Below are 56,562 nucleotides of genomic sequence, written 5' to 3'. Positions count from 1 at the left end.
CGAGCATCGGCTCGTCCTTGTCGGGCGCCTGCTGGCCGGAGTAGCCCGACTTCGCCAGGTAGCCGTCGAGCCAGTTCGCGACGAAGCGGTTGCCGAGCACCGTCATGACGGTCGGCTCGCCGATCCACGAGCGTCGCCGCGGCTTCTCGGCCACGTCGGCGATCGCGCGGGCGCCCACCTCGGGCTGGAAGATGGGCGGCACCGGCTGGGGGTGCTCGGGCAGGCGAGATCGCACCCAGTTGAACTGGATCGTGTTGAGCGCCGGCATGTCGACCGTCGAGATCGTCACGGCGCTCCCGTTGTGGATGAGCTCGGTGGTCACCGACTCGGTGAAGCCCTGCACGGCGTGCTTCGCTCCGCAGTACGACGCCTGCAGCGGGATGCCGCGGTGCGCGAGCGCCGAGCCGACCTGCACGACGTGGCCGCGGTCGCGCGGCACCATGCGCGACAGGGCCGCGCGGGTCCCGTTGACGAAGCCGAGGTAGTTGACGGCCGTGGCCCGCTCGAAGTCGTCGGGGTCGGTCTCGAGGAACTCGCCGAACACCCCGACCATGGCGTCGTTGACCCAGAGGTCGATCTCGCCGAGCTCCTCCTCGACGCGCGCGGCGGCGGCCTCGACCTGGGCGCGGTCGGCCACGTCGGTGGGGATCCCGAGGGCGCGCCGCCCGGCCGCGCGCACGTCCGCGACGGCGCCGTCGAGGCCGTCCTGTCCGCGGGCGAGGACGGCGACGTCCCAGCCGCGGGCGGCGAGCTCGCGGACGGTCGCGCGGCCGAGGCCGGCCGACCCCCCGGTGACGACGGCGACGGTGGGGACGATGCTCTTCATGGTTCTCCAGTGCTGATCGAGGGGCTCCGGGCCGCCGGGGCGAGGCGCCCGGGACGGGATGACGAGGGGACGAGGAGGCGCGGTGTGCGCGGCCTGGCCGCGCGCCTCCCGTCCCGGTGGACGGTAGTCGCCGTGGCGACCCCGCGGTCAGATGTCGAAGCCGCCCAGGTCGCCGCCGCCGAGGTCGCCCCCGCCGAAGGCGCCGCCGAAGCCGCCACCGAAGTCGCCACCGGTGTCGCCGCCGCCGAAGTCCCCACCGGTGTCCCCGCCGTCGGCGCTGGCGTCGCCGCCGTCGGCACCCTGGTCTCCGCCGTCGCCGCCCGCGTCGGCTCCTCCGTCGCCGCCCGCGTCGGGCAGGAAGGCGCCGACGAGCGCCGAGCCCACGACGTAGCCGGCGACGGTGCCGAGCAGCGAGCCGCCGATGATCGAGCCCAGGCCGGGGCCGGGGCGACCGGGCTGGGCCTGGCCGGGCGTGCCCTGCCGGCCCGCGCCTCCCAGGGTCTGCTCCAGCGTGCCCGGCTGGCGCAGCTCGGAGCGGGTGGCGGCCTGCGCGAGCGACCCCGCGTCGTCGCCTCGCGGCCTCTCGCCCTCGGGCGACCGCGCGCTGAGGTCGTCGAACACCAGGCGGCGCTGCTCGGGGGTGAGCTTGCCGAAAGCCTCGGCGTGCACCTGCTCGATGGTCTCGGGCGGGGCCGTGCGCAGCAGGTAGCGGTAGCGCTCGACGGCGATCTCGTCGTCGGTGTGGGACTGCCCGCCGCCGGCGGCCGGACCCGTGCCCCCGCCGGACCGTGCGGCCTGGTCGTCGTCTCGTCCCAGGAGCCTGTCGATGAAGCCCATGTCGTCCTCGTTCCGTCTCGGGTCGTCGGCGGGTCCGACGGTGGTCACTCGACCGTACGGACGGACGGGCCCCGCTGCCTGGACGGCGGGTGCGGATCAGCCCCGCGCGCGCTTCGACGACCGGCGGCGGCGGAGGGCCCGGACGACGAGCCAGGCGACGACGCCGGCGAAGGCCGCGTAGACGACGTAGTCGAGGTACTTCGCGTAGCGGTCGATCAGCTCGTACTGCGTGCCGAGGGCGGCGCCGAGGGAGATGAGCAGGCCGTTCCAGAGCCCGCTGCCGACGACCGTGAAGAGGCTGAAGCTCGCGAGCGGCATGCGCTCGGCCCCGGCCGGCAGCGAGATGAGGCTGCGGACGCCCGGCACGAGGCGGCCGAAGAAGACCGCCGAGCGTCCGTGCCGTCGGAACCAGGCGGCGGCCTTCTCGAAGTCCTCCCGGTCGACGAGCGGCAGCTTCGACAGCAGGGCGATGCTGCGTTCGAGGCCGATGCGGGCGCCGAGGCCGTAGAGCACCAGGGCGCCGACGTAGGCGCCGAGGGTGCTCAGCACGATGAGCAGCACCAGGTTCATGTCGCCCGACCCGGCGAGGAAGCCGGCGAGCGGCAGCACGATCTCGCTCGGGATCGGCGGGAAGACCGTCTCGACGAACGTCAGCAGGCCGACGCCCCACTCGCCGAGCGCGTCGATGACCCGGGCCGCGACGCCGACGAGGCCGTCGAGCTCGGCGACGGAGGACGACCCGGACGAGGCCGCCGCGGGGGCGGAGGCGAGGAGGGAGGACGAGAGGGCGGCGGTGGAGGTCATGGGTCCCTGGGTCGGTTCGGGTCGCGCTGAGGCGTGCTCGGATCGGCACCGACGAGCATGCCATCGCTGCCTGGGCGACCGCCCTCGGAGGCGACCTCCTCGCGCGGGCCGCCCCCCCTCCGGTCGGCCCCTGTCCACGATGCGCGTCGGGGACGATCCCCGACACCTGGTGCGGGCCCCCGGGCGATAGGTTGGCCCTCATGGGTTCCCTGATCTACGGCTCCGCCGGAATCGAGGTCGAGTTCGACGACCGCGTGCTCGAGCACCTGCAGATCGTGATCGCGACGAAGCTGCGACGCCGGGAGTCGTTCTTCTTCTCGTGGCGCGACGCGAGGAAGGTCGGCGACGGACGCAGCAGCATCTGGCTCGACCCCGGCATCCCGCTCTACTTCAAGTACTCCGGCGGGCGGGTGCCCTCGGTCAACCGCGAGTGGCTCGGCGAGCTGACCGCGTCGTCGAACAGCTCGTCGGGCCTCGTGCTCACCGACGAGCCGAGCCTCGACAACTCGGCCAAGCGCCGGGCGTAGGAGGCGCGGGGCGTCCTGCTCCCCCGCCCCGGCCGGCCGTCAGGCCCGGGCGCCGCGTCCCCGACGTCGCAGGAGCGTCGCCAGGGCGCGCCACCCGACGAGGAACACCGCGAGCACCACGACCGTGACGACGACGAAGCTCGGCTGGACGCCCTGCCCGGAGACGACCCGGAGCAGCATGCCGAGCACCACGGTCGACACCACGACGACGCCGCCCGAGCGGATCGCCGGCAGGGGCCACCGCACGCCGAGCACGCTGAGCCAGCCCACGACGAGGCCGACCGCGAACGGCCAGAGGGTGGTCGCGAGGCCCGCCGGGTCGACTCCCTCGGCGTGGCTGCGGCGGCCGATGAGCACGAAGGCGACGACGAGGGCGAGGTCGATCACGAAGGCCCGGGCCGGGGCGCGGCGGGCGGTGGGAGCGGTCATGGGTCCTCCGGGTCAGCTCGGCGGCTCGAGCGTGCGGGACAGCTCGGCGATGAGCTCGTCGACCTGGGGCTCGACCAGGCGCGCCACGGCGTCGTGGATGCGCTCGCGGTGCTCGACCAGGGCGAAGCAGAGGGCGGTGCCGACCGACTGGGCGTGCTCGTCGGCGAGGGCGACCTCGCGCCGGAGGGCCGCCTTGGCCTCCTCCGAGAACTCGGGCTCGGCGGCGGCGGCGCCCGCCCGGGCGGACGGGGCGTCCTCCGCGGCGAGGCCCGCGAGCGTGAAGAGGAAGGGCTGGCCGGGGTCGGGCTCGGGGTCGACGTCGAGGCCGTCGAACTCGAGCGCGAGGCCCTCGTCGGGCCGGTAGCCGGAGGCCTCCGCCTCGGCGGCCCGGCGGAGCTCGCGGGTGACCAGCGGCAGGTTGCGGGTCGTGTAGGCGTCGACCTCGGCGTCGACGAGGTGCCGGAGCCGGTTGAGCAACGCGTGCTGCACGGCGTGCGGGACGTCGGCGTCGAAGCCGGCGGCGGCCGCGACGGGCGAGCCGAAGCAGGTGCGGCAGACGCGGGTGCGGCCCCGGGCCGTGCCGACCTGCCAGCGGGGCAGCCAGCGCAGCCAGGCGTCGACGGCGCCGCGCACCTGCCCCTCGATCTGATCGGCCATGATGATGAATCTAGGGCTCCGCGGCCGTGCGGGCCCGCTGGCCCGGGGCGATTCGCGGGCACCGGGCCCCGGCGGCCCTGACGGCCCCGGCGCGCGCGCCGCCGGCGCGCCCTCCGAGCGGGGCCGGTCGTCAGCCCTGGTCGACGGTGACGAAGTCGATCAGCTGCTCGACACGGCCCAGCAGGGCCGGCTCCAGGTCGCCGTAGGCCCGCACGCGGCCGAGGATGCGCTGCCACGCCGCCGCGATGTCGGCCTGGTCGTCGTGGGGCCAGCCGAGGGCCTCGCAGACGCCGTGCTTCCACTCGACCGACCGGGGCACGACCGGCCAGGCCGCCATCCCGAGGCGGGCGGGCTTGACGGCCTGCCAGACGTCGACGAACGGGTGGCCGACGACGAGCACGTGACGGCCGTGCGGTCCCCGGGCGACGGCGTCGGCGATGCGGCTCTCCTTCGAGCCCGCGACGAGGTGGTCGACCAGCACCCCGACCCGCCGGTCGGCCGTCGGCCGGAACTCGTCCAGCACCTCGGCGAGGTGGTCGACGCCCTCGAGGTACTCGACGACGACGCCCTCGACGCGCAGGTCGGCGCCCCAGACCTTCTCGACGAGCTCGGCGTCGTGGCGCCCCTCGACGAAGACGCGGCTCTGACGGGCGACGCGGGCTCGGGCGCCGTCCACGGCGAACGAGCCCGACGCCGTGCGGGCTCGGCCCTGCGGAGCGGCCTTCGGGACGCGCAGCGCCACGGGTGCCCCGTCGATGAGGAACGAGCCGGTCAGCGGGAAGGCGCGGACGCGCCCCTTCCAGTCCTCCAGCTCGACGGTGCCGGCCTCGACGCGGACCACCGCGCCGGTGAAGCCGCTCGCCGCCTCCTCGACGACGAGGTCGCGCACCGCGTCGGTGGGCGTGGCGACCGGGCGCGCCGAGCGCTTCCAGTCGCCGCTGAGCACGTCTCGTCCGTAGCGGTCGTCATCCACGGGGTCCACCTCCCTGGCGGGGTCGGGGCTGGTAGGGGCGGGGCGGCCCCTTCTTCTCGTCGGTCGGGTCGGCGGCCCCGGGGCGGGCGGTGCCGGTGCGCGCGGCACCGGGACGGGCCGTGCCCGACCGGGCCGTTCCCGTGCCGGTGCCGGTGCGGGCCGAGCCAGCGCCGGCCGTGCCGCTGCGCGGGGCAGCCGCGCCGGGCGCGGTCCGGGCCGGCGGCGTCCGGGCCGGCGGCGTGCGGGTCGCCGGGGTGCGGGCAGGCGGTCCCGCCGCGTCGGCCCGTGCCCGGCCCGGCGTCGCGGCCCGATCGGCGGCGGGTCGGCTCGACGCGGGCCGAGCGGTCTCGGGCCGGAAGCCCGCCGCCACGACCCACGCCAGCCCGACGAGCTGCACGAGCACGACGACGCCGGACAGCGCCGCCGGGATCCACCACGCCGAGAGCGGCCCGTCGCCCTGGGCGAGCATCGTCAGCACGTAGAGCGCCGCGAGCGACCACAGCGCGACGGCCACGCCGACGGCGAGCCACCGGGCCAGCCGGAGGCGCAGCTCGCGCCGGTGCCCCGTCTGCTTCCAGAACTCGGGGTGCGGCACGAGCAGGTGGCGGACCGGGGTCCAGGCGAGGGCGGCGGCGGAGACCAGGTAGGCGAGCACGACCAGGACGACGACGAGGCCGCCCACCAGGAGGAGGTCGTCCCGGCTGGCGGCGAAGGCCGTGCCTCCCCCGTCCTGGAGGTGCACCATCGTCACCCGTTCGGGCAGCGCCCGCGACGAGACGGCCAGGGTGACGGCCACGCCCGCGAGGGCGAGGCCGACGGGCGCGGCGGCACGCAGGAGAGGCGGCACGGTCACCACGACCGGCCGCCCCTCCGCGGGCGCGCCGCGGGCGTCAGGCCTGGGCCCTCTCGAGCACCAGCTCACGCACGCGAGCGGCGTCGGCCTGGCCCTTCATGGCCTTCATGACGGCGCCGATGACGGCGCCGGCGGCCTGCACCTTGCCGTCGCGGATCTTCGCGAGCACGTCGGGCTGGCCGGCGAGCGCCTCGTCGATGGCGGCGATGAGCGCCCCGTCGTCCGAGACGACGGCGAGGCCCCGCGAGGCCACGACCTCGGCGGGCGAGCCCTCGCCGGCGACGACGCCCTCGAGCACCTGGCGGGCGAGGCGGTCGGTCAGGTCGCCGCTCTCGACGAGCGCGACGATCTCGCTGACGTGGCGGGGCGACACGAGCGTCGAGGCCTCGACGCCCGCGGCGTTGGCGAGGCGGGCGATCTCGCCGGTCCACCACTTGCGGGCGGCCTGCGGCGACGCCCCGGCCGCGACGGTGTCGACGAGCTCCTGCAGGAGGCCGGAGTTGACGACGTCCTGGAACTCCTGGTCGGCGAAGCCCCAGTCGGCCTTGAGCCGGCGGCGCATCGCGACGGGCGCCTCCGGCAGCGCGAGGCGCAGCTCCTCGACGAGCGAGCGCGGCGGCACGACGGGCAGCAGGTCGGGCTCGGGGAAGTAGCGGTAGTCGTCGGCGTCGCTCTTCGGGCGGCCCGCCGAGGTGCGGCCGGTGTCTTCGTGCCAGTGGCGGGTCTCCTGCGTGATCGTCCCGCCCGCGGCGAGGATCGCGGCCTGCCGCTGGATCTCGTGGCGCACCGCGCGCTCGACCGAGCGGAACGAGTTGACGTTCTTCGTCTCGGTCCGCGTGCCGAGCGCCTCCTGGCCGTGCGGGCGCAGCGACACGTTGGCGTCGCAGCGGAGGTTGCCGCGCTCCATGCGCGCCTCGCTGACGCCGAGCGCGCGCACGATGTCGCGGATCGTCGACACGTACGCGGCCCCGAGCTCGGGCCCGAGGGCACCGGCGCCGATGATCGGCTTCGTGACGATCTCGACGAGCGGGATGCCCGCACGGTTGTAGTCGACGAGCGAGTACTCGGCGCCCTGGATGCGACCGGTCGAGCCGCCGACGTGCGTCAGCTTGCCGGCGTCCTCCTCCATGTGGGCGCGCTCGATCGGCACGTGGAAGACGGTGCCGTCGGGCAGTTCGACCTCGACCTCGCCCTCGAAGGCGATCGGCTCGTCGAATTGGCTGACCTGGTAGTTCTTGGGGTTGTCGGGGTAGAAGTAGTTCTTCCGCGCGAAGCGCGAGCTCTCCGCGATCGAGCAGCCGAGCGCGAGACCGAGGCTGATCGAGTAGCGGACGGCCTGCTCGTTGACGACGGGCAGCGAGCCCGGCAGGCCGAGGTCGACCGGGGTGACGTTGGTGTTCGGGGCACCGCCGAAGAAGTTCGGGGCGTCGGAGAACATCTTGGTCTTCGTCGCGAGCTCGACGTGCACCTCGAAGCCGAGGACGACCTCGTACTTCTGCAGGGCCTCGTCGTAGTCCATCAGGTCTGCCTTGGCCATCAGATGACTCCCTCGGTGGCGGCGTTCTGCTCGGTGGCGCTGAGGTCGGGGGCACGCGAGATGAGCGTGCGGCCCCAGCCCTGCTCGAGCAGCTGCTCGAGCGCGGCGCCGTAGGTGTACAGGCGGGCGTCCTCGCGGGCGGGGGCCATGAACTGGAGCCCCGTCGGCAGGCCGTCCTCCTCCGCGAGGCCCATCGGCACCGTGATGCCGGGCACGCCGGCCAGGTTCGCGGGGATCGTCGTGATGTCGTTGAGGTACATCGACAGCGGGTCGTCGAGCTTCTCGCCGAGCGGGAACGCCGTGGTGGGCGCCGACGGCGAGACGAGCACGTCGACCTGGTCGAACGCGGCGGCGAAGTCGCGCTGCACGAGCGTCCGCACCTTCTGCGCGCTGCCGTAGTAGGCGTCGTAGTAGCCGGCGCTGAGGGCGTACGTGCCGAGGATGATCCGGCGCTTGACCTCGGGGCCGAAGCCGGCCTCACGGGTCGCGGCCATGACGTCCTCGACGGTGCCGCGTCCCTCGGGCACGACGCGGAGGCCGAAGCGCACCGAGTCGAACTTCGCGAGGTTGGACGACGCCTCCGCCGGCAGGATGAGGTAGTACGCGCTGATCGCGTGCTCGAAGCTCGGGGCCGAGACCTCGACGATCTCGGCGCCGGCGCCGGCCATCAGCGCGAGGGCCTCGGCGAACCGGGTCTTGACGCCCGTCTGGAAGCCGTCGCCGTTCAGCTCCTTCACCACGCCGATCCGCACGCCGCGGAGGGCGTCGCCGGCGAGGCCGGCGCGGGCGGCGTCGGCGAACGAGGGCCACTCGTCGCGCAGCGAGGTCGAGTCGCGGGGGTCGTGCCCCTTGATGACGTCGTGCAGCAGCGCGGAGTCGAGCACGGTGCGGCTGACCGGTCCGACCTGGTCGAGCGAGCTCGCGAGCGCGATGGCGCCGTAGCGGCTGACCGAGCCGTAGGTCGGCTTCACGCCGACCGTGCCGGTGACGGCGCCGGGCTGGCGGATGGAGCCACCGGTGTCGCTGCCGAGCGCCAGGGGGGCCTCGAAGGCGGCGACGGCCGCGGCCGAGCCGCCGCCCGAGCCGCCGGGGATGCGGTCGAGCGACCACGGGTTGTGCGTCGGTCCGTAGGCCGAGAACTCGGTCGACGAGCCCATGGCGAACTCGTCCATGTTCGTCTTGCCGAGGGGGACGAGGTCGGCGGCGCGGATCTTGCGCACCACGGTCGCGTCGTACGGGGGCACCCAGCCCTCGAGGATCTTGCTGCCCGAGGTCGACGGCATGTCGATCGTGCAGAGGACGTCCTTGACGGCGATCGGCACGCCGGCGAGCGCGCCCATCGACTCGCCCGCGGCGCGGCGACGGTCGACGTCCGCCGCCGTCGTGAGGGCGGCGTCGCTGACGTGGAGGAAGGCGTGCACGTCGCCGTCGACGGCGGCGATGCGGTCGAGGTGCGCCTGGGCGACCTCGACGGCGGAGACGTCGCCGGCGGTGAGCTTCGCGGACAGGTCGGCCGCGCTGAGGCGGACCAGGGAGGAGGCGTCGGTCATCTCTACTGTTCTTCTCCCAGGATCGCGGTCACGCGGAAGCGCGAGCCGTCGTGGTCGGGGGCCCCCGAGAGCGCCTGCTCGACCGTGAGCGTCTCGCCCACGACGTCGGCGCGGAACACGTTCTCGAGCGGGATGGGGTGGCTCGTCGCGGGGACGTCGTCGGTCGCCACCTCTCGCACCTTGGCGACGTTGTCGACGATCTGGCCCAGCTCGCGGGTCATCGTGTCGATCTCGTCGGGGGTGAGGGCGATGCGGGCGAGACCGGCGAGGTGCTCGACCTGCTCGCGCGTGATTTCAGACATGCTGCTCCGTCACGGGGGTCGTCGGGGTGCCGCGGTCGGCGGCACCGCACGATTCTACGGGGCGGTGCCGGGCCCGGCGGCCGGTCAGTCGCGCAGCAGCACGTCCTGCGGCCGCACGAGCGAGATGTCGGGCGCCGTGGGCGTCGGGTCGTCGGGGCTCGGCGCCCGCCCGTCGACGAGGTCGCCGCGGCCCAGGCCCACGAGGGCGAGGCTGCGCAGCGACTCGGTGCCGGGGCGGAGGTAGTCGTTGTGGCCGAGCGCTGCTCCGAGGGCGCGTCCCGTGACGGCGTCCGCGCCTCCCCCGGTGTGCAGGATCACGGCGCCGAAGCCGCCGGTCGCGGGGTCGGCCCCGAAGTAGCCGCTGCCCGCCACGGGGTCGAAGCTGCCGGCCGCGGCGTAGACGTCGCCGTCCGTCACGGCGAGCTGCCCGACCGTCGGCACGACGCTGCCGGGCGAGCCGAGCAGCGCCAGCGAGTCGACCGAGACGCGGCCCGACGACAGGGCGAGCGTGGCCGTCGTCGAGCCGTACGAGTGGGCGATCACGGTGACCCGGGCGGGGTCGGAGGCACGGGCGGCGTCGAGCCCGGAGATCGCGTCCTCGAGGCGCTCGGCCCCCGCGGTCGCGAGGCCGAGGTCGTAGACGTTGGTGAGGTCGGGCGTGCGGTAGCCCATCCAGGCCACCACGGCGGTCGTGTCGAGCTGCGCGTCCGGGCGGCCGAGCAGGTACGACCACGAGCGCTGCTCGTCCCACAGCTCGCCTGCGGTCGTCGACCAGTCGACGAGCTGGCCGCCGACGGTGAAGAACATGCCGGGCACGAGCACGCTGACGTCGTCGGCGGTGTCGAGGTGTCCGATCGCGACGGCGGCCCGGCCGGGCATCACGGTGTCGAGCACGACCAGCTGCCGGTCGGCGTCGCCGGCCTCGTGGTCGCGGAGGGCCAGCTGCACCTGCTGCAGCATGCGCAGCCGGGCGGCGTCGCCGTCCTGCGCCAGGCCGGAGTCGAGCCGGGCGCGGAGCTCGCTCGTCGCCGCGGCGAGGAAGAGCCGGTTCGCCTGGTCGCGCACGTCGTAGGGCACGCCCTCGAGCTCGCCGACGACGCCCGGCAGGTCGCCGGTCAGCGAGAGCTGCCGCGAGCCGTCGAGGCCGGCCCACCAGGCGGCCGTGCGCGGGGCGTCGACGCCGCGGGTGAGCGCCGCGACGACCGTCGACGCCGTGTCGCCGTCGGCGTCGAACGAGGCGGCCCAGCGCGACACCTCCGACGAGGAGGCGCTGGCCAGCCCGTCGAGGCACGCCTGCGCCGTCGGGTCGGTCGCGTCGTCGCCCGGCGACGGCTCCGTCGGCCGCCCGGCGATCGCCGCGCACGCCGCGAGCGGCTCGGTCTCGGCCGCCTCGGCCGGGGCTGCGGGGGTCACGACCACCTCGGACGGGGCTGCGTCGTCCGACCTCGTGACGAGGGCGGCGAGCGTCACGTCCGCCCTCGGCTGCGGCAGGACGGCGAGCCCGGAGGCGCCCGGGGAGGCCGCCGAGGCGGCCGGAGGCACGCCAGGGACTTCGACCACCCCTGCGAGATGGATCGACGCAGAAAGGATGGCTGCAACGAGGAACAGCACGTCGGGTCTTTCCCCCTCGATACGCACCTGTACCCCAGCTCCCTACAGCCAGTGTCGATGCGTCCTCACATCCTAGGAGCGGCCCCCCTCGCAGGGCCAGGGGATTCAGTCCTCCTCGACCTCGTCGCCCCCCGAACTGGGGTCGTCGAACGCTTGCGGGCCCTCCTTAAGGAGGACACGGAACTGGTCGGCGTCGATGATCCGTACCCCGAGCTGTTCCGCCTTGGTGAGCTTCGAGCCGGCGCCCGGGCCCGCCGCGACGAAGTGGGTCTTCTTGCTGACGCTGTTGCCGGCCTTGCCGCCCGCCGCGATGATCGCCTCCTGGGCGCCCTCACGGCTGAAGCCCTCGAGGCTGCCCGTCGCGACGACCGTGATGCCGGCCAGCGGCCCGCCGGCCTCGGCCGCCGCGCCGGGGCCGGGGTGGCCGGGCGTCGTGAACTGCACGCCGGCGGCCGTCCACCGGTCGATGATCTCGACGTGCCACGGCACCTCGAACCAGGCGAGGAGGGCGTCGGCGATGATGCCGCCCACCCCGTCGACCGCGGCGAGGTCGTCGCGCGACGCGGACCGCATCGCGTCGAGCGAGCCGAAGTGGTTCGCGAGCGCCCGGGCGGCGACCGGCCCGACGTGCCGGATGCTCAGGCCCACGAGGATGCGCCAGAGCGGGCTCGTCTTCGCGGCGTCGAGGTTCGCGAGCATCTCGCGGGCCGTCTTCGACGGCACGCTGACCTCGTCGCCGGCGAACTCGGCGGCCTCGGGGTCGAACGGCCCGTCGGCCTTCGAGCGTCGACGACGGAACGGCGTGACGAGCTTGGGCGCCCCGCTCTCGTCGAGCTTCTCCAGGCCGGTCTCGGAGTCGCGCACGACGACCCGGACCGGGAAGACGTCGGTCATCGTCAGGTCGAAGAGCCCCGCCTCGGTGCGGAGCGGCGGAGTGGCGGGCTCGACGGGCTGCGTGAGCGCCGCCGCCGCCACCTCGCCGAGGCCCTCGACGTCGAGGGACCCGCGCGAGGCGATGTGCTCGACACGACCGCGGACCTGCGCCGGGCAGCTCTCGGCGTTCGGGCAGCGGAGGTCGATGTCGCCCTCCTTCGCCGGGGCGAGGGTCGTGCCGCACTCCGGGCACTCGGTCGGCATGACGAACTCGCGCTCGGTGCCGTCGCGGAGCTCGACGACCGGCCCGAGCACCTCGGGGATCACGTCGCCCGCCTTGCGCAGCACGACGGTGTCGCCGATCAGCACGCCCTTGGCCTTCACCACCTGCTGGTTGTGCAGGGTCGCCTGACGCACCTCGCTGCCGGCGACCTCGACCTTCTCCATGACGGCGAAGGGCGTCGCCCGGCCGGTGCGGCCGACGCTGACGACGATGTCGAGCAGCGTCGTGTTGACCTCCTCCGGCGGGTACTTGAAGGCCGTCGCCCAGCGCGGGGCGCGGCTCGTCGAGCCCAGCTCTTCGTGGAGGCCCAGGTCGTCGACCTTGACGACGATGCCGTCGATCTGGTGCTCGACCGACGAGCGACGGACGCCGTAGTCGTGGATGAACGCGACGACGTCGGCGACCTCGTCGTGCACGCGGTAGTGGCTCGAGGTCGGCAGCCCCCACGACGCGAGCAGCTCGTAGACCTCGCTCTGCGCGGTGACCTCGGTGTCGCGCTCGAGCTCGCGCACCGGCCACGCGCCGATGCCGTGCACGAGCATGCGGAGGCTGCGGAGGCGCTGGTCCATCAGGGCGCGCTTCTCGGGGCTCTTGCCCTCGGCCTTCTGGCGCAGCGACCCCGCGGCGGCGTTGCGGGGGTTCGCGAAGACGCGCTCGCCGGCCTCGCGCTGCCGGGCGTTCAGCTGGTCGAACTCGGCGACCGGGAAGAAGATCTCGCCCCGCACCTCGACGATCGGCGGGTGCCCCGTGCCGCTCAGCCGTTCGGGGATGGTGCCCATCGTGAGCACGTTGCCGGTGACGTCCTCGCCGACCACGCCGTCGCCGCGGGTCGCGGCCGTGACGAGCACGCCCTGCTCGTAGCGGAGGTTGATCGCGAGGCCGTCGATCTTGAGCTCGCAGAGCCAGCGCACGCGCTCGGCCCCGGCGTCGCGCTCGACCTTCGCGGCCCACTCGGCGAGCTCGTCGTCGCTGAACACGTTGTCGAGGCTGAGCATGCGCTCGGCGTGCTCGACCGGTGCGAACTGCGTCGTCTCGGCCCGACCGCCGACGGTCTGCGTCGGGCTGTCGGGCTTCTGCAGCTCGGGGTGCTCGCGCTCGATCGCGTCGAGGCGCCGAACGAGCGCGTCGTAGTCGGCGTCGCTGACGGTCGAGGCGTTGCCCTCGTAGTACTCGTCGCGCAGCTCGAGCACGCGCGCGGTGAGGCGCTCGGCCTCGTCGCGGGCGTCGCTCAGCTCGGCCGGGACGGCGGCGTCGTCCGCGTCGCTCACGGCGGTCGCCTAGGCCGGGACGGGCACGGCGCTGACCGTGCGGTCGATGGTGCACTGGCCGAGCACGCGGGTGCCGACGTAGACGACGGCGGTCTGCCCGGGGGCGACGCCGCTGAGGGGCTCGTTGGGTGTGATCACGAGTTCCGTCCTACCCTCCGCCACCGACACCCGCGCGACGGCGGGCACCGGGTCGGCGTGGGCCCTGATCTGCACGTCGCACCCGAACGCCGTGGCGGGGTCGACCGGCGCGCGGCCGGCCCACGTGAACGAGCCGCCGGCGATCTCGGCGATGTCGAGCGCCTCCTTCGGCCCCACCACCACGGTGTTGTCGACCGGGCGCACCTCGAGCACGAAGCGCGGCTTGCCGTCGTCGGAGGGGAAGCCGATCGCGAGCCCCTTGCGCTGGCCGACCGTGAAGGCGTGAGCGCCCTGGTGCGTGCCGATCGCCTGCCCCGAGCGGTCGAGGATCGCGCCCGGCTCCGCGCCGACCCGCTCGGCCAGCCAGCCGCGGGTGTCGCCGTCGGGGATGAAGCAGATGTCGTGGCTGTCGGGCTTCGCCGCGACGCTGAGGCCGCGCGCGGCCGCCTCGGCGCGCACCTCGGCCTTCGAGGGCGTCGCGCCGAGCGGGAACATCGAGTGCGCCAGCTGCTCCGAGGTCAGCACGCCGAGCACGTACGACTGGTCCTTCGCCCACGCGGAGGCGCGGTGCAGCTCGTGCCCGCCCCGCCCGTCGTCGAGCACGGTCGCGTAGTGCCCCGTGCAGACGGCGTCGAACCCGAGGGCGAGCGCCTTCTCGAGCAGCGCCGCGAACTTGATGCGCTCGTTGCAGCGCATGCAGGGGTTCGGGGTGCGACCGGCCGAGTACTCGGCGACGAAGTCGTCGACGACGTCGAGCTTGAACCGCTCGGAGAAGTCCCACACGTAGTAGGGGATGCCGATCACGTCGGCGGCCCGCTGGGCGTCCATCGAGTCCTCGATGGTGCAGCAGCCGCGGCTGCCGGTGCGGAGGGTGCCGGGCATGCGGCTGAGGGCGAGGTGCACCCCGACCACGTCGTGGCCGGCCTCGACGGCCCGGGCCGCGGCGACCGCCGAGTCGACGCCGCCGCTCATCGCTGCGAGAACCTTCATCCGACAAGTGTAGGCAGGCCGGGCATAGTCTGGCGGGCGTCATGTCGCAGCCCTCCCCCGCACCCCGGCTCCGGTCGGTGGCCCTCTCGGCGTTCCTGCCCGCGGCGCTCTTCGCCATCGGCGAGGGGGCGATCATCCCGATCATCCCCGTGGTCGCGAGCGACCTCGGCGCCTCGCTGCCGTTCGCCGCGTTCGTGGCTGCGCTCATCCTCGTCGGCGAGCTCATCGGCGACGTCCCGAGCGGCTGGCTCGTCTCGCGCATCGGCGAGCGCACCGCCATGATCGGCGCGGCCCTCGTCAGCATCGTCGGGCTGCTGACGTGCGTGTGGGCGCCGGACGAGTGGGTGCTGGCCCTCGGCGTGCTGCTCGTCGGCCTCTCGACGGCGGTCTTCGCCCTCGCTCGGCACGCCTTCATGACGAGCTTCGTCCCGGTCGAGATCCGGGCCCGCGCCCTGTCGAGCCTCGGCGGCGTCTTCCGGCTCGGCTACTTCGTCGGCCCCTTCCTCTCGGCCGGCGCCATCCACCTCACCGGCTCGACGCAGTCGGCGTTCTGGATCCACGTCGTCGGCTGCCTCGGCGCCGCCGGCGTGCTGCTGGTGCTGCGCGACCCGACGGCCGTCCTCCGCGAGCGCCGGGCGGAGGCCGCGGCCGTGCCGCCCGGCGAGGTGCTCACCCCCGGCGAGGAGAAGGTCGCGAAGGAGGCGGAGGGCCTGTTCCGCACGCTCGCCCGCCACCGCGCGGTGCTCGTCAAGCTCGGCAGCGGCGCGGCGCTCATCGGCGCGATGCGGGCCGGCCGACAGGTGATCCTCCCGCTGTGGGCGGTCAGCATCGGCGTCAGCGCCCCGCAGACGGCGCTCATCATCGGCGTCGCGGGGGCCGTCGACTTCGCGCTGTTCTACACGAGCGGCCAGATCATGGACCGGTGGGGGCGCCTCTGGAGCGCCGTGCCGTCCATGGTCGGGCTCTCGGTCTCGTACCTCGCGCTCTCGCTGACCCACGACCTCGACGCCCGCGTGGGCTGGTTCGTCGCCGTGGCGATGGTCATGTCGCTCGCGAACGGGATCGGCAGCGGCATCCTCATGACGCTCGGCGCCGACCTCGCCGACCGCGCCGACCCGGCGCCGTTCCTCGGCGCCTGGCGGTTCACGGGCGACGCCGGCAGCGCGGCGGCTCCCCTGCTCATCTCCGGCCTCACGGCCGTCGTGTCGATCTCGCTGGCGAGCGGGGTGATGGGGCTGCTCGGCCTCGTCGGGGCCGCGATCCTGCTGCGCTACGTGCCGCGGTACTCGCCCCACGTGCCCCGGGAGCTGCGCTGACGGGTCGGTCCGCGCCTCCTCGGTACACTCGTCCCAGCCCGCGGGAGTGGTGAAATCGGCAGACACGCAGGATTTAGGTTCCTGTGCCTTCGGGCGTGAGGGTTCAAGTCCCTTCTCCCGCACCGATCGCGACGCCGGGCCGCGTCGCGCACGCTCGTTCGTCAGCGCGGCCGCGCGCGAGTAGCCTGAGGCCACCCGCACCTCGAGAAAGAGAACCATGCTGCCCCTGGCGACCATCTCGTGGCTGGATCCCGAATACCTCCTGTCGGCGTTCGGCCCCTGGGCCGTCCTCGGCGTCTGCCTGCTCGTGTTCGCCGAGACGGGCCTGCTGATCGGCTTCCTCTTCCCCGGCGACACCCTGCTCATCATCACGGGCATCCTCGCCGCGACGAACCCCGGCGCCCTCGGCCTGCCGATCTGGCTCATCGCGATCTTCATCGGCATCGCGGCCTTCGCGGGCGGCGAGCTCGGCTACCTCATCGGCCACAAGGTCGGCCCGCGCATCTTCGAGCGCCGCGAGAGCGGCCTCTTCAGCAAGGCCAACGTCAGGCGGACGAACGCCTTCTTCGAGAAGTTCGGCCCGCTCGCGGTGATCATCGCGCGGTTCGTGCCCGTGGTGCGCACCTTCGCGCCGATCATGGCCGGCGTCGGGCACATGAGCTACCGGCGCTACTCGCTCTACAACGGCATCGGGGCGATCGTCTGGGGCTTCGGCGTCACGATGCTCGGCTTCGGCATCGGGCACATCCCGCCGATCGCCGACTTCGTCAGCGAGTACATCGACCTCATCCTGCTGGGCGCGGTGCTCGCGACGGTGATCCCGATCGCGATCCACTACTTCCACGGGGTGCACGAGGCGAAGCAGCACGAGGCCGACGGAACGACCCCCGACGACGAGCCCGTGACGCCGGCCGTCGAGCCGAGCCCCGACCAGGCGTCGACCCAGGCCTGACGGCCACCGCGGGCGATCAGCCCGACCGGGCCCCGCGCCTCCCGGCGTCGGCGGCCCCACGGCGCGCCCGCGGGTCAGTCGGCGAGCGCCGCCACGTGCGGCGCGATCGCGCGGAAGGCGCGCGCTCGGTGGCTCACCGCGTTCTTCTCGCCCGTCGTGAGCTCCGCCGCGCTGCGGGTCTCGCCCTCGGGCCGGAACACCGGGTCGTACCCGTGCCCGCCCGTGCCGACCCGCGCCTCCAGGACCTCGCCCGGCCACTCGCCCTGCTCGACCACCTCGCGGCCCGGGACGCGGCCGTCGGCGGACGCCGGCACGACGAGCGCCGCGGCGCAGGAGAAGTGCGCCGAGCGGTCGGCGGCCCCGGAGAGCTCGGTCAGCAGCAGGTCGATGTTGTCGTCCTCGTCGCGGGTGCCCGCGTAGCGGGCCGAGTGGATGCCCGGTCGGCCGCCGAGGGCGTGCGCCGAGATGCCGCTGTCGTCGGCGAGCGACGGCAGCCCGGTGTGGGCGGCCGCCGCCCGGGCCTTGATGAGGGCGTTCGCGGCGAAGGTCTCGCCGTCCTCGATCGGCTCGGGCCCGTCGTAGGCCACGAGCTCGACGCCCGGCGCGGTCTCGGCGAGCAGCAGGCGCAGCTCGGCGACCTTGCCCTGGTTGTGCGTGGCGATGACGACCCGGGTCACGCGCCCAGCACCTCCCGCTGGATCACCGTGAGGTCGGCGCCGCCCGCCACCGCGAGGTCGAGCAGCGCGCCCAGCTCGCGGCGGTCGAAGGGCGCGCCCTCGGCGGTGCCCTGCACCTCGACGAACAGGCCGGCCCCGGTCATGACGACGTTCATGTCGGTCTCGGCGCGGACGTCCTCGACGTAGGCCAGGTCGAGCATCGGCTCGCCGTCGATGATGCCGACCGAGACGGCCGAGACGCTGTCGGTGAGGGGCGTCGCCTTCTGCGCGATGAACTTCTTGTCGCGGCCCCACTCGATCGCCTGGGCCAGGGCGACGTACGCGCCCGTGATGGCCGCCGTGCGCGTGCCGCCGTCGGCCTGCAGGACGTCGCAGTCGAGCACGATGGTGTTCTCGCCGAGCGCCTTCGTGTCGACGACGGCGCGCAGGCTCCGGCCGATGAGGCGGGAGATCTCGTGCGTGCGCCCGCCGATCTTGCCCTTGACGCTCTCGCGGTCGTTGCGCGAGTTCGTGGCCCGCGGCAGCATCGAGTACTCGGCCGTGACCCAGCCCTTGCCCTTGCCCGAGAGCCAGCGCGGCACGCCGTTCGTGAACGAGGCGGTGCAGAGCACCTTCGTGTCGCCGAACGAGACGAGCGCGCTGCCCTCGGCGTGGGTGCTCCAGCCCGTCTCGATGGTGACGGGGCGCAGCTGGTCGGCGCGGCGGCCGTCGGCGCGGACGGTGGGGTCGGTGGTGTCGCTCATGGTGCCTCCTGGGGGGCTCGGCGGTCGGTGGTCGTGGCGGTGCGGCGGGCGGTGCCCGCGGGCGAAGGGCACGAGGAGGCGCGGCCGGCGTCGCGCAGGATCACCGGCGCCCCGCTCCCGGCAGCTCGATCGCCCCGGTCTCGAGGTGCCCGACGCGTGAGACCTCGGGCCCGAGGAACCGCTTCGCCAGCCGGAGGAACCCGCCCTCGTCGCCGCCGGTCGCCTCGAACTCGTAGCGCGGGACGCTGCCGGCGGGGGCCTCGAGGTCGTGGTCGACGAGGGTGCGGTAGACGTCGGCGGCGGTCTCCTCCGCGCTCGACACGAGCCGCACCTCCGGCCCCATCACGTACTGGATCGCGGCCGACATCAGCGGGTAGTGCGTGCAGCCGAGCACGAGGGTGTCGACCTCGGCGGCGCGGAGGGGCGCGAGGTACTCCTCGGCGACGGCCCGCAGCTCGGGGCTCGACGTGTCGCCGGCCTCGACGAACTCGACGAAGCGCGGGCAGGCGCGGGTGACGAGGGTCAGCCCGGCGGCCGCGGCGAAGGCGTCTTCGTAGGCGCGCGAGCGGATGGTGCCCTCGGTGCCGATGACGCCCACTCGACCCGTGCGGGTCTGGCCGACGGCCGATCGCACGGCGGGCTGGATGACCTCGACCACGGGGATGCCGCGGGCCGCGGTGTAGCGCTCGCGGGCGTCGCGGAGCACGGCCGCCGACGCGGTGTTGCAGGCGATGACGAGCAGCTTCACGCCCTGCGCGACGAGGTCGTCCATGACCGCGAGGGCGTAGGCGCGGACGTCGGCGATCGGCTTGGGCCCGTAGGGCGAGTGGACGGTGTCGCCGACGTAGAGGATCGACTCGCGCGGCAGCTGGTCGATGATCGCGCGCGAGACGGTGAGGCCGCCGACGCCGCTGTCGAAGACTCCGATGGGTGCGTCCGTCACGCCGACGAGCCTACCCGTCGCCGTGCGCCTAGGCTGGCGGCGTGACGAGCGCGCTGCTGACCGACCGGTACGAGATCACGATGGTCGAGGCCGCCCTCCAGGCGGGCACCGCCGACCGCGCCTGCGTCTTCGAGCTCTTCGCCCGGCGCCTCCCCGAGGGCCGTCGCTACGGCGTCGTCGCGGGCACCGGGCGCTTCCTCGACGAGCTGTCGCGATTCCGGTTCGGCGAGCCCGAGCTCGAGTGGCTGCGGGCCGGCCGCATCGTCGACGACCGCACGATCGACTGGCTCGCCGACTACCGGTTCTCGGGCGACGTGCGCGGCTACGCGGAGGGCGAGGTCTACCTCCCCGGGTCGCCGATCCTCGTCGTCGAGTCGAGCTTCGCCGAGGGGGTCCTCCTCGAGACCCTCGCGCTCAGCGTCTTCAACTACGACTCGGCCGTCGCGAGCGCCGCCGCGCGCATGGTGTCGGCCGCCGACGGGCGACCGCTCGCCGAGATGGGCTCACGCCGCACCGGCGAGCGCAGCGCCGTCTCCGCCGCCCGCGCCGCCTGGATCGCCGGCTTCGGCGCCACGAGCAACCTCGAGGCCGGGCGCACGTGGGGCGTCCCGACGATGGGCACCGCCGCCCACGCGTTCACCCTCCTCCACGACACGGAAGAAGACGCCTTCCGCGCCCAGGTCGCCACGCTCGGGCCGGGCACGACGTTGCTCGTCGACACCTACGACGTGCCCACGGCCGTCCGCACGGCCGTCGAGGTCGCCGGCACCGGTCTCGGCGCCGTCCGCATCGACAGCGGCGACCTGCCGTCGGTCGTGGCACAGGTGCGTCGCCAGCTCGACGAGCTCGGGGCGACCGGCACGAAGATCACCGTCACCAACGACCTCGACGAGCACACGATCGCGGCCCTCCGCGCGGCTCCCGTCGACGCCTTCGGCGTCGGCACCTCCGTCGTCTCCGGCTCGGGCCACCCCGCCGCGGGCATGGTCTTCAAGCTCGTCGCCCGGCGCGACGGCGACGGCGCCTGGGTGTCGGTCGCCAAGAAGTCGGCCGAGAAGGCGACGGTCGGCGGCCGCAAGGCACCTGTCCGCGTGCTGGCCGACGGGGTCGCGACCACCGAGCTGGTGCGCATCGGCGACGACGACGCCCGCGACGGCGAGCGACCGTTGCTGGTGCCGCTCGTCACCGGCGGGGTCGTCGACGAGCGATGGCTCGGCGAGGCCGGCACGGCCCGGGCCCGTGAGCACCGCGCCGCGGCCGTGGCCGAGCTCCCGGCCGACGCCCTGCGCCTCAGCCGTGGCGAGCCGGTGCTGCCGACGGTCTACCGCTGACTCGCCGCGACCGCGGCCGCCGCCTGGACGCCGGCTACTCGGACTTCATCTTCTCGTAGATGTCCTTGCAGGTCGGGCAGACAGGGAACTTCTCCGGGTCGCGACCCGGGGTCCACTTCTTGCCGCAGAGGGCCTTGACGGGCTTGCCGCTCATGGCCGACTCCATGATCTTGTCCTTCTTCACGTAGTGCGAGAAGCGCTCGTGGTCGCCCGGGTCGACTACGTCCTCCGTGAGGAGCTTCTCGAGCTCGCGATCGAGGACGTCGAGGCCACCGCCGGTTTCCGTGTTGCTCATGCCGACCATCGTACGACGGCGTGGCCTAGCTGCGGAGGGTGAACGCGAGGAGCTCCGGTGCGCGCGCGGCGAACACCCGGGCGCCCGCCAGCACGCCGACCACGAGCACGACGAGCCCCACGCCGACCCCCGTCGCGAACGACCAGCCGCCGGCCCCGTCGACTCCCGCGAGCAGGTGCCGACCGGCGAACCAGAACGCGGGCGCGGTGAGCAGCAGCGTCCCCGCGATCATCGTCACCTGGGCCGTCACCGACGCGCTGCCGGCGGCCTGCGGCTGCTGGAACGGGTCGTCGTGCGGCCGCACCGCGGCGTACGGCATCGCCGCCGACATCACGCTCGAGAGCCCGAGGCCGCTGAGCAGCAGCCCGGCGCTGACGCCGAGCTCGGGCAGCAGGGCGGTCCAGTCGCCGAACGCCCAGACGGCCACGAGCGACCCGACCACGACCAGGGGCACCCCGATCAGCAACGGAGGCGCGAGCCGGCCCACGCGGTCCGCCAGGCCCTTCGTGTCGGTCGCCACGTGCAGCCACAGCGCGGTGCTGTCGTACGCGACGTCGTTGTGCGGCAGGAAGCCGAGGATGAGGCACATGAGGGGCACGGGCACGAGGGCGAGCCAGTGCCAGCTCACGCCGGCGATGCCGAGCGGCACGACGAGCAGGGGCAGGAAGGGGAGGATGACGAGCGACATCCGGTACCGGGCGTCGCGCGCCCAGTAGGTCAGGCTGCGGGCGGCCACGGCGCCGGTCGGCCCGGCGCGGACGAAGTCGAACCAGCCGAGCGTCGGCGAGCCCGGGGCGTCGTCGGCCTCGGGCCGGTCGGCGAGGCCGCGAGCCACGAGGGCCCGCCAGGCCGCGACGAGGCCCGCGAGCGTGACGACGGCGACGACCACGTCGGCGGCGACGCGACCGGAGTCGCCGGCCGCGACGTGGCCGGGCAGCGCCAGCGCCGCGCCGAAGGGCGTCCAGGCGAGGGCGTCCGCGATGACGCCGGTGCCCGAGCCGCCCGGCAGGGTCGACCGGACGAGGTCGATGACGAGGGGCACGAGCAGCAGGGCGACGACGACCGCGCCGACCGTGAGGAACTGGCGCGAGCGACGGGTCGTCAGCAGCACGGCGTTGACGGTGGAGGCGACGAGGGCGAGGAGCAACGCCGTGGCCCCGGCCATGAGGGCGGCGAGGACGGCCGCCGTCGCGACGCCCGACCCCGAGTCCCACGAGCGCACGTAGCCCGTCGACAGCACCGCGAGGGCGAGGGTGGGCAGGCCGACGGCCGCGCCCAGGGCGAGGCCGACCGCCGCGGGCGTCGCCGGGACGCCGAGCACGGCCAGGCGTCGGGGGTCGTGCCACGGGGGCCGCACCGTCGCGAAGGGCACGACGGCGAAGCCCACGAGCACGAGGGCTCCCCCGCCGACGACGAGCGCGCGCACGTCGGAGAGGGGGGCGTCGCGGAGTCCCCCGGCCAGGCCGGAGAGGACGAGCGAGGCGACGAGGACGAGGAGGACCGAGACGACCGTGACCATCAGCCGACCCGGGGTCGTGCGGACGGTGTTGGCGATCGTCTGGAGCCTCAGTCGGAGAAGCTCTGCAACCATTCCATGCCCTCCGTCACGGCGCGGCCGCCCGCGAGCTCCACGAACGTCTGCTCGAGCGAGCGTCCGGCGCGCACCTCGTCGACCGAGCCGCTGGCCAGCACGTGGCCGTCGACGATCACTGCGACGCTGTCGCAGATGCGCTCGACGAGGTCCATGCTGTGGCTCGACAGCAGCACCGTGCCGCCGCCGGCGACGTAGCGCTGCAGCACCTCGGTGACGGTGGCGGCCGAGACCGGGTCGACCGACTCGAAGGGCTCGTCGAGCACCAGCACGCGCGGCGAGTGGATGACGGCGGCCGCCAGGGCGATCTTCTTCGTCATGCCGACCGAGTAGTCGCTGACCAGGCGCCCGAGGGCGTCCTGCAGCCCGAAGGCCTCGGCGAGGTCGGCCGAGCGCTTGCGCGCCGTCGACCCGTCGAGGCCCCGGAGGGTGGCGGAGTAGTAGAGCAGCTGGGCGCCGGTGAGCCGGTCGAAGAGCCGGAGGCGGTCGGGCAGCACGCCGAGGGCGCGCTTGGCCGCGGCGGGGTCGGCCCAGACGTCGGAGCCGAGCACCGTCACGGTGCCCTCGTCGGGGCGGAGCAGCCCGGTCACGATCGACAACGTCGTCGTCTTGCCGGCGCCGTTGGGCCCGACGATGCCGTAGAAGGAGCCGGCGCGCACCTCGAGGTCGACACCCTCGACGGCCACGGTCCCGCCGTAGCGCTTGACGAGGCCCTTGATCGAGAGGACGACCGGCCGTTCGCCCGGGTCGGGCTCGCCCGACGTCTCGGCCTCGGCCTCGGCCTCGGCTTCGGCCTCTGGTTCGGCCTCTGCCTCGGCGTCGGCGTCGACGTCTGCGTCGGCGTCGACCTCGCCTCCGGGCGCCGTCACGAGCGAGGTCGACGGAGCGTCCTCGGCCACGGCCACGGCCACGGCCTCGGCCCCGGACCCGTCGTCGGCTGTCTCGTCGTCCTGCGACGGAGCGGCCTCGACGAGCTCGGGCGCGTCGTCCACGGGTCCCGCAGGCGCATCCGTCGGCTCGTCCACCGTCTCGGGCGTCGCCGTGCCGGCCTCGGTCGCGACCTCCGCGTCGACGACGGCGTCCTCGGCGACCTCGGCCTCCTCGGCTGCTGCGGCGGCGGCCGCGGCCGCGGCGGCTGCCCGAGCCCGGGCGTTCGCGGCCCGTGTGGCGGCGGCCTTCTTCGCCGCGGCCGACCGGTCGGCGGCGGTGCGCGGGGAGGAGGGCTTGCGCTTGGGGGCGGGCCGGGAGCCGCCGGGAGTCGATCCCGGCCGCGCGGGCGCCGCCGAGGAGGGGGCCGCAGCGGCCTCGTCGCCGACCCGCGCCTCCTGCGGGCCGGTCGCCTCGCGCGCCGTCGCCTCGTCGTCCATCGCGTCCCCCCGTGTGCCCGTGTCGTCGCCGTGGCCCTGCGGTCGACCGGGGTGCGCACCCGTCTGGTCGTCGCGCTCAGGAACCATCGGTCAACCGTACCGCCCGTCGTGCCCCGTCACCCGCACGGCGTCGTCGCATCACGAAAAGGACACGACTATGCCCCGCGACGTACCCCGACGAGGAGGCGCACGCTACTCTGGGGAAGCACGACGACGTGTCCAGATCGAGGCTCCGCGGTGAACTCCGCTCGAACACGAGACGGAATCGGCCCCGATGACGGCGGCCTTCCGATCCGCCGGGGCGACCGAGGACGACGGAGATACCCGTCCTCGCCCCTGTGAGGAGCAAGACGTGAGCCGCACCGACATGAACCGCAAGAACGACATCGCCGCCCAGCAGGTCGTCATCCTGGCCGCCGGGCTCGGCAGCCGCCTCGGGCGTTCGTTGCCCAAGTCGCTCACCGAGCTGAGCGACGGCCGCACGATCATGCAGCAGCAGTTCGAGAACATCCACGAGGCCTTCGGCGAGCGCGCCCGCATCACGGTCGTCGTCGGCTACAAGTTCGAGCACATCGTCGAGGCCTTCCCCGACGCCTCGTTCGTCTACAACGAGCAGTACGACCAGACCAACACGTCGAAGAGCCTGCTCCGCGCCCTGCAGGCCAGCGCCGCGGGCGGCGTCCTGTGGATGAACGGCGACGTCGTCTTCGACCCCGAGGCCCTGAAGCGCGCCGCGCGCCTCGTCCGCGACGACCAGTCGTTCGTCACGGTCAACACCTCGAAGGTCTCCGACGAAGAGGTCAAGTACACGACCGACGCCGAGGGCTACATCGACGAGCTGTCGAAGCAGGTCAAGGGCGGGCTCGGCGAGGCCGTCGGCATCAACTACGTCTCCGGCGCCGACAAGCAGGCGCTCCAGCGCCAGCTGGGCAAGGTCGGCGCGCAGGACTACTTCGAGCGCGGCATCGAACTGGCGATCGAGCAGGACGGGCTACTCTTTGAGCCCGTGGACATCACCGACCTCTACGCCGTCGAGGTCGACTTCGCCGAAGACCTCGAGCGCGCGAACCTGTTCGTCTGATCACCGGGCGCCAGGCGCTCGGGGGTGTCCCCCGACCGCTGAGGACGACCGTGAGCACTGCCCTGGCCGAGCGCCCGCGCCGATCCGGTGCCGCCCGCTACCGCCAGACCCTGTGGCTGCTGACGAGTCGCGACCTCAAGGTCCGCTACTCGACCTCGGCGCTCGGCTACGTCTGGTCGATCCTCGACCCGCTCGTCATGGCGGGCATCTACTACTTCGTCTTCCAGGTCGTGTTCCAGCGCGACGTCGGGGCCGAGCCGTACATCGTGTTCCTCCTCAGCGGGCTCCTGCCGTGGATGTGGTTCAACGGCGCCGTCTCGGACAGCACCCGGGCGTTCCTCCGCGAGGCCAAGCTCGTGCGGTCGACGAAGATCCCCCGCACGATCTGGGTGCTCCGCCTCGTCGGGTCGAAGGGCATCGAATTCGCCCTGAGCCTCCCCGTGCTGGCGCTGTTCGCCGTGCTCGGGGGTGCGCACCTGCACTGGCAGGTCGTCTTCTTCCCCCTGGCGATGGTGATGCAGGCCGTGCTCGTGGCCGGCGTCGGGCTGATCGTCGCTCCGCTCGTCGTGTTCTTCCGCGACCTCGAGCGAGCCACGAAGCTGGCCCTGCGGTTCCTCTTCTACGCGTCGCCGATCATCTACGGCACGAACGACCTGCCCGAGCAGCTGCACGTGCTGGCGGCCTTCAACCCGCTGAGCGGCATCTTCGGGCTGTACCGCTCGGCCTTCTTCCCGGAGCAGCTCGACGTCCTCGAGGCGGTCGTCGGCGGAGGCATGTGCCTCGCGTTGCTGGCCGTCGGCCTCGTCGTGTTCCGCCGCAGCGAGCGCGCCGTGCTGAAGGAGATCTGATGGACGACGTCTCATCCCCCGCCGGCGCCACGGCGCCCGTGATCAGCGTGGCCGGGGTCGGGATCCGCTTCCGCCGCAACCGCCGAGGGCGTCGGTCGTTCAAGGACCTCTTCTCCGACAGCCGCCGTCGAAGCCGTCCGGGCGAGTTCTGGGCCCTCCGCGACGTCTCGTTCGACGTCCGGCCCGGTGAGGCCATCGGCGTGGTGGGCCGCAACGGCCAGGGCAAGTCGACCCTGCTCAAGCTCGTGGCCGAGGTGATCCTCCCCGACACCGGGCACGTCGTCGTGCGCGGCGGGGTGGCGCCGCTCATCGAGATCACCGGCGGCTTCGTGGCCGACCTGACGGTGCGCGACAACGTCTACCTGACGGCGGGGCTGCACGGCATGAGCCGGGCCGAGATCGACGAGCGCTTCGACGAGATCATCGACTTCGCCGAGATCGCGGCCTTCGTAGACACGCCCTACAAGCACCTCTCCAGCGGCATGAAGGTCCGCATCGCCTTCGCGGTGATCTCGCGCCTCGACGAGCCCGTCATCCTGGTCGACGAGGTGCTGGCGGTCGGCGACGCGGCCTTCCGCGAGAAGTGCTACCGCCGCATCGAGCAGATGCTCGCCGACGGTCGCACCCTCTTCCTCGTGTCGCACAACGAGCGCGACCTCAAGCGCTTCTGCGACCGCGGCCTCTACCTGGACGGCGGTCAGCTCGTGCTGGACGGCCCCATCGAGGAGGCGCTGGCCCGCTACCGCTCCGACCATCCTCCCCGGCCCGCGGCGTAGGCTCTGGCGATGCCCGCCGAGAACGACCAGCCGCTCGACCCCTACGTCACGGGCGACCGCCCCCTCGAGTCGACCCCCGAGACCAAGGACGACGACGACCAGGCGGACCTCGAGTCCTCCCCCTGGCTCCGGCGGCTCGACCGCGTGCTGTCGGTGCAGCGGCCGGTCGCCGTCCGCCACGTCCGCGCACTGCGTCGTCGGCACAAGAAGGCCTCGCCGGAACAGCTGATCCGCATCCTCGAGCGCGAGTACCTGGCCGCGGTCACGACCGGCGGCGCGGCCGTCGGGGCCAGCGCCGTCGTGCCCGGCGTGGGCTGGGGCGTCGCCCTCGCGCTCTCCGGCGTCGAGACCGCCGGGTTCCTCGAGGCCAGCGCGCTCTTCGCCCAGTCCGTCACCGAGGTGCACGGCATCGCCGTCACGGACCCCGAGCGGGCCCGAGCGCTCGTCATGACGATGATCCTCGGCACCCCGGGGGCGGCGCTCGTGAGGCAGTTCGCGGGCGAGGCGATCGGCACGGCCCCGGCCCGGACGGCCTTCTGGGGCGAGCTCGTCACCGAGAAGGTGCCGAAGGCAGCGCTCGGCGGCCTCACCGACACGGTGAGGAAGCACTTCGTCCGGCGCTTCGCGGCCTCGCAGGGCGCGACCATCCTCGGGCGTGCGGTGCCCTTCGGCATCGGCGCCGTCGTCGGCGGCGCGGGCAACCACATGCTGGGCCGCAAGGTCGTCACGAGCGCCCGGGCGGCCTTCGGACCGGCCCCGTCGTCGTTCCCGCCCGAGCTCGAGGCCTGAGCCCGCGCGGTCGACCGCCCGCGCCTCCACCGTCCCCGGCCTCGCGCCTCCTCCCCGGTGGCGCCTCCTCCCCAGCATCTCCGCGTCGACGTCGCGGGCTCGCCCTACGGTGCCGCCATGCTCACCCCCGCCTACGCCGTCCCGTTCGAGCTCGACCGCAGTCGGGCACCCCGCGTCCACCGGCTCGTCAACCGCGGCGACGAGCCCGTGCTCGGGCTCCGGGTGACGTTGCTGGGGTGCGGCCTGCTCGTCCCGGTCGCCTCGACGCGGCTCGAGCCCGGCGCGTCGATGACCGTCAGCGTCATCGGCATCGAGCTCAGCCGCAGCGCGATCGCCGTCGTCCGCTGGTTCCGCCCCACCGGCGAAGAGTACCTCTGGCGCTTCAGCTTCTGACCGGGGCCACGCCTACGGGCGGGCGGCCCGGGCTCGACGCTCGGCCACGTAGTCGGCAGCGGAGAAGGTCTCGATGACGGGCGGGAGGTGCTCGCTCGACATCTCCGCCACGAACACGGCCGGGTCGACGCCGAGCACGACCGCGAGTCGGACGATCGTGTGCAGCACGGGGTTGCCGACGCCGCGCTCGATCTTGCCGTAGTTCGACACGTTCATCCCTGCCAGGTGGGCGACCTCGTCCTGGCTCAGCCCGAGCCGTTGCCGCTCGGCACGGACGCGGTCCCCGAAGAGGCGGGCAGCGGGCGACGAGGGCTCAGGCATACCTCATGGATACGCATCTGAGCGCTGTGAATCCAGAGTGCAGAACACCTGGGATTGCAGGCAGGAGGCACACATGCCTCACGCGCCGCGTCGACCGCTCAGTCGAGACCGTCGTCGCCGTCGTCGTCGACCACGAGCGATCGTCGGCGGGCCTCGGCGTCCCCGGGCCGTGACGACGGGCGCGGGGCCGGGGCGGCCGACGCCTCGTCGCGCGCGGCGTACTCGTCCCGCAGGGCCACGAGGCGGCCGACCGCCGCCTCGAACCGCGCCGTCGCGGCACCCGGCGTCGTGTCGCCGAAGTGTCGCTGCACCCAGTGGTCGAGGCGCCCCGCGGCGTCCGGGTCGGCGAGCAGCCGGTCGACGACCTCGACGACGGCGGACGCGTCGTCGGCGGTCAGCCACTCGGCCGCGCCGAGGTAGCCCTGCTCGTCGACGTCCGCGTCGGGCGACGTCGGGCGGGTGACCAGGAGCGGCTTGCCCGTGGCGAGGCGGTCGTAGACCATGGCCGAGATGTCCGTCACGGCCACGTCGGCGACGGCGAGCTGCCAGCCGAGCTCTCCCCCGGCGTCGTGGAGGTGCCCGGCCGCGGGGTCGGCGGCGGCGATGGCCGCGACGATCTCCTGGTGGGCACGCCGGTAGTCGCGGTCGACGACGCCGCTGCGCGGGTGGGGCCGGTAGACCAGCCGGTGACGAGGGCTCGCGAGGACGGCACGCGCGAGCGCGGTGCCGTGCGAGGCGATCGACCCGTAGGCTGCCGACGACCGGTCGCCCTCCCAGGTCGGGGCGTACAGGACGACCGTCCGGTCGTCGGGCACGAAGGGCGGGGTGCCGTCGAGGTGGTCGGTCTGCGGTCGGCCGATCGGCACGGCGCGCTTGTCGAGGTCGTAGTCCCAGAGCTTGGCCTCGAGCCGCGCGCGGGCGGCGTCCCCGGCGACGAAGGCGTAGTCGTACGCCTTGAACTGGTTGGTCGTCATGTACATCTTGTCGCTCTCGCCGTGGTTCACGAAGACGTGCCACATGCGGCCGTAGCGCATCATCTGGAAGTTCTTCGCGTTCTGGTTGACGTAGAGCGTGAGGGCGAGGGGCTGCGCCTCGACGAAGGCCTCGAGGTCGGTCACGCGCCGGGCGTAGACGACCGGCACCGGCGACTCCTCGAGAAGCGTGAGCATGGCACCCGGCGACCGCGAGACGATGGCGACCGGGACCGTGCGGGCCAGGTGGGCGAGAGGGCCGTACCACTGGCGGATCTGGTACATGTTCACGGCCGAGTCGGCGAAGTAGACGGCGACGCGCACGGTGCCGGGCTCCGGCTCGCGGGCCTGCCGCTCGGCCCCCATGGCGTCGAGCCGGCGTCGCTGCCGCCGCGACCGCAGGGCCCGCGTCGCGAGTCCGCGGGCGAGGGAGAGGTCCCTGATCAAGGGCACGGAGGTCCTCCGTTCATCGGGCGTCGTGCGACCGGGAGCACCGCACCCCACCAGGCTAACCGGAGCACGCGCGCCTAGATGACGGGGGGTCGCCCCGAACGCGCCATGCGGGCCACCGTCGCCCAGCCCATCGAGCGCCGTCCGCCGGGCGACGTGCGCCAGCCCTCCGCCCAGCCGCCGAACCACGCGCCGAGACGACGGGGGGTCGTCGCCCAGCGGAGGACCTGGACGGCGGTCCAGGAGCCGACGTAGACCGGGACGAGCGGCCAGGGCAGGTTGCGCTTCGCCAGCCAGACCCGGTTGCGGGCGTTCAGGCGGTGGTACTCGGCATGGCGGGCGGGGTCGATCGCCGGGTGGTGGGCGACGAGGTCGCCCGCATACCGGACGCGCCGGCCCTGGGCCCAGACGCGCCAGGCGAGCTCGATGCCCTCGTGGGCGTAGAAGTAGGGCTCGCCCCAGCCGCCGCAGGCGTCGAAGACGTCGCGCGGGAGGAGGGTCGCCCCCTCCCAGACGGAGAACACGTCGCTGCTCTCGGCCGGGTCGCCCTTGCGGAGGCGCGGGATCCAGCGGCGCGGGCTCGCGACCCCCGAGGGGTCGACGACGCGCGGCTGGAGGAGGCCCACGTCGCCCTCGCGGCGGAGCAGCGCCACAGCGTCGAGGAGGAACGTCGGCGACGGCAGGCTGGCGTCGTCGTCGAGGAAGAAGACGTAGTCGCCGGCCACCAGCTCGGCCCCCCGGTTGCGCCCGGCGGGGATGCCGGCGTTCTCGGGGAGCTGGAGCACGCGGACGCCCTCGGGCACGGCCCCGGGTCCGCCGCCGTTGCCGACGCAGACGACGTCGACGTCGACGCCCTCCTGGGCGAGGAGGCTCTCGAGGCCGCGGGCGAGGTCGGCGGGCCGCCGGCCCTGCGTCAGGCTGACGACGCCGACCGTCGGACGCCCCGCGCTCAGGAGCGCACCCGGCGCGACGCCATGATGGCGACGAAGTGCCCGCCGAGGGCCAGGACCGACAGCGGCAGCAGCACGACGAGGAGGGCCCGGTCGGCGAGCAGCGGGTCGTCGAGGACGAGGCCGACGAGGGCCGCGACGACGGCGAGCATGGTCAGCTCGACGGAGTGGTAGAGCCGGTGGAACGGCACGAACCTCGCGGCCGAGCGGAGGCGCGAGAGCAGTCGCCCGCTCGGCACGGTGACGCCGCCCTTCTTGTCCTCGAGGCGGGTCAGGCCGGCCGCGGCCCGCGCCACGTGCACCATGTCGTTGAGGGCCTTGTTGAGGACGATGACGAGGGCGAGCGCCAGCCCGAGGGTCGTCCAGAGGTAGTCGGCGGGGGCGTCGAACGGCCAGCCCGCGGCCCGCACCCCGAGCACCACCGGGATCAGTGCCTCCGTCGAGTAGTGCCCGACCTTGTCGAGGAACACGCCCGCGGGCGAGCTGCTGCCCCGCCAGCGCGCCACCTCGCCGTCGCAGCAGTCGACGAGCATCTGCAGCTGGCCGAGCACGAGCGCCAGCATCGCCCCGCCGATGCCGGGGACGAGCAGCGCGGCCGCGGTCGCCCAGCCGGTGAGGATCATGAGCCCCGTGACGCCGTTGGCCGAGATGCTCGTCTTGAGCAGCCACCAGGTCAGGTACGGCGACACGTCGCGCAGGTAGAGCGACGCGGTCCAGTGCTCGGCGTTGGCCCGGCTGCGGACCTCGGGCGGCTGGGCGACGCGGCGGAGCTCGTCGATCGAGGTCGGCCTCGTGGGCAGCGCGGTCAAGGGCTGCTACCTCCCGGTGTGAGCGGTGATGTTCTTCGTCAGGTTCAGGAACCCGAAGACGAAGCCGAATCCCCAGCCGAAGTGGATGGAAGGCAAGACTACGAGAAACCACAGGCGCGTGCGGAGGTCCTCGCCCCGGGCGGCGAGCACGGCCGCCGCGAGCACGAAGGCGAGGTACACGCCCGGCACGACGAAGCCGAGCATCGCCCAGGCCAGGCCGCTGCCCGTCATCGCCCCGACGACGCCGACGAGGCCCACGAGCAGGCCGAGGCTCGCGCCGACGACCATCGCGGGCGGCACGAGGTACCGCACGGTGTTCGCCCGGGGGAAGCGCCGCGAGAGCTCTCCCCGCCACAGGCCCGTCGCGACGAACTGGCGCGCGAGCTTGCGCAGGCTGGGACGGGGACGGTACGTGACCACGAGCTCGGGCGTGAACCAGACGGTGCCGCCCGACGCCCTCAGGCGGCGGTTCAGCTCCCAGTCCTGGCCCCGCTTGACTCCCTCGTCGAAGAGCCCGACCTCGAGCAGGCGCGACCGCACGAACACGCCCAGGTACGCGGTCTCGGTGGGCCCCTCCGCGCCTCCGACGTGGTGGGGCGTGCCGCCGAGGCCCACCCGGCTGCCGTAGGCCCGGGCGACGGCCTTCTCGAAGGGGGTGCGGCCCTCGGCGAGCATGATGCCGCCGACGTTGTCGGCACCGCTGCGCCGGAGCGCCTCGACGGCGAGGCGGGTGTACTCGGGCGGCAGGACGGAGTGGGCGTCGACGCGGACCGTGACCGGGTGCACCGAGGCACGGATGGCGACGTTGAGGCCGGCCGGGGTCGAGCCGACGGGGTTCGGCAGGCTGCGGATGCGCGGGTCGGCCGCCGACATCTCGGCGACGACCTCGTTCGTGCGGTCGACGCTCGGGCCGAGCGCGAGCAGCACCTCGAAGGGGCCCTCGTAGTCCTGCGCGACGAGGCTCTCGACGGCCGCCCGGATCTCGCGCTCCTCGTTGAGCACGGGCATGACGTAGGACACGCCGGGGAGGGGCGTGTCGAAGAGTGCCATGTCAGTCGTGCCTCGGGCTCGCGGCGCTGGGCGCACGGTCGGGTGCGGAGGAGTGCTCCGGAGATCGTCGCGAGCCTATCAACAGACGAGGGCGGCCCCGGGTCGAGGGACCCGGGGCCGCCCTCGGGCGGAGCGGCGCGGCGTCAGCTGGTCAGCGTGCCGAGCGTGACCGACGTCGTGGCGGTCGCGCCGTCCCGGACGTAGGTGAGGTCGGCGTCGCTGCCGCCGGCGAGGAAGCGCACCTGGGCCGTGAGGTCGGTGCGGCTCGTCACGGGCACGCCGTTGAACTCGGTCACGACGTCGCCCTGGCGGAGGCCGGCGGCCTGCGCCGCCCCGCCGCTGCTGATCTCGACGATCACGGCGCCCACCTGCGTGGCGCCCGAGACGTTCGCGGCGTCGTCGACGCTCGCGCCGAGGAGGCCGTGCGACGCGCTGCCGCCCGCGATGATCTCCTTCGAGACCCGGTCGACGAGGTTCGACGGGATCGAGAAGCCGACGCCGATGCTGCCCGACGACGAGCCGGAGCTCGCGATGGCGACGTTGAGGCCGATGAGCTCGCCCTGGGCGTCGAGGAGAGCGCCGCCCGAGTTGCCCGGGTTGATGGACGCGTCGGTCTGGATCACCGGCAGCGAGATGACGCTGCTGGCCTGGTTCTGGGTGCTCCCGTCGCCGTTGTTGAACGAGAACGGCCCCTGCCCGTTGTTGTCGTTCTGGTCGCCCTGGTCGGAGCCGTCGCTGGGCGCGGCCGACGACTGCACCGTGATGCTGCGGTTGAGGGTCGAGACGATGCCGTCGGTGACGGTGTTCGACAGGCCGAGGGGCGCGCCGATCGCGACGGCCGTGTCGCCGACGTTGAGCTTCGACGAGTCGGCGAACGACATCGGCTCGAGGTCGGTGGCGTCGATCTTCAGCACGGCGAGGTCGACCGTCGGGTCGAGGCCCACGACCTCGGCGGGCAGGATGCGCCCGTCGCTCAGGGTGACCGAGATCGTGCCCGAGGCGCTCGCCCCGTCGAGGGTCACGACGTGGGTGTTGGTCACGATGTAGCCGTCGTCGGTGAGGATGACCCCGGACCCCGTGCCGCCGGAGCTGCCGGAGGTGACGTTGATGGTGACGACCGACTGCGTGGCCTTGGCCGCCACGGCGGTGATCGCCGTCGCGTCGGCGTAGTCGTTGACCGTCAGGTCGCGGGACTGCCCGGCGACCGTCGCGGTGCCGTCGCCCGACGCGACGCTGCCGCCGACGACGCCGCCGAGGGCACCGCCCGCGAGGAGGCCGACCGCGAGGGTCGCCGCGAGCACGCCGCGGCCGCTGCGCTTCTTCGTGGCCGTGCCGGCGGGCGCCGGGGCGCTCCAGGCCGAGCCGTCGGCCGTCGGGTAGGGGGTCGTGTCGTACGCGGTCGTCGCGTCGTGGCCGGCGGGCTGCTGGTACGAGCCAGGCTGCTGGTAGGACGCGGGCTGCTGGTACGAGCCTGCCTGCTGGTACGAGGCGGGCTGCTGGTAGGAGCCGGGCTGCTGGTACGACGCGGGCTGCTGGTACGAGCCTGGCTGCTGGTACGAGGCCGCCTGCTGGTACGAGCCGGGCTGCTGGTACGAGCCCGCCTGCTGGTACGAGCCGGGCTGCTGGTACGACGCGGGCTGCTGGTATGAAGACGGGTGCTGGTACGACGCCGGCTGCTGACCGGGGGCGGGCGGTCGCCCGGCCTCCTCGTCGAGCGAGCGGGGGCCGGTGCCCGGGAGGGGAGGCGCACCGAACGTCACGGCCGGGTCGTCGGCCACGGGACCGCGGGCGGGCGCCTCGGGAGCGCGGCCCTCCGTTCCGGGCTCGACCCGCGCCTCCGGCGCTCGGCCGTCGGACGCCTCGGGCGTCGGTGCCTCGTCGGGTCGGCGGGTCGTGTCGTCGGCGTCGTCGCTGCCGCGGGGGGTCTCGTTCATGGGGCGGTGCTCCTCTCAAGCCCCCACAGCCTGGTCGTCGAACCTGTGCGCAGCATATGGCGACCCTGGGAGCGGCCTGCCGTGCGGACAAGCGGTCGCTGGACCGCCCCCGCGGGCCGCCGCCCGGACCCCGTGACGGCGGGATACGGTGACGGCACCATGACTGCACCGGCCCCCTGGGAACGCGCCGCCCGCGGCGCCATGCTGCTCGACGACCACGGTCGCCTCGCCACGACGATCTTCGCGGAGATGTCGGCCCTCGCGGCCCGCACCGGCGCGGTGAACCTCGGGCAGGGGTTCCCGGACGAGGACGGGCCCGCCGAGGTGCTCGCCGCCGCCCACGCCGCCATCGACGCGGGGCTGAACCAGTACCCGCCCGGGCGCGGCACGCCCGGGCTGCTCGACGCGGTCGCCGAGCACCAGCGCCGCTTCTACGGCATCGAGCTCGACCCCGCCCGCGAGGTGCTCGTCACGGCCGGCGCCACCGAGGCCCTCGCGGCGACCCTGCTCGCCCTCGTCGACGACGGCGACGAGGTCGTCACCCTCGAGCCGTTCTACGACGCGTACGGCGCCCTGGTCGGCCTGGCGGGGGGCACGCACGTCACGGTGCGCCTCCACGGTCCCGACTTCCGGGTCGACCACGGCGAGCTGCGTGCGGCGTTCTCCGACCGCACACGGGTGGTCGTGGTCAACGACCCGCACAACCCGACCGGGACGGTGCTCGACGACGCGACCCGACGCCTCGTCGTCGAGCTGGCCCGCCTGCACGACGCCGTGATCGTCACCGACGAGGTCTACGAGCACCTGCTCTTCGACGGCGCGCGACACGTGCCGATCTCGACGCTGCCGGGGGCGGCCGAGCGCACGATCACGGTCTCGAGCGGCGGCAAGACCTTCGCGACGACGGGGTGGAAGGTCGGCTGGCTGTCGGGGCCGGAGGAGCTCGTGTCGCGCGTGCTCACCGTGAAGCAGTACCTCACGTACGTCAACGCCTCGGTCTTCCAGCCCGCGATCGCCGTCGGGCTCCGGCTGCCCGACGAGTACTTCTCGCAGCTGGCCGCCGGGCTCCAGGCCAAGCGCGACCTGCTCTCGGCGGGCCTCGAGGCGGCCGGGTTCGCAGTGTCGCCGTCGCACGGGTCGTACTTCGTCGTCGCCGACGCCGCACCGCTCGGCCACCACGACGCCGCCGAGCTCTGCCGGCGCCTGCCCGAGCTGGCGGGCGTCGTGGGCGTGCCCCTCAGCGCGTTCTGCCGGGACGGCGGGGCGCCGGGGACGTCGTCGCTCGTCCGGTTCGCCTTCTGCAAGAAGACCGAGGTCCTCGAGCGGGCGGTCGAGCAGCTCGCGCGGCTGCGGGCCTGACCGCGCCGAGAGGCTGACGGCTCGGCGTGACGGCGAGCCGGTGCGCCCGCCCCGTCAGCGCGGCTGCCGGGCGGCCAGCGCGGCGCCGGCGGCCTCGACCCAGGCCACGGGCTCGGCCAGGGAGCGCTCCGCTCCCCCGGCCAGCTCCGACGTCTCCACGACGGCGTCGAAGGGGTCGAGCTCGGCCGTCGTCGCGTCGACGACGCCCGCGACGAGGCAGACCCGCGCGCCGCCCCCGCCCACGGCGCCGAGCACCCACGACACGACCTTGCCGCCGGCCGTCTGGGAGTCGAAGCGCCCTTCGCCCGTCACGACCACGTCGGCCCTCCGCAGGCGCGTGGCCGCCCCGACCGCCTCGGCGACGGCCGCGGCCCCGGGTGCCAGCGTCGCGCCCCAGACGAGCAGCCCGAAGGCCGTCCCGCCGGCCGCGCCGGAGCCCGGTGTCGCGGGGTCGACGTCGACCAGCGCCGCGAACGCCTCCAGCGACGACTCGAGGGCCAGCACGTCGTCCGGCCCCGCGCCCTTCTGCGGCCCGAAGACCGCCGCGGCACCCGTCGGGCCCAGGAGCGGCGCCTGGACGTCGGTCAGCGCCGTCACCCCGTCGACCGGCAGGGGCCTCAGCCCCGACGCGTCGAGGCGCACGGCGGTCGAGAGCCCGTGCGCCCCGTCGGCCACCGGCTCGCCCACCGAGTCGAGGAGGCGCGCGCCGAGCTCCGTGAGGACGCCCGCCCCCGCGTCGGTGGACGCGCTCCCCCCGAGGCCCACCACGACGCGACGGGCGCCGGCGTCGAGGGCTGCGGCGACGACTCGGCCGAGGCCGCGGGTGTGGGCGTCGTGGGGCAGGGGCGCGGCCAGGAGGGGCAGTCCGCTGGCACAGGCGAGCTCGGTCACCGCGACGTCGTCCGGCAGCATCAGCCAGGAGGCGGTGTGGGGCCGTCCGTCGGGGCCCGGCACGTCGACGAGGTGGCGGACGGCACCGGGCACAGCGGCCTCGAAGGCGTCGAGGGTCCCCTCGCCCCCGTCGGCCAGGGGCACCAGGTCGATCTCGTCGTCGGGCCGCACGCTCGCCCAGCCCCGGGCCAGCGCCTCGGCGACGTCCCGGGCGTCGAGGCTGCCCTTGAACGAGTCGGGAGCGACGGCGACCCTCAGCGGCGACATGTGCCCACAGTGGCACAGGACGAGCGACCCCGCGGCCGGGATCGCCTCGCGGGCCCGGAGACACGAAAAAGCCCTGGTCAGAAGACCAGGGCTTTCTCATCGGTGCTGCGATTTGTTGCGGGGGCAGGATTTGAACCTACGACCTCTGGGTTATGAGCCCAGCGAGCTACCGAACTGCTCCACCCCGCGGCACAAGAAGAAACACTATCACGGCTCCCGCGCGACGTCCAATCGAGGCCGCCGCACGCTGCCCGGACGCACCGACCGCCCCTCGACGAGGTCGAGGGGCGGTCGGTGGAGGTGCCGGCGGAGCGTTACTGACCGGTGATCCCGCCGGCCGCGACGGCCGCCTCCAAGGCGTCCTGGAGTCGCTGGTCGGCCTCGGCCGCGCCCACCAGGTCGTTGTCGGCGTAGGCCGCGGCACGGTCGCTCAGCGCCGACTGCGCGTCGGCGAGCGCGCTGTCGAGGGCCGCGTTGTCGGTGCCGCCCGTGCCGCCGGCGTCACCGCCCGCGTCGCCGGCACCCGCGTCGCCGGTTCCTCCGGCGTCGGTGCCGCCCGTGTCGGGCAGGTCGTTGTCACCGGCGTCCGCACCCGAGTTGCCGCCGAACAGCGAGTCGAGCGCGCCGTTGAGGGTGTCCTCGAAGGCGATCTGATCGCCGAACGAGACCAGGATCTTCTGCAGCACCGGGTACGACGTCTCGGAGTTCGACTTCACGTAGATCGGCTGGACGTACAGCAGGCCGCCGCCGACGGGGAGCGTCAGCAGGTTGCCCCGCACCACGCTCGTGTCGCCTCGGGTGAGCAGGGCCAGCTGGTTCGCCACCGCGGTGTCGGTGTTGAAGTTGTTCTGGACCTGGCCCGGGCCGGGCACGGTGTCGGTCTTCGGCAGGGTCAGCAACGTGAGCCGACCGTAGCTGTCGGCGATCTCACCCGGCGTCGACCCCGCGTCGGCGTTCGCCGCGAGGTACCCCGTCAGCACGTTGCGGGCGTTGTCGCTCGTCTGCTGCGGGATGTAGGTCGAGTAGATCGAGAAGGCCGGGTCTTGGTCGGGCAGCTGCAGCGTCAGGTAGTACGGCGGCTGCAGGGCCGCGTTCGCGGACGTGGTCGTCGGCTCGTTCGGCGTCACCCACGCGTCGTCGCTCGAGTAGAACGAGTTCGAGTCGGTCACGTGGTACGTGCTGAGGATCGCGCGCTGCACCTTGAACATGTCCTGCGGGTAGCGGACGTGCTCCATGAGCTCGACCGACATCTCGGACAGCGGCGTGGTCGACGACGGGAAGATCTTCTGCCACGTCTTGAGCACCGGGTCGTTGACGTCCCAGGCGTAGAGCTTGACCGAGCCGTCGTACGCGTCGACGGTGGCCTTGACCGAGTTGCGGATGTAGTTGATCTCGTTCGAGGCGTAGGTCGGACGCGGCGTGTACGTGTCCGCGATGGCGTCCGAGAGCGCCTGCGGGTCGGAGTACGGGTACTCGCGGGTCGTCGTGTAGCCGTCGACGATCCACTGGATGCGCCCGTCGACGACGGCCGGGTACGGCGCGCTGTCGATGGTGAGGTAAGGCGCCACCTTCTGCACGCGCTGCGACGGGTCGCGGTCGTACATGATCTGCGAGTCGGGGTTGACGGCGTCCGACAGGAAGATCTGCTCCGACTGGAACTTGATCGCGTAGATGAGCTTCTTGAAGGCGTTGTCGAGCTTCGGCCCGCCGTCGCCCTCGAAGGTCGTCGTCTGGTTCGTGCCGTTGTCGTTGCTGCCCGAGGGGTAGTCGAGCTCGATGTCGTTCGAGCCGTCGCCGCCCACGATCGAGTACGCCGGCGACTGCTGGCCGAAGTAGATGCGCGGCTCGTAGCTGTCGGCGTCGCCGAGCGCGCCCGAGACGGGGATGCCCGACTCGAGGAAGACGGGCTGGCCGTCCGCGGAGCGCTGGTTGCCGTACGCCGCCACGACGCCGTAGCCGTGCGTGTAGACGAAGGCGGTGTTGTAGGGCGTGGCCGAGCTGCCGAGCTGGTCGGTGCTGAGCTCGCGCACCGCGATCACCGTGTCCTGCTGCTGCCCGTCGATCGTGTAGCGGTCGACCGAGAGCTGCTCGGGGAAGCTGTAGTACTGGCGGTACTGCTGCAGCTGCGCGAAGGCGTCCGTGACGAGGGCGGGGTCGATGATGCGGATGTTGGCGGTCGTGACCGCGTCGCCCGCGAGCGCGCCGGCGGCGGCGTCGGACTGGGCGTCGTACGACTCCTCTTGCACGTCGCTCACGCCGTAGGCGTCCCGCGTCGCCTGGATGTTGCGCTCGATGTAGCTCGACTCGACCGGCCCCTCGCTCGGGTCGACCTGGAAGCGCTGCACGATCCAGGGGTAGATGCCGCCCACGATGATGCTGATGACGATGAGCGCGGCCGTGCCGATGACGCTGAGGCGCCAGCGGGCCACGATCGCGGTGACGATGAACAGGATCGCGACGACCGCCGCGGCGAGCGCGAGGATCTGCTTGCCGGGGATGCCCGCGTAGACGTCGGTGTAGGTCGCGCCGGTGATCAGCTTGTTCGTGCCGTCGGTGAGCGTCGCGTACTGGTCGAGCCAGAGGCTGACGCCCTGCAGCAACAGGTAGACGGCGGCGGTGACGGCCAGCTGGATGCGCGCCACGCGCGAGATGCGCACGTCGCGGCCCGAGAAGCGCAGGGCCCCGTAGAGGTAGCTCGTGGCCACGGCCGCGAGGCCGGAGATCAGCACGACGGCCGACGCGAAGCCGACGATGCCCTGCCAGAAGGGCAGCTCGAACACGTAGAACCCGATGTCGAGGCCGAACTGCGGGTCGGTCTGGCCGAACGGCGTGCGGTTCAGCCACTGGAGGGTGACCTCCCAGCGGCTCGACGCGGCGATGCCGGCGAACAGGCCGAGCACGATCGGCACCCCGAAGACGACGACCCGGCGCAGGGGCTCGATGACCTGCTGGTAGCGGTCGAGCTGCGAGTTGAGCTTCGCGTAGACCGGACGGAACCGGAACGCCACGTCGATGCTGACGAAGACCGGGACGGCCATCGCCACGAACCCGATCAGGAACATCACCGCGCCGGCGATCCACTGCGTGGTGAGGACGGTGGCGAAGCCCAGCTGGTCGTACCAGAGGAAGTCCGTCAGCAGCGACGAGAAGATGAAGAACGCGATGACCAGGGCGGCGAGGACCGCCACCGTCACGAGGATGGGCGCTCGGGGCGAACGTCGTGCGGGTGGCGACGATGCAGGTGACGTCAAGAGGGTGCTCCTGGCTCAGGGGACGAGGACCTCCATCGTACGTGCCGCCCCTGACCGTTCGACCCTGGCCCAGCTGCCCATGACCTGGCTGGACGCGAGCGGTCAGCTGGCTGTGCAGGTGGGCAGCGCGGCGACGTCGCCGTCGGACGCGACGGTCTCGAGCGCGGTCACCGCGTCGTCGAGGGTGCCCACGGCGTAGACGTCGAGCCCGTCCGGCACGTGGCCGACGACCTCGTCGCAGTTCGACTCCGGTGCGAGGAAGACGGTCGCCCCGGCGTCGCGCGCGCCGTAGAGCTTCTGCCGGATGCCGCCGATCGCCCCGACCGTGCCCGAGGCGGTGATCGTGCCCGTGCCGGCCACCTGCTCGCCGCCGTTCAGCTCGCCCGGCGTCGTCTTGTCGATGATGCCGAGGGCGAACATCATGCCGGCGCTCGGCCCGCCGACCTTGTCGAGCCGGAGCGTGACGTCGAAGGGGAAGGTGTAGTCGACGCTGACGCCCACTCCGAGCAGCGCCGTCTGCTGCACCTCCTCCGGGGTGACCTCCTCGGTGACCCGGGTCCCGGCGCGCTCGACCACCAGCGTGGCCGGCGTCGCGGCCCCGTTGTCGGCCACGACGCCGCGCAGCACGTCGACGTCGCCGTTCGTCGTCAGGTCGGTGCCGTTCACGCTCACGACCACGTCGCCCTCCTGCAGGACGCCCTCCGAGGGCCCGTCGGCCTGCACCTGGCTGACCGTCACCGAGCTCGGCACGTCGTAGCCCTCGTGGATCAGGGCCGCCGCGACGGCGGACTTCTGCGAGTTCTGCATGTCGACCGCGTTCTGCTCGTCGACCTGCTCGTTCGTGACGCCCGAGGGGTAGATCGCCTCGACCGGCACGACGGCCCTGCTGGGCGAGAACCAGGCGCGGACCACGTCGATCCAGCTCGGGCGGACGCTCTCGTTGCCCTGCACGCTCACGGTCAGCAGGTCGAGCGTGCCCGCCGTCGGGTAGGTCTCGTGGCCGTCGACCGTGATCAGGGGCTCGTCCTGGCCCTCGTACTCGGCCGCGCCGAGGGTGTCGAAGACGGGGCCCGGCTGCTCGATCAGGTACGGCGAGGGGAGGAACGTGAGCACCAGCCCGGCGACCAGGGCGACCACCAGCAGCGTCCAGCCGACGGCGCCTCCGCGGCCCGGTCGGACGGCGGGGCGGGCCGGAGGCGTGAAGACGGCCACGAGGGTCCTTCCAGATGTTCGCCGAGGGCGCACGGCGGACCTCGGGGCGGCGGCACTGTCCCAGGCTGTTCCTGCGGCCAGCAGCTAGCGTAGTCGTCATGACCGATGATCCGCAGCGCGAGCCGGAGGACGAGTTCCGCGACATGCTGCGCCAGTTCCTGTCCGGCGACTCCGACATCGACCCGTCGCAGCTGGCCGGCGCCGCGGGCCTCCCCGACGACCCCGCGTTCATCGCCCGCCTCATGGGCCAGCTCCAGAACGCCGTGAACCGCAGCGGCGACGGCATCGACTGGACCGTGGCCACCGAGCAGGCCACGGCCGTGGGGACGCAGAGCGCCGTCCCGACCTCGCCCGCCGACGCCGCGGCCCTCGAGCAGGCGTTCCACGTCGCGGCCCTCTGGCTCGACGACGTGACCTACGTGTCCGAGCTGACCGTCGCGCCGCGGCTGCTGACCCGGGCCGAGTGGGCCCGCCTCTCGATGCCGGTCTGGAGCCAGCTCGCCGAGCCGGTCGCCGAGTCCATCGCCGAGTCGCTGACCACGGTCCTGCGCGAGCAGGCCCCAGAAGAGATGCAGGCGCTCATCGCCGGGGCGAGCGAGGTGATGCGCAGCGTCGGCGGCACGCTCTTCGCCATGCAGCTCGGCCAGGTCGTCGGCCAGCTGTCGACCGAGGTGGTCTCCGGCGGCGACGTCGGCATCCCCCTCCTCGACGACCAGCAGGCCGCGATCCTGCCCCAGAACGTCGACGCCTTCGGCGAGGGCCTCGACATCGACCGCGACCAGGTGCAGCTCTACCTGGCCGTCCGCGAGCTCGCCCACGCCCGCCTCTTCCGGCACGCCCGCTGGCTGCGGCTGCACCTGATCTCGTCGATCCGCGAGTTCGCCCAGGGCATCACCATCGACACTTCCCGCCTCGAAGAGCTCACGGTCGGCTTCGACCCGGCGAACCCCGAACAGCTCCAGGAGGCGCTGGCCAGCGGTGCGCTGATCCCCCCGAAGTCCGACGAGCAGCTCGCCGCCCTGGCCCGGCTCGAGACGACCCTGGCCCTCATCGAGGGCTGGGTCGACGTCGTCACCGCCCAGGCCACCGCGCGCCTCCCCCGGTCCGGTGCCGTGGCCGAGACCGTCCGTCGGCGACGCGCCGCCGGCGGGCCGGCCGAGTCGGCCTTCTCGACGCTCGTCGGGCTCGAGCTCCGACCCCGTCGGCTGCGCGAGGCCGCCGCGATGTGGTCGGCCGTGACCGACGCCGTCGGCGCCGAGGGCCGCGACGGTCTCTGGGCCCATCCCGACATCGTGCCGACGAGCGCCGACATCGACGACCCGCAGGCGCTGGTCGCCCGTCTCACGGCGACCGAGCCCGCCTTCGACGACGTCGACCAGGCCATCGAGGCGCTGCTGGCGGACGAGGGCGCCGACCGACCCCGCGAGGGCCTCGACGGCAGCGCGGACGAGGGCGACGCCCCGGGCGGCGACGCGACCGACGGCGACGCGCCGACCGACGGCGGTCCGTCACCCGACGCGCCCTCCTCCCCCGGGCGCTGAGCCCGACGCGGGCGTCGACCCTGTGGACAACCCGTCCCGGGGCCGGCGCGTGCGGCACCCTCGAGGGATGCCCTCCCCCGTCCCGCTCCGGCTCCCCGCCCGCGCCCCGGTCGTCTGGCGCGACCCCACGACCGTGCAGGTCGGCGTCGAGTCGCCGTCGCTCGTCCTGACCGACGTCACCCGGCTCGACGAGGCCGTGCTCGGCGCCGTCGCGGCCGGCCGGGCCGACGGCGGCTGGCGCGCCGTCGCCGCCCAGCTCGGCCGCGACCCCGACGAGGTCGCCGCGAGCGTGGAGCGGCTCGCTCCGGCACTCGTCCCGCCCGTCGGCCCCCGGATCGGTCCGCCCGCCGTCGTCCGCCTCGCGGGCGACGGGCCCCTCGCCGACGAGATCGGGCACCTGCTCGAGTCGGAGGGGCTCGGGGTCGTGCTCGTCGACGGGCGCTCGTGCTCGGGCCCGGCGGACGACGCCCGCAGCGCCTCCTCGTTCTCGTCCCTCCCCGGCGTCGGGCTCGTGGTCGGCGGGCTGGCCCACGACCCGACGGCGTCGACGGAGTGGCTGCGTCACGACGTCGTGCACCTGCTCGTCCGCGTCGGCGACCGGTCCGTGCGCCTCGGGCCGACCGTGGTGCCCGGCGTCACCGCCTGCTCACGGTGCCTTCACCTCGCCGCGGGCGACGTCGACCCCGCCTGGCCCGCGATCGCCGCGCAGCTCGTGACGGCGCCCACCCCGCCGACGAGCCTCCTCGTCCGGCGCGAGGTCGCGACCCGAGCGACCCGGCGCCTGCTCGAGGTCGTGGGCTGGGCCGCGACGGGCGGTCCGAGCCCCGCCGACGTCGCCCGCTGCGCCGAGGTGGTCCGGGTGGACCACGACACCGGCGAGGTCACGACGTCGCGGGCACGGCCCCGTCCCGACTGCGGATGCGCAGCTCCTCCAGGAAGCGGCTCGGACGGCGCTCCCCGCCGCGGCCCTGCCCGGCGGCCCCCCACGAGAGCCGCAGCCGCTCGCGCGCGCGGGTGATGCCGACGTAGAGCAGCCGGCGCTCCTCGTCGATCGCCTCCAGGCCCTTCGCGTAGCTGATCGGCACCAGGCCCTCGCTGAGCCCGACGAGGTAGACGCTCCGCCACTCGAGGCCCTTGGCCGAGTGCAGGGTCGCGAGGGTGACGGCCGACATGGTCGGCTCGTGCTGGCCCTGCTGCCGCGCGAAGAGCTCGTCGACGAACTGGCGCAGGGTCGTGCCCTCGGGCGACGCCTCGGCCAGGCCCATGAGGGCGTTCAGCGACTCCCACCGGTCGCGCACGGCGCCGCGCTGCTCGGGGGCCTCCTGCGTCCAGCCCAGCGAGCGCAGCACGTCGCTCACCGTCTTGAAGAGGGGCTCGCCGACGATGCTGACGGCGGCGCCCTTGAGCATCATCAGCGCCTCCTTGACCTCCCGCAGCTCGAAGAACCGCGTCGCGCCGTGGATGCGCGTCGTGACGCCGACGTCGGCCAGGGCGCGCTCGAGCGCGGCGGCCTGCACGTTGACGCGGTACAGCACCGCGATCTCCTCCGGGGCGACGCCCGACCGGATCTCGTCGGCGATCGTCTGGGCCACGCCCCGCGCCTCCGCCATGTCGGTCGGGTACTGGGTGACCGGAGGCACGGGCCCGGTCGTCTCGACGGCCGGGTGCAGGTGCAGGGCTCCCGGTCGACCGCGCATGAGCTGGTTGGCGGTGTCGACGATCTGCCGCGAAGAGCGGTAGTTCTGCTCGAGGCGCACGACCGTCGCGTCGTCGTAGCGGGACCCGAAGCCGAGCAGGTAGTCGGCGGAGGCCCCCGCGAACGAGTAGATCGTCTGGCTCGCGTCGCCGACGACGCACAGGTCGTTGCGGTCGCCGAGCCAGAGCTCGAGCAGGTGCTGCTGCAGCGGCGAGACGTCCTGGTACTCGTCGACGACGAAGAAGCGGTACTGCTCGCGGACCTGCTGGGCGACGCGCGGCTCGAGCTCGAGCATGCCGACCGTGGCGAGGAGGACGTCCTCGAAGTCGAGCTGCCGGCGCTCGTCCTTGATGTCTTCGTAGGCGGCGTGCAGGTCGAGCGCGGCCTCGACCGACACCGACTCGGGCAGGCTGCGCGACGGGGCCTTCAGCGCGTACTCCTCCATCGTGAGCCGCGAGACCTTCCGCCACTCGATCTCGCCGGCCATGTCGCGCAGCGACGCCGTGTCGAGCCGCAGGCGGAGGCGCTCGGCGGCGTGGGCGAGGAGCTTCCCCTTGCCGTCGAGGAGGCGGGGCATCTGGCCGCCCATCGTCTGCGGCCAGAAGAACGACAGCTGCGAGAGCGCGGAGGCGTGGAAGGTGCGCGCCGAGACTCCCCCGGCACCGAGGTGCCGGAGCCGCCCGCGCAGCTCGGCGGCGGCCCGCGACGTGAAGGTCAGCGCCATGACGCGGTTGGGGGCGTACACCCCCGTCGCGACGCCGTAGGCGATGCGGTGCGTGATGGCGCGGGTCTTGCCCGTGCCGGCCCCCGCGAGGAGGCAGACCGGCCCGAGCAGGCGTCGCGCGGCCTCGCGCTGCTGCTCGTCGAGCCCCGCGATCAGCTCGGCGGCCTCCGTCACTGGTCGATCTCGGCGCCGAACCAGTCCTCGATGATGGCGCGCGCGATGGAGGTGCGGCCGGGCAGCAGCACGTCGCCGAGGCTCGCGGCGAGCTCGTCGCGGCTGAACCAGCGCAGCTCGACGATCTCGGCGCCGTCGGGCTCGAGGACGCCCGGGTCGACGGCGTCGACCGTCGCGGTGAAGCCGAGCATGAGGCTGGCCGGGAACGGCCACGGCTGCGACCCGACGTAGCGGGGGTCGACGACGCGGACGCCCGACTCCTCGAAGATCTCGCGCTGGACGGCCTGTTCGAGCGACTCGCCCGGCTCGACGAAGCCGGCGAGGAGCGACCACCGGTTCGACTCCCAGAGGGCGTTCGAGCCGAGCAACAGCCGGTCGTCGGCGTCGGTGACCCCGACGATGATCGCCGGGTCGGTGCGGGGGAAGACCTCGTGGCCGTCCTCCGGGTCGCTGCGCACCCAGCCGGCCTTGCCGCTGACGAGGACCCGACCGGTGCGCGGCGAGAAGCGGTGCGAGTCGTGCCAGTTCGCGACGGCGATCGCCTCGACGGCGAGGCCGACGTCGCGGGCGCTGAGGTCGCTGCCGAACATGCGGAGGCTGCCCCACGCCTCCTCGTCGGGTTGGAGGCCCTTCGCCTGCTCGTCGTCGAGCAGCGCGGCGACGATCGGCGTGCCGACCGGCTCGGCGGCGTCGGGCGCCTGCGACCGGCCCAGGTAGACGTGGCCGCGGGCGGCCGGGACGGCGGCCGGCTCGAGGAGCGCGAGGCGCTCGGACGACGCCATCAGCGTGCGGCCGTGCCAGACCGGCAGCACCCGGGTGTCGGCCGAGGCCAGCAGCTCGTCGACGGCGTCGGGGCGCTCGCGGGTGAGGTAGTCGCGGTCGACCTCGTGTCGCGAGAGGGGGAGGCGGGAGGTGAGCGGCGAGGACATCGGACGACCAATCATCGCGAGTTGACAGCGTGGCGCGGGGAGTGGGGCCGGGCACGTCGGCCTACCCTGAGGGCATGGCCCGATCCCACCTCACTCTAGCCGCGTTGGCCACGGCCGCCGTCGCCGACCTGGACGTCACGACCGCCTCCCCGCACGGCTCGACGACGGGCGGCGACTTCGACTCGGCCGTCCTCGACGGACGCGGCGGCGAGCGCCTCGTCGTCCGCGTGCCCCGCACCCAGAAGGCCGAGGGCCAGCAGTCCGCCGACCTCGTCGCGCTGCGCGCCCTGAGCGCGGGCGTCCGCGGCCGCCTGCCCTTCGCCGTGCCCCAGTACCGCGGGCAGGCGCCGATCGGCCGCACACGCGGCATCGTCTACGACTTCGTCCCCGGCACGCGCCTCCGGCTCGCCTCGGTCACCTCCGGCTCGGGGCTGCCGACGGCCCTCGGCCGCGGCGTCGCCGCGGTGCACCAGTTGCCGACGAGCTTCGTGACCGACGCCGGCCTCACGAGCCACACGCCGTTCGAGGCCATGCGCTCGTCCGCCTCGCTCGTCGACCGGGCCGCCTCGACCAAGCTGCTGCCCGCGGCGCTGCTCGAGCGGTGGGAGGCGGCGATCCAGGACTCGGTGCTCTGGCAGTTCCAGCCCACGGTCGTCAACGGCTCGCTCGACGCGTCGTCGGTGCTCGTCGACGGCGACGTCGTCTCGGGCGTGCTCGGTTGGCACGACCTGCAGGTCGGCGACCCGGCCCGGGACCTCGCCTGGCTGCTCGGCCTGCCCTCGGCCGGGGCCGTCGACGCCGCGTTCGACGCGTACGAGACCGCCCGGGGCACGAGCGACCACCAGCTCCGCCACCGAGCCACGCTCTACCGCGAGCTCGACCTCGCCAAGTGGCTGCTGCACGGCACGGCCACGAAGAACACCGAGGTGGTCGACGACGCCGTCGGCATGATGACCGACCTCGTCGACACGCTGCAGTCCGAGCGCCGCGGGCGCATCGGCGCCGGCTCGACGTCGGCCCTCGACCTCGACGGCGTCGAGGAGCTGCTCGAGACCACGGAGCGCCGGCACTCCTAGGCCGCCGGGGGGCCCTGCTCCACCTGCCGCCACAGCGCCTCGAGCTCGTCGTGCCCTGCCACGTGCGCCGGCTCGACGACGACGTCGTCCGCCACGAAGTAGAACACGGCGTCGATCAGCTCGACGGGCACGCCACGGAATCGGGCGTAGGCCTCCCGGTACAGCGCGAGCTGCAGCTGCCGCCGGTCGAGGTCCTCGTCGTCCGCGGGCGCCTTGCCGGTCTTCCAGTCGACGACCTGCCAGCGACCGTCACGCTCGAACACGGCGTCGATCTTGCAGATGACGGTGCGGCGGCCGAGCGGGAGGTGGACCTCCAGCTCGACGTCGACGGGCTCGAGATCGGCCCACTCCGACCGACCGAAGGTCTGCTGGAGCTCGGCGAGGCGTCGCGCGTCGTCGGGGTCGACGATGCCCGTGTCGCCGCCGAGCTGGTCGTCGTCGAGGTCGCCTTCGAGGGGCGTCGCGTCGAGCGTCTCGGAGCGGCCGGTCGGCCGGTAGCGCTGCTCGACCCAGTCGTGGAAGAGGGTGCCCAGCCGGGTCGCGCGGTACGGACGCTCGGGCACCGGACGCCGGAGCCCCGACGCGACCGAGCCGGGGTCGTGGACGTAGTCCTTGAAGCGCGACGCCGGGATGCGCTGCGGCAGGTCGATCGACCCCGACCGCTCGCGGACGGCGTCGCGCTCCCGCAGCAGCAGCTCGATGTCCGCCGACCACGGGCCGTCCACCAGCTCCTTCGCCGGCGGCGCGGACGCCCGCTCGTCGACCAGTCGCCCGACCCGGGCTGCCGCGGCCTCGACCGCGGCCCGACGCGGCCCCAGTGGGTCGACCGGCCACGGGAGCTCGCGGCTGACGTCGCCGAGGGGGTTCTCCTCGTCGTCGGGGGCGGTCGGCACCGACTCGGCGGGCAGCACCCCGGCGGCGACCAGCTCGTGCAGGTGCCGGCTCGCGAGGCGCGGCTTGACGGTCGTCGACCAGAACGACCCGCTGACGAGGAGGGCGTCGCGGGCACGGGTGACGGCGACGTAGGCCAGGCGGCGCTCCTCGGCGAGGTGCCGCGCGACGAGCTCGGCCTTGAAGGCCCCGAGCGCCCCGTCGAACTCCTTCTGGTCGTCGACGCCGCGCCAGCAGAGCACGGGCAGCTCCGCGGCGTCGCCGCGGAACTCGAAGGGCAGCTCGCCGAAGCCCAGCCACCCGGCTCCCTCGCGGGACGTGCCCGGCAGCTCGCCCTCGACCAGCCGGGGCACGGCGACGGCGTCCCACTCGAGGCCCTTCGACCCGTGGATCGTGAGCAGCTGCACGGTGCCCTGCTCGCCGGCCTCGCTGCGGGGCCCCATGTCGTCGCGGCGCTCGGCGGCGGCCAGCCAGCCGAGGAAGCCGCCGAGCGACGCCGTGTCGTCGGTCGCGACGTAGCCCGAGAGCTCGTCCTCGAACGCCTGCAGCCAGGCGCCGCCGTGCCCCTGCCCGGTGGCGGCGGCGACCTCGACGTCGAGCAGCATCTCGTGCTCGACGAGCGTCACGAGGTCGACGAGGTCGAGCCCCACGCGCCCCCGGAGGAAGGCCAGCTGCGACCCGAGGCGGCGCAGGCGGGCGAGCCCCTCGGGGCTGAGGCCGCCGAGCTGTCGGTGCCCGTCGGGGGCGGTGGTGACGAAGTCGAGCGCGTCGACGATCGACCCGTGCTCGCCGACGGCGACGGAGGCGCGGAAGCCGTCGGCCACCGCCGGGTCGAGCTGCTGCTGGGCGTGGTCGTGCGCGAAGAGCCACGACGACACCGAGCGGAGGGCCGCGACGTCGTGCAGGCCGATGCGCCACCGGGCGCCGGTCATCAGGCGGATGAGCTCCGACCCGGCGGACGGGTCGTGCAGCACCCGGAGGCACGAGACGAGGTCGACGACCTCGGGTCGCTGCAGCAGCCCGCCGACGCCGAGCACGTGGTACGGCACGCCCCGCGCGGCCAGGGCCTCGACGAACGCCGGCATCGTCTTCTTCGAGCGGAACAGGAGGGCCGCGGTGCGGGTCGAGCCACCGCCGTCGACGCCCCGGTCGACCTCGAGCTCGCGGGCGAGCCACTCGGCCACGCGGGCGGCCTCGGCCGCGAGGGTCTGCTCGACGGCGACCTCGACCCGGCCGACGGGGGCGGCCGGCCGGGGACGCAGGGCCCCCACCGAGCCGACGCCCACGCCCCCCGACCCGAGCTCGGCCACGACCGCGTTGGCGGCGTCGAGCACGAGCGAGGCGTTGCGCCAGCTGGTCGAGAGCGAGTAGGTCGCCCCGTCGCGGGCCCCGAAGTCGACCGGGAACCGGCCGAGGTTCGCCGCCGACGCCCCCCGGAAGCCGTAGATCGACTGGTGCGGGTCGCCGACGGCCATGACGCCGCTGCCGGCGAAGAGACCGGAGAGCAGGCGCGTCTGCACCACGCTCGTGTCTTGGTACTCGTCGAGCAGCACCACCCGGTGACGGGCCCGGAGGCCCGCGACGACGTCGGGGGACGACTCGCAGACCTCGAGTGCCAGGGCCACCTGGTCGGAGTACTCGACGAACCCGCGACGGGCCTTCTCGTCGGCGAACTGCTCGGCGAGCTCGAGCAGCGACGGCAGGGCCGAGACGGCCGTGACCGCGTCGGTCACCGACTTGTACGGGGTGCCCTTCGTCGAGGGCAGGCTCGCCAGGTCGAGGAAGCGCTCGGCGAGGCCGGCCACGTCGCCCGCCTCGGCGACGTTCTCGCTGAGGGCGTGGCTGACCCGCAGCACCGCCTCGGTGATCGAGTCGACGCTCCGGCCGAGGCCCGCCAACCGGTCGTCGCGGCTCCCGACGACGAGCGACCGGGCGAGCTGCCACGACGACGCCTCACCGAGCACCTGGGCCTCGCTCTCGCGCCCCACCCGCATGGCGTGGTCGCGGAAGACGCCGTTGGCGAAGGCGTTGTACGTCGAGACCGTGGGCACGTCGAACGGGTCGGGGTCGACGCCCAGCAGCCCGGCCTCGCCGAGCTGGGCGATGCGCCGCTCGATCCGCTCGCCCAGCTCGCCGGCGGCCTTGCGGGTGAACGTGAGGCCCAGCACCTCCGACACCTCGACGAGGCCGTTCGCCAGCAGCCAGACGACGCGGTTCGCCATGGTCTCGGTCTTGCCGCTGCCGGCTCCCGCGACGACGAGCGCCGGTTCGAGCGGCGCCTCGATGACGGCCTGCTGCTCGTCGGTGGGCCGCGGCAGGCCGAGGACGTCGGCGATCTCGACCGCCGAGCGGGTCGACCCCGGCGAGGAGGCGCCTCCCGCCCCGCTCACGAGCTGACCTCCCCGACGACGTGGATGCGGCACGAGCCGCCGTGGCGCCCCTCGCAGTGGTCGTCGAGCCGGCCCACGAACACGCGCCCGGCCATGCCGACGGCCGCCGACTCGACGCGGTCGCGGAACCGCTGCAGCGTCTCGGCGTCGAAGGGGCCCTGTGCGGGCTCCCGGTAAGGCTTGCCGCGGACCCCGGAGGAGATGATGACGAGCTTGGCCCCGCCCGGCGGCGTGCCCGGCGGCACCTCGGCGATGGCGCCGTCGGCGAGCGCGACCTGGTAGCTGCCGAGCTGGGGGTGCTCGTCGATCGCCTTCTGCGACGTGGGGGCCGAGCGCCCGGTCTTGAGGTCGACGATGACGGCGGCGCCGTCGCGGGTGCGCTCGACGCGGTCGATCGCGCCGCGGAGGCGTGCCGGCCCGAGGTCGAGCTGGAACGACGACTCGGCCGCGACGAGCTCGGCGCCGGACGCCGCGAAGTCGCGGAGGTACGACGCGAGGCTCTCCGTCATCTGACGCGCGCGGCGCTTCTCCGCGTCGGCGATCCAGGGCGACTCGAACTCGAGCTCGGGCCAGCGGGCCTCGACGGCCGACCAGAGCGCCTCCACGTCGGCGTCGTCCGCGTGCTCCATGACGTCGTGCAGCACGGTGCCGAGCCCCATGGCGGCGTTCGGGGCCGAGCCGCCGAACCGGTCGACGAACCAGTGCAGCGGGCACTCCTCGAAGGAGCCGAGCTGGGACGGCGAGACGGGCACGTGCGTCTCGGGCTCGTCGAGGTCGGCGAGCGGCAGCGTGGTCGAGGGCTCCGTCAGCCCGTACCACTGGTCGGGGTGCGCCCCGGCGACCCCGGACTCGGCGAGGCGGGCGAGCCCGCGGGCGGCGGCCTCCCCGCGCGGTCCGCGGGGCGACTCGACGAGGGCGTGCCGGAGGTGGCCCACGAGGCCGCGGAGCGAGAGGGGGTGCCCTCCCCCCGCGAGCGGGACGTCGGGGGGCAGGAGGCGCAGGAGCACCGAGGGGGCCTCGTCGTCGTTCGCCGTGCACGAGAGCACGACCTGGTGACGGGCGCGCGAGACGGTGAGGGCGAACATGCGCAGCTCGTCGGAGAGCACCTGCGCGCGACGCTCGCCGTCGCCGGCCGCGCTCGGGAGGACGCCGCCCGGGAGGTCGCCCTCGGCGGCCGCGACGAGGTCGTCGGGGCCGAGCAGCCCGCCGCGGACGCGGAGGTTCGGCCAGACGCCGTCCTGCAGCCGGGCGGCCACGACGACGTCGACCTCGACGCCGACGACGGCCGACGGTGTGCAGACGAGCACCGACTCGGCGGAGGCCTGCGGCGAGAGGGTGTCCTCCGGCACCTCGGCGCCGAGCATCGCGTCGAGGAAGCCGACGGCCGGGGCCTCGGGGGTGCGCTCGACGTACCGCTTGGCGGCGGTGAACAGGGCGACGACGCCGTCGAGGTGCCGGTCGGCCTCGGCGGCGACGATGCCGCGCCCCGCCGAGCGCGCGGTCCACTCGGCCTCGAGGCCGCTGCGCTGCCAGAGGCCCCAGAGCACCTCCTCGATGCTCGACCCCGAGGCCGCCGCCCGCCGCGCGGCGTCGAGGCTCGCGGCGAAGCGACCCGCCCGCGCCGCCGGCCGCGAGTCGATCGTCGCGAAGCGGCCGGGGCCGGAGAGCGCCTCGACGAGCAGGGCGTCGGCGGAGCGGAGTCCCCCGCCGGCGAGCTCGTCGGCACGCAGGGCCAGGCGCAGCCGGCGGAGGGCCAGGGCGTCGAAGCCGGCCAGCGGGCCGGCGAGCAGCTCGGCGGCGAGGTCGGGCGTCAGCTCGTCGCGGCCGACGGCGACGGAGGCGGCGAGCAGCAGCTGTCGCGCGCCGTGCTCGTCGCGCACGGCGCGGCCGGCCACGGGGGTGCGGGTCGGCACCTCGGCGAGCTGCAGGGCCCGCGCGACCGTGCCGACCTGTCCGCCGCTGCGCACCACGACGGCCATGCGCGACCACGGCACCCCGCGCAGCAGGTGGTGCTCGCGGAGGAGGCGCGCGACCGACGAGACCTCGTGGGACGGGCTGTCGGCCCGCACCGCCACGACCGGGGCGACGGTCGACCAGGCGGGGTCGGCGGCCGCCGCGGCGTCCGTGCCCGCGGCGTGCTGCCGCCCGGCCGCGGCCGTGCCGATGCGGTCGGTGACCTTCGACGTCAGCTCGCGGAGGGGGGCCGGCTGCCGGTGGACCGTGCTGAGCCAGATCGTCTCGACCGACGACAGGCCGAGGCGCGGCGCGAGTCGTCCGAGCACGTCGGGCACGCCGCCGCGGAAGGCGCTCGTCGCGAGGTCGGGGTCGCCGAGCGCCACGACGGCGACGCCGCGGCGGGCGAGGGCGGCGAGGAGCGCGACGGTCGACCGCGTCGACTCCTGGGCGTCGTCCACGAGGACGACCTCGAGCCCGTCGACGACGGGCGCCGTCTCGCCCCGGTCGAGCGCGGCCACGGCCCAGTCGACGAGCTCGGCCGAGTCGAGCCGCCGCCCGGGCATCGCGTCGACCACCGCTCGGTACTCGTCGGCGAAGTCGGCCGCCGAGGCCCAGCCGGCCCGGTCGTGACGCGCGGCCAGCTCGCGGAGGCGCGCCGTCGACACGCCCTGCTCGGTGAGGCGCATCAGGAGCTCGCGCAGCTCGGTGCGGAAGCCGCGCAGCTCGCGCACCCGGGGCCCGAGCTCGGCGGGCCACGCGGGCCCGGTGCCGTCGACGGCCTGCCCGTCGAGCAGCTCGCGCACGACCGTGTCCTGGTCGCCGCCGGTCAGCAGCGTCGGGGGCGCCTCGCCCGCCAGCCGGGCGGCGTGCCCCACGACGTCGAACGCCAGGGAGCTGACGGTGCGCGCCAGCGGGCCGGGCGTCGGCACCTCGAGCCGGGCCGCCAGGACGTCGCGGAGGCGCGTGGCCGTCGACCGCGTCGGCGTCAGCGCCAGCACCGACCGCGGGTCGCGGCCCCGGACCTGGAGCCGGTCGACGACGAACTCGACGAGCGTGGTCGTCTTGCCGCTGCCGGGCGCCCCGATGACGGCGGCCGAGACACCGTCGGGCAGGGCGAGGACGGCCCGCTGGGAGTCGTCGAGCCGCGTCGCCGCGTCGCCGCGTCGGCCCTCGGCCACGGGGCGGAATGCCGTCGTCGTCATGACGACGACGGTAGCCGTCCCGACCGACATCGCCGGGCCGCCCGGACCCCTTGCGCCCAGAGTGAACGTGCGCGGCCGCCGTCGGCCGCGTCGGATATCGTGACGGCGTGGACATTCGCATCGGCATCGCCAACAGCCCCCGTGAGATCAGCTTCGAGACGTCGCAGTCCGCTGCCGACGTCGAGAAGGTCGTCGCCGAAGCCCTCGACGGCGGGAAGTCGTACGTGACCCTCGCCGACTCGAAGGGCAAGACCTACCTCGTGCCGACCGCCTCGCTGTCGTACGTCGAGGTGGGCCCCGGCGAGAGCCGTCGGGTCGGCTTCGTCGGCTGACCCGTGGAGCTCCTGTTCGTCGCCCTCGGCGGCGCGCTGATCGGCTTCGTGGCGCACTTCGCCCTCCCGGCCGCCGAGACCCGGGGCACGCTGCTCGTGCCGGGGCTCGCGACGGCCGTCGCGGTCGTCGTCTGGGAGGTGCTCCTGCTCTCGGGCTGGCGCGCCGACGGCGGCTGGATCTGGGTGGCGGCGCTGGTCGTGCCCGCGGTGGCGGCCGTCGTGGCCGTGCGGGTCGCCTCGACCCGTCGGCGCCGTGCCGACGACGAGCTGCTCACGCGCCTCCTGCGGTCCTGACGCCCGTGCCGCGGGTCGCCACGGCGAGGCGGCCGACGCGCTCAGGCCGTGAGGCCGAGGGCGTCCATGCGCCGGGTGTGCGCGGCGATGAGCTCGGTGAACACGGGCTCGAGACGCTGGTCGTCGGCCGCGACGTGCGACGCCGAGATGGCCGCACGGGCCACGAGGAGCACGTCGCCGACCAGGCGGCGGCCCCAGAGCGCGAGACGGGAGGCGAGGGCCGGGTCGGTCTCGATGGCCAGCGAGAGCTCGGCCACGATGACCGCCTCGTCGTCGCCCGCCTCGAGCACGCGCACGATGCGGTCGCGGTGGTCGCCGTCGAGACCCGCGGCGAGTCGCACGAAGACGTCGTTGAGGAGCCCGGCGCCGACGTAGGCGGCGAGGATCGCCTCCGACCAGTCGTCGCTCGCCGTGCGACGCCGGAACTCGTCGACGGCCGCGACGTGGGGCGCCATCGTCGCCGCCGCGTCCTCGCCGAGGCGGGTGATCTCGGCGACCAGCCCGCGGTGCCGGTCGAGCGTGCTGCCGGCGACGCGTCCGGTCACCTCCTGCGCGCGGACGTGCGGAGCCGACGCGGAGGCGCGGGCGAGAGTCTCGAAGAGGGCCAGCTCGAGGTAGGCGGCCTGCCCCAGGTAGACCGACAGGTCGGGGGTGAACTCCCCCAGCTCGACCCGCGAGACGGCCACGTGGCGGGACGACCGCGGCCACTGCAGGGTCGGGACGCCGCGCTCTGACCTCCGGCCCATCCATGACACCACGCCGCCAGCTTACGGGGTCCGGCGGCTCGGCCGACGCGACGGGCTAAACTACCCCCGATCCCCCTATATGAGACAGGGCAACAACGTGACATTCAAAGACCTCTCGATCGACCAGGACATGGTCGACGCACTGGCGGCGAAGGGGATCGTCGAACCGTTCCCCATCCAGAACCAGACCATCCCCCTCGCGCTCGCCGGCCAGGACATCATCGGCCAGGCCAAGACGGGCACCGGCAAGACGTTCGGCTTCGGCCTCCCGATCATCCAGCGCATCGGCCTCGACCCCGAGCCCGGCGTCAAGGTGCTCGTCGTCGTCCCGACCCGCGAGCTCTGCGTCCAGGTGGCGGAGGACCTCGAGATCGCCACCTCGAACCGCGCCACGAAGGTCGTGTCGATCTACGGCGGCAAGGCCTACGAGGGCCAGGTCGAGCAGCTCAAGGCCGGGGCGCAGATCGTCGTGGGCACCCCCGGGCGCCTCCTCGACCTCGCCGGCCAGCGCCTCCTCGACCTGAAGCAGGTGCAAGAGGTCGTGCTCGACGAGGCCGACAAGATGCTCGACCTCGGGTTCCTCAGCGACATCGAGAAGATCTTCCAGCAGGTCCCGGCCACGCGGCACACCATGCTGTTCTCCGCGACGATGCCCGGCCCGATCGTCGCCCTCGCGCGTCGCTTCATGACCAAGCCGATCCACATCCGCGCGACCGACCCCGACGAGGGCCTCACGCAGGCGAACATCAAGCACGTCGTCTACCGCGCGCACTCGCTCGACAAGGACGAGGTGGTCGCGCGCATCCTGCAGGCCGAGGGCCGCGGCAAGACCGTCGTCTTCACCCGCACGAAGCGCGCCGCCGCGAAGCTCGTCGAAGAGCTCAACGACCGCGGGTTCAACGCCGCGGCCGTGCACGGCGACCTCAACCAAGAACAGCGCGAGCGCGCCATGGCCGCCTTCAAGGCCGGCAAGAAGGACATCCTGATCGCGACCGACGTGGCCGCCCGCGGAATCGACGTGAACGACGTCACCCACGTCATCAACCACACGGTGCCCGACGACCACGACACGTACCTGCACCGCGCCGGCCGCACCGGCCGCGCCGGCAAGACCGGCATCGCCGTGACGTTCGTCGACTGGGCCGACATGCACAAGTGGGCGCTCATCAACCGCGCCCTCGACATGGGCCAGCCCGAGCCCGTCGAGACGTACTCGTCGAGCCCCCACCTCTTCACCGACCTCGACATCCCGGTCGGCACCAAGGGCCGCCTCAAGTCGGCGCCGAAGGCCGCGGCCGACGGCGGCGCGGCCCAGCCCCGCGAGCGCGTCCCCGGAGCGCGCAGCAGCAGCAGCGGCAGCCGTCAGCGTGGCCGCGGTGAGGGCGGACGCGGCGACGGCGGACGAGACGGCGGACGCGGCGACGCGAGCCGGTCGTCGGACCGCTCGGCTCCGGCCGCCACGACCACCCCGGTCGACTCCGACGCGACCGGCACCGACGCCGAGGGCCAGCCCGCCCGTCGTCGCAGCCGTCGTCGCCGCCCTGCCGGCGGCGGGGCCGGCCCCCAGGCCTGACGACCCGGCCTGC

General features: G+C 74.0%; 48 protein-coding genes and 2 tRNA genes (1 of these 50 cut by a window edge). 16 read left to right on the top strand and 34 right to left on the bottom strand.

Features of this window, described 5'->3' with window-relative positions; all coding sequences use genetic code 11:
• The 3 genes from EDF38_RS11895 to EDF38_RS11885 all read right to left on the bottom strand — a co-directional run.
• Positions 1-826 carry the 5' portion of an SDR family oxidoreductase gene (locus EDF38_RS11895; RefSeq protein WP_233572411.1) on the bottom strand. 194 nt of this gene lie to the left of the window's left edge, so 826 of the gene's 1,020 nt are visible here — the first part of the coding sequence; the start codon lies at positions 824-826; the stop codon falls past the left edge of the window.
• Positions 827-973: 147 nt separating this feature from the next.
• Positions 974-1,663, bottom strand: a complete 690-nt coding sequence (locus EDF38_RS11890; RefSeq protein WP_123356036.1) for a hypothetical protein — start codon at positions 1,661-1,663, stop codon at positions 974-976.
• Between the two features lie 96 nt (positions 1,664-1,759).
• Complete coding sequence (locus EDF38_RS11885; protein WP_123355594.1) at positions 1,760-2,467, bottom strand: DedA family protein; 708 nt, start codon at positions 2,465-2,467, stop codon at positions 1,760-1,762.
• Between the two features lie 200 nt (positions 2,468-2,667).
• Between EDF38_RS11885 and EDF38_RS11880 the strand changes: the two genes are divergently transcribed.
• Positions 2,668-2,994, top strand: a complete 327-nt coding sequence (locus tag EDF38_RS11880; protein ID WP_123356034.1) for an ATP-dependent DNA ligase — start codon at positions 2,668-2,670, stop codon at positions 2,992-2,994.
• 39 nt (positions 2,995-3,033) lie between these two features.
• Here EDF38_RS11880 and EDF38_RS11875 read toward each other — a convergent pair whose 3' ends face one another.
• From EDF38_RS11875 to mnmA, 10 genes are all read right to left on the bottom strand, one after another.
• Complete coding sequence (locus tag EDF38_RS11875; protein WP_123355593.1) at positions 3,034-3,423, bottom strand: DUF3054 domain-containing protein; 390 nt, start codon at positions 3,421-3,423, stop codon at positions 3,034-3,036.
• A gap of 12 nt (positions 3,424-3,435) precedes the next feature.
• Entirely contained in the window at positions 3,436-4,080 is a 645-nt protein-coding gene (locus EDF38_RS11870) for a spermidine/putrescine ABC transporter substrate-binding protein (protein WP_123355592.1), read from the bottom strand.
• Positions 4,081-4,210: 130 nt separating this feature from the next.
• Positions 4,211-5,053 (bottom strand): DUF3097 domain-containing protein, encoded by an 843-nt coding sequence (locus tag EDF38_RS11865; RefSeq protein WP_123356032.1) that lies wholly within the window; start codon positions 5,051-5,053, stop codon positions 4,211-4,213.
• Entirely contained in the window at positions 5,046-5,906 is an 861-nt protein-coding gene (locus EDF38_RS11860) for a hypothetical protein (protein ID WP_148061492.1), read from the bottom strand. The genes EDF38_RS11865 and EDF38_RS11860 overlap by 8 nt, the downstream gene beginning before the upstream one ends.
• Positions 5,907-5,943: 37 nt before the next feature.
• Complete coding sequence (gene gatB, locus EDF38_RS11855) at positions 5,944-7,443, bottom strand: Asp-tRNA(Asn)/Glu-tRNA(Gln) amidotransferase subunit GatB (RefSeq protein WP_123355590.1); 1,500 nt, start codon at positions 7,441-7,443, stop codon at positions 5,944-5,946.
• Positions 7,443-8,993 (bottom strand): Asp-tRNA(Asn)/Glu-tRNA(Gln) amidotransferase subunit GatA, encoded by a 1,551-nt coding sequence (gatA, locus tag EDF38_RS11850; RefSeq protein ID WP_123355589.1) that lies wholly within the window; start codon positions 8,991-8,993, stop codon positions 7,443-7,445. Before gatA ends, gatB begins: the two co-directional genes overlap by 1 nt.
• Positions 8,994-8,995: 2 nt before the next feature.
• Positions 8,996-9,295: an Asp-tRNA(Asn)/Glu-tRNA(Gln) amidotransferase subunit GatC gene (gatC, locus tag EDF38_RS11845; protein ID WP_123355588.1), complete on the bottom strand. Its 300-nt coding sequence runs from the start codon at positions 9,293-9,295 to the stop codon at positions 8,996-8,998.
• Positions 9,296-9,379: 84 nt separating this feature from the next.
• Positions 9,380-10,855 (bottom strand): alpha/beta hydrolase, encoded by a 1,476-nt coding sequence (locus EDF38_RS11840; RefSeq protein WP_148061491.1) that lies wholly within the window; start codon positions 10,853-10,855, stop codon positions 9,380-9,382.
• A 156-nt stretch (positions 10,856-11,011) separates the two neighbouring features.
• Positions 11,012-13,330, bottom strand: a complete 2,319-nt coding sequence (ligA, locus tag EDF38_RS11835; RefSeq protein ID WP_123355586.1) for an NAD-dependent DNA ligase LigA — start codon at positions 13,328-13,330, stop codon at positions 11,012-11,014.
• A 9-nt stretch (positions 13,331-13,339) separates the two neighbouring features.
• Entirely contained in the window at positions 13,340-14,458 is a 1,119-nt protein-coding gene (mnmA, locus tag EDF38_RS11830) for a tRNA 2-thiouridine(34) synthase MnmA (protein ID WP_123355585.1), read from the bottom strand.
• Positions 14,459-14,499: 41 nt separating this feature from the next.
• Between mnmA and EDF38_RS11825 the strand changes: the two genes are divergently transcribed.
• From EDF38_RS11825 to EDF38_RS11815, 3 genes are all read left to right on the top strand, one after another.
• Positions 14,500-15,774 (top strand): MFS transporter, encoded by a 1,275-nt coding sequence (locus EDF38_RS11825; protein WP_233572410.1) that lies wholly within the window; start codon positions 14,500-14,502, stop codon positions 15,772-15,774.
• Positions 15,775-15,814: 40 nt separating this feature from the next.
• Positions 15,815-15,896 (top strand) — tRNA-Leu (locus tag EDF38_RS11820).
• Between the two features lie 95 nt (positions 15,897-15,991).
• Positions 15,992-16,726: a DedA family protein gene (locus tag EDF38_RS11815; RefSeq protein WP_123355583.1), complete on the top strand. Its 735-nt coding sequence runs from the start codon at positions 15,992-15,994 to the stop codon at positions 16,724-16,726.
• A gap of 74 nt (positions 16,727-16,800) precedes the next feature.
• Here EDF38_RS11815 and EDF38_RS11810 read toward each other — a convergent pair whose 3' ends face one another.
• The 3 genes from EDF38_RS11810 to murI form a co-directional block, all read right to left on the bottom strand.
• Positions 16,801-17,403: a non-canonical purine NTP pyrophosphatase gene (locus EDF38_RS11810; RefSeq protein WP_123355582.1), complete on the bottom strand. Its 603-nt coding sequence runs from the start codon at positions 17,401-17,403 to the stop codon at positions 16,801-16,803.
• Positions 17,400-18,146 (bottom strand): ribonuclease PH, encoded by a 747-nt coding sequence (rph, locus tag EDF38_RS11805; RefSeq protein ID WP_123355581.1) that lies wholly within the window; start codon positions 18,144-18,146, stop codon positions 17,400-17,402. The genes EDF38_RS11810 and rph overlap by 4 nt, the downstream gene beginning before the upstream one ends.
• A gap of 100 nt (positions 18,147-18,246) precedes the next feature.
• On the bottom strand, positions 18,247-19,089 hold the full coding sequence (gene murI, locus EDF38_RS11800) for a glutamate racemase (RefSeq protein WP_123355580.1): 843 nt from the start codon (positions 19,087-19,089) through the stop codon (positions 18,247-18,249).
• 80 nt (positions 19,090-19,169) lie between these two features.
• Between murI and EDF38_RS11795 the strand changes: the two genes are divergently transcribed.
• Positions 19,170-20,420, top strand: a complete 1,251-nt coding sequence (locus tag EDF38_RS11795) for a nicotinate phosphoribosyltransferase (protein WP_233572450.1) — start codon at positions 19,170-19,172, stop codon at positions 20,418-20,420.
• A gap of 34 nt (positions 20,421-20,454) precedes the next feature.
• Here the strand turns inward: EDF38_RS11795 and EDF38_RS11790 are convergent, their stop codons facing one another.
• The 3 genes from EDF38_RS11790 to EDF38_RS16245 are packed head-to-tail and all read right to left on the bottom strand — an operon-like array spanning position 20,455 to position 23,760.
• The gene (locus EDF38_RS11790; protein ID WP_123356030.1) at positions 20,455-20,715 is read right to left on the bottom strand and encodes a DUF3039 domain-containing protein; all 261 of its coding nucleotides are present in this window, start codon (positions 20,713-20,715) and stop codon (positions 20,455-20,457) included.
• A gap of 25 nt (positions 20,716-20,740) precedes the next feature.
• The gene (locus tag EDF38_RS15940; RefSeq protein WP_158613369.1) at positions 20,741-22,306 is read right to left on the bottom strand and encodes an ABC transporter permease; all 1,566 of its coding nucleotides are present in this window, start codon (positions 22,304-22,306) and stop codon (positions 20,741-20,743) included.
• On the bottom strand, positions 22,282-23,760 hold the full coding sequence (locus EDF38_RS16245; protein ID WP_233572409.1) for an ABC transporter ATP-binding protein: 1,479 nt from the start codon (positions 23,758-23,760) through the stop codon (positions 22,282-22,284). The genes EDF38_RS15940 and EDF38_RS16245 overlap by 25 nt, the downstream gene beginning before the upstream one ends.
• Before the next feature lie 280 nt (positions 23,761-24,040).
• Here EDF38_RS16245 and EDF38_RS11775 point away from each other — a divergent pair, with 280 nt between their 5' ends.
• The 5 genes from EDF38_RS11775 (at position 24,041) to EDF38_RS11755 (ending at position 27,560) form a co-directional block, all read left to right on the top strand.
• Positions 24,041-24,754 (top strand): NTP transferase domain-containing protein, encoded by a 714-nt coding sequence (locus EDF38_RS11775; RefSeq protein WP_123356026.1) that lies wholly within the window; start codon positions 24,041-24,043, stop codon positions 24,752-24,754.
• Between the two features lie 50 nt (positions 24,755-24,804).
• A complete protein-coding gene (locus tag EDF38_RS11770; protein ID WP_233572408.1) occupies positions 24,805-25,602 on the top strand; it encodes an ABC transporter permease in 798 nt (265 codons plus the stop codon).
• The gene (locus EDF38_RS11765) at positions 25,602-26,378 is read left to right on the top strand and encodes an ABC transporter ATP-binding protein (protein WP_123355578.1); all 777 of its coding nucleotides are present in this window, start codon (positions 25,602-25,604) and stop codon (positions 26,376-26,378) included. Before EDF38_RS11770 ends, EDF38_RS11765 begins: the two co-directional genes overlap by 1 nt.
• Positions 26,379-26,387: 9 nt before the next feature.
• A complete protein-coding gene (locus EDF38_RS11760) occupies positions 26,388-27,167 on the top strand; it encodes a hypothetical protein (RefSeq protein ID WP_233572407.1) in 780 nt (259 codons plus the stop codon).
• A gap of 117 nt (positions 27,168-27,284) precedes the next feature.
• A complete protein-coding gene (locus tag EDF38_RS11755; protein WP_123355577.1) occupies positions 27,285-27,560 on the top strand; it encodes a hypothetical protein in 276 nt (91 codons plus the stop codon).
• A gap of 12 nt (positions 27,561-27,572) precedes the next feature.
• On the opposite strand, the gene EDF38_RS11750 is transcribed toward EDF38_RS11755, so the two are convergent.
• From EDF38_RS11750 to EDF38_RS11725, 6 genes are all read right to left on the bottom strand, one after another.
• Positions 27,573-27,881: a helix-turn-helix domain-containing protein gene (locus tag EDF38_RS11750; RefSeq protein WP_123355576.1), complete on the bottom strand. Its 309-nt coding sequence runs from the start codon at positions 27,879-27,881 to the stop codon at positions 27,573-27,575.
• A gap of 98 nt (positions 27,882-27,979) precedes the next feature.
• Positions 27,980-29,305 (bottom strand): CDP-glycerol glycerophosphotransferase family protein, encoded by a 1,326-nt coding sequence (locus EDF38_RS11745; RefSeq protein WP_233572406.1) that lies wholly within the window; start codon positions 29,303-29,305, stop codon positions 27,980-27,982.
• A gap of 74 nt (positions 29,306-29,379) precedes the next feature.
• The gene (locus EDF38_RS11740; protein WP_123356017.1) at positions 29,380-30,255 is read right to left on the bottom strand and encodes a glycosyltransferase family 2 protein; all 876 of its coding nucleotides are present in this window, start codon (positions 30,253-30,255) and stop codon (positions 29,380-29,382) included.
• On the bottom strand, positions 30,252-31,061 hold the full coding sequence (locus EDF38_RS11735; RefSeq protein ID WP_123355575.1) for a CDP-alcohol phosphatidyltransferase family protein: 810 nt from the start codon (positions 31,059-31,061) through the stop codon (positions 30,252-30,254). The genes EDF38_RS11740 and EDF38_RS11735 overlap by 4 nt, the downstream gene beginning before the upstream one ends.
• Positions 31,062-31,067: 6 nt before the next feature.
• Complete coding sequence (locus EDF38_RS11730) at positions 31,068-32,111, bottom strand: glycosyltransferase family 2 protein (protein WP_123355574.1); 1,044 nt, start codon at positions 32,109-32,111, stop codon at positions 31,068-31,070.
• A 143-nt stretch (positions 32,112-32,254) separates the two neighbouring features.
• A complete protein-coding gene (locus tag EDF38_RS11725; RefSeq protein WP_123355573.1) occupies positions 32,255-34,045 on the bottom strand; it encodes a S1C family serine protease in 1,791 nt (596 codons plus the stop codon).
• Between the two features lie 159 nt (positions 34,046-34,204).
• On the opposite strand from EDF38_RS11725, the gene EDF38_RS11720 reads away from it, so the two are divergent.
• Entirely contained in the window at positions 34,205-35,404 is a 1,200-nt protein-coding gene (locus EDF38_RS11720) for an aminotransferase class I/II-fold pyridoxal phosphate-dependent enzyme (protein ID WP_123355572.1), read from the top strand.
• A 54-nt stretch (positions 35,405-35,458) separates the two neighbouring features.
• Here the strand turns inward: EDF38_RS11720 and EDF38_RS11715 are convergent, their stop codons facing one another.
• From EDF38_RS11715 to EDF38_RS11700, 4 genes are all read right to left on the bottom strand, one after another.
• Entirely contained in the window at positions 35,459-36,562 is a 1,104-nt protein-coding gene (locus tag EDF38_RS11715; RefSeq protein ID WP_123355571.1) for a glycerate kinase, read from the bottom strand.
• Between the two features lie 115 nt (positions 36,563-36,677).
• A tRNA-Met gene (locus EDF38_RS11710) sits at positions 36,678-36,751 on the bottom strand.
• Between the two features lie 125 nt (positions 36,752-36,876).
• Positions 36,877-39,756, bottom strand: a complete 2,880-nt coding sequence (locus tag EDF38_RS11705) for a UPF0182 family protein (protein ID WP_233572405.1) — start codon at positions 39,754-39,756, stop codon at positions 36,877-36,879.
• A gap of 159 nt (positions 39,757-39,915) precedes the next feature.
• Entirely contained in the window at positions 39,916-41,025 is a 1,110-nt protein-coding gene (locus EDF38_RS11700) for a PDZ domain-containing protein (RefSeq protein WP_123355569.1), read from the bottom strand.
• 98 nt (positions 41,026-41,123) lie between these two features.
• On the opposite strand from EDF38_RS11700, the gene EDF38_RS11695 reads away from it, so the two are divergent.
• Positions 41,124-42,566: a zinc-dependent metalloprotease gene (locus EDF38_RS11695; protein ID WP_123355568.1), complete on the top strand. Its 1,443-nt coding sequence runs from the start codon at positions 41,124-41,126 to the stop codon at positions 42,564-42,566.
• An 881-nt stretch (positions 42,567-43,447) separates the two neighbouring features.
• Here EDF38_RS11695 and EDF38_RS11690 read toward each other — a convergent pair.
• Positions 43,448-45,160 carry an ATP-dependent helicase gene (locus EDF38_RS11690; protein WP_123355567.1) on the bottom strand — a complete coding sequence of 571 codons (1,713 nt, stop codon included), beginning with the start codon at positions 45,158-45,160 and terminating at the stop codon, positions 43,448-43,450.
• Complete coding sequence (gene nudC / locus EDF38_RS11685) at positions 45,157-46,089, bottom strand: NAD(+) diphosphatase (RefSeq protein ID WP_123355566.1); 933 nt, start codon at positions 46,087-46,089, stop codon at positions 45,157-45,159. The genes EDF38_RS11690 and nudC overlap by 4 nt, the downstream gene beginning before the upstream one ends.
• Before the next feature lie 74 nt (positions 46,090-46,163).
• On the opposite strand from nudC, the gene EDF38_RS11680 reads away from it, so the two are divergent.
• Positions 46,164-47,165: a phosphotransferase gene (locus EDF38_RS11680; RefSeq protein WP_123356016.1), complete on the top strand. Its 1,002-nt coding sequence runs from the start codon at positions 46,164-46,166 to the stop codon at positions 47,163-47,165.
• Here EDF38_RS11680 and EDF38_RS11675 read toward each other — a convergent pair.
• Together EDF38_RS11675 and EDF38_RS11670 are read right to left on the bottom strand one after the other, a co-directional pair.
• On the bottom strand, positions 47,162-50,446 hold the full coding sequence (locus EDF38_RS11675; protein ID WP_199734710.1) for an ATP-dependent DNA helicase: 3,285 nt from the start codon (positions 50,444-50,446) through the stop codon (positions 47,162-47,164). The genes EDF38_RS11680 and EDF38_RS11675 overlap by 4 nt on opposite strands.
• Positions 50,443-53,604 (bottom strand): UrvD/REP family ATP-dependent DNA helicase, encoded by a 3,162-nt coding sequence (locus EDF38_RS11670; protein ID WP_158613368.1) that lies wholly within the window; start codon positions 53,602-53,604, stop codon positions 50,443-50,445. The genes EDF38_RS11675 and EDF38_RS11670 overlap by 4 nt, the downstream gene beginning before the upstream one ends.
• A 107-nt stretch (positions 53,605-53,711) precedes the next feature.
• Between EDF38_RS11670 and EDF38_RS11665 the strand changes: the two genes are divergently transcribed.
• Positions 53,712-53,936 carry a DUF3107 domain-containing protein gene (locus EDF38_RS11665; RefSeq protein ID WP_123355564.1) on the top strand — a complete coding sequence of 75 codons (225 nt, stop codon included), beginning with the start codon at positions 53,712-53,714 and terminating at the stop codon, positions 53,934-53,936.
• A gap of 3 nt (positions 53,937-53,939) precedes the next feature.
• Positions 53,940-54,230: a hypothetical protein gene (locus EDF38_RS11660; protein ID WP_123355563.1), complete on the top strand. Its 291-nt coding sequence runs from the start codon at positions 53,940-53,942 to the stop codon at positions 54,228-54,230.
• A 41-nt stretch (positions 54,231-54,271) separates the two neighbouring features.
• Here EDF38_RS11660 and EDF38_RS11655 read toward each other — a convergent pair whose 3' ends face one another.
• The gene (locus EDF38_RS11655; RefSeq protein ID WP_233572404.1) at positions 54,272-54,988 is read right to left on the bottom strand and encodes a ferritin-like fold-containing protein; all 717 of its coding nucleotides are present in this window, start codon (positions 54,986-54,988) and stop codon (positions 54,272-54,274) included.
• An 85-nt stretch (positions 54,989-55,073) separates the two neighbouring features.
• Between EDF38_RS11655 and EDF38_RS11650 the strand changes: the two genes are divergently transcribed.
• The gene (locus tag EDF38_RS11650) at positions 55,074-56,549 is read left to right on the top strand and encodes a DEAD/DEAH box helicase (RefSeq protein ID WP_123356012.1); all 1,476 of its coding nucleotides are present in this window, start codon (positions 55,074-55,076) and stop codon (positions 56,547-56,549) included.
• Positions 56,550-56,562: the final 13 nt, after the last annotated feature.

This window comes from Frigoribacterium sp. PhB160, assembly GCF_003751785.1.
GTDB lineage: Bacteria > Actinomycetota > Actinomycetes > Actinomycetales > Microbacteriaceae > Frigoribacterium.
This window is presented reverse-complemented; position numbering and strand designations above follow the sequence as displayed.

What these genes read in the sequence shown, in the direction of transcription:
- EDF38_RS11890 (WP_123356036.1), bottom strand. Translation starts at nt 1,663, where the DNA reads ATGGGCTTCATCGACAGGCTCCTGGGACGAGACGACGACCAGGCCGCA.
- EDF38_RS11885 (WP_123355594.1), bottom strand. Translation starts at nt 2,467, where the DNA reads ATGACCTCCACCGCCGCCCTCTCGTCCTCCCTCCTCGCCTCCGCCCCC.
- EDF38_RS11880 (WP_123356034.1), top strand. Translation starts at nt 2,668, where the DNA reads ATGGGTTCCCTGATCTACGGCTCCGCCGGAATCGAGGTCGAGTTCGAC.
- EDF38_RS11875 (WP_123355593.1), bottom strand. Translation starts at nt 3,423, where the DNA reads ATGACCGCTCCCACCGCCCGCCGCGCCCCGGCCCGGGCCTTCGTGATC.
- EDF38_RS11870 (WP_123355592.1), bottom strand. Translation starts at nt 4,080, where the DNA reads ATGGCCGATCAGATCGAGGGGCAGGTGCGCGGCGCCGTCGACGCCTGG.
- gatB (WP_123355590.1), bottom strand. Translation starts at nt 7,443, where the DNA reads ATGGCCAAGGCAGACCTGATGGACTACGACGAGGCCCTGCAGAAGTAC.
- gatA (WP_123355589.1), bottom strand. Translation starts at nt 8,993, where the DNA reads ATGACCGACGCCTCCTCCCTGGTCCGCCTCAGCGCGGCCGACCTGTCC.
- gatC (WP_123355588.1), bottom strand. Translation starts at nt 9,295, where the DNA reads ATGTCTGAAATCACGCGCGAGCAGGTCGAGCACCTCGCCGGTCTCGCC.
- mnmA (WP_123355585.1), bottom strand. Translation starts at nt 14,458, where the DNA reads ATGAAGGTTCTCGCAGCGATGAGCGGCGGCGTCGACTCGGCGGTCGCC.
- EDF38_RS11825 (WP_233572410.1), top strand. Translation starts at nt 14,500, where the DNA reads ATGTCGCAGCCCTCCCCCGCACCCCGGCTCCGGTCGGTGGCCCTCTCG.
- EDF38_RS11815 (WP_123355583.1), top strand. Translation starts at nt 15,992, where the DNA reads ATGCTGCCCCTGGCGACCATCTCGTGGCTGGATCCCGAATACCTCCTG.
- rph (WP_123355581.1), bottom strand. Translation starts at nt 18,146, where the DNA reads ATGAGCGACACCACCGACCCCACCGTCCGCGCCGACGGCCGCCGCGCC.
- EDF38_RS11795 (WP_233572450.1), top strand. Translation starts at nt 19,170, where the DNA reads ATGGTCGAGGCCGCCCTCCAGGCGGGCACCGCCGACCGCGCCTGCGTC.
- EDF38_RS11790 (WP_123356030.1), bottom strand. Translation starts at nt 20,715, where the DNA reads ATGAGCAACACGGAAACCGGCGGTGGCCTCGACGTCCTCGATCGCGAG.
- EDF38_RS15940 (WP_158613369.1), bottom strand. Translation starts at nt 22,306, where the DNA reads ATGGTTGCAGAGCTTCTCCGACTGAGGCTCCAGACGATCGCCAACACC.
- EDF38_RS16245 (WP_233572409.1), bottom strand. Translation starts at nt 23,760, where the DNA reads ATGGTTCCTGAGCGCGACGACCAGACGGGTGCGCACCCCGGTCGACCG.
- EDF38_RS11775 (WP_123356026.1), top strand. Translation starts at nt 24,041, where the DNA reads ATGAACCGCAAGAACGACATCGCCGCCCAGCAGGTCGTCATCCTGGCC.
- EDF38_RS11765 (WP_123355578.1), top strand. Translation starts at nt 25,602, where the DNA reads ATGGACGACGTCTCATCCCCCGCCGGCGCCACGGCGCCCGTGATCAGC.
- EDF38_RS11760 (WP_233572407.1), top strand. Translation starts at nt 26,388, where the DNA reads ATGCCCGCCGAGAACGACCAGCCGCTCGACCCCTACGTCACGGGCGAC.
- EDF38_RS11755 (WP_123355577.1), top strand. Translation starts at nt 27,285, where the DNA reads ATGCTCACCCCCGCCTACGCCGTCCCGTTCGAGCTCGACCGCAGTCGG.
- EDF38_RS11750 (WP_123355576.1), bottom strand. Translation starts at nt 27,881, where the DNA reads ATGCCTGAGCCCTCGTCGCCCGCTGCCCGCCTCTTCGGGGACCGCGTC.
- EDF38_RS11730 (WP_123355574.1), bottom strand. Translation starts at nt 32,111, where the DNA reads ATGGCACTCTTCGACACGCCCCTCCCCGGCGTGTCCTACGTCATGCCC.
- EDF38_RS11725 (WP_123355573.1), bottom strand. Translation starts at nt 34,045, where the DNA reads ATGAACGAGACCCCCCGCGGCAGCGACGACGCCGACGACACGACCCGC.
- EDF38_RS11720 (WP_123355572.1), top strand. Translation starts at nt 34,205, where the DNA reads ATGACTGCACCGGCCCCCTGGGAACGCGCCGCCCGCGGCGCCATGCTG.
- EDF38_RS11715 (WP_123355571.1), bottom strand. Translation starts at nt 36,562, where the DNA reads ATGTCGCCGCTGAGGGTCGCCGTCGCTCCCGACTCGTTCAAGGGCAGC.
- EDF38_RS11695 (WP_123355568.1), top strand. Translation starts at nt 41,124, where the DNA reads ATGACCGATGATCCGCAGCGCGAGCCGGAGGACGAGTTCCGCGACATG.
- nudC (WP_123355566.1), bottom strand. Translation starts at nt 46,089, where the DNA reads ATGTCCTCGCCGCTCACCTCCCGCCTCCCCCTCTCGCGACACGAGGTC.
- EDF38_RS11680 (WP_123356016.1), top strand. Translation starts at nt 46,164, where the DNA reads ATGGCCCGATCCCACCTCACTCTAGCCGCGTTGGCCACGGCCGCCGTC.
- EDF38_RS11670 (WP_158613368.1), bottom strand. Translation starts at nt 53,604, where the DNA reads ATGACGACGACGGCATTCCGCCCCGTGGCCGAGGGCCGACGCGGCGAC.